General features: G+C 39.0%; 43 protein-coding genes, 1 other RNA gene and 8 pseudogenes (1 of these 52 cut by a window edge). 39 read left to right on the top strand and 13 right to left on the bottom strand.

The window, feature by feature from the left end; translation table 11 throughout:
• From MF1_RS07215 to MF1_RS01115, 3 genes and pseudogenes are all read right to left on the bottom strand, one after another.
• A pseudogene (locus MF1_RS07215) lies at positions 1-358 on the bottom strand (ABC transporter permease subunit); its annotated part reaches 676 nt to the left of the window's first position; the annotation flags it as partial.
• A 10-nt stretch (positions 359-368) separates the two neighbouring features.
• Positions 369-1,381: pseudogene (locus tag MF1_RS06735) on the bottom strand (ABC transporter permease subunit); the annotation flags it as partial.
• A gap of 174 nt (positions 1,382-1,555) precedes the next feature.
• Positions 1,556-2,095 carry a c-type cytochrome gene (locus MF1_RS01115; protein WP_161510273.1) on the bottom strand — a complete coding sequence of 180 codons (540 nt, stop codon included), beginning with the start codon at positions 2,093-2,095 and terminating at the stop codon, positions 1,556-1,558.
• A 106-nt stretch (positions 2,096-2,201) separates the two neighbouring features.
• Here MF1_RS01115 and MF1_RS01110 point away from each other — a divergent pair, with 106 nt between their 5' ends.
• From MF1_RS01110 to truB, 24 genes and pseudogenes are all read left to right on the top strand, one after another.
• Positions 2,202-2,933 carry a 3-deoxy-manno-octulosonate cytidylyltransferase gene (locus tag MF1_RS01110; RefSeq protein ID WP_014923746.1) on the top strand — a complete coding sequence of 244 codons (732 nt, stop codon included), beginning with the start codon at positions 2,202-2,204 and terminating at the stop codon, positions 2,931-2,933.
• Positions 2,934-2,986: 53 nt separating this feature from the next.
• Positions 2,987-3,872: pseudogene (locus tag MF1_RS01105) on the top strand (prephenate dehydratase domain-containing protein).
• Between the two features lie 382 nt (positions 3,873-4,254).
• Entirely contained in the window at positions 4,255-4,665 is a 411-nt protein-coding gene (locus MF1_RS01100) for a hypothetical protein (protein WP_014923745.1), read from the top strand.
• Between the two features lie 969 nt (positions 4,666-5,634).
• Positions 5,635-5,732, top strand: an RNA gene (ffs, locus tag MF1_RS01095) — signal recognition particle sRNA small type.
• A 232-nt stretch (positions 5,733-5,964) separates the two neighbouring features.
• Positions 5,965-7,887: a DNA polymerase III subunit gamma/tau gene (locus MF1_RS01090; RefSeq protein WP_161510272.1), complete on the top strand. Its 1,923-nt coding sequence runs from the start codon at positions 5,965-5,967 to the stop codon at positions 7,885-7,887.
• 14 nt (positions 7,888-7,901) lie between these two features.
• Positions 7,902-8,228, top strand: coding sequence for a YbaB/EbfC family nucleoid-associated protein (locus tag MF1_RS01085; RefSeq protein ID WP_011179036.1), 327 nt, complete (start codon positions 7,902-7,904; stop codon positions 8,226-8,228).
• Between the two features lie 28 nt (positions 8,229-8,256).
• Positions 8,257-8,862, top strand: coding sequence for a recombination mediator RecR (gene recR / locus MF1_RS01080; protein ID WP_014923743.1), 606 nt, complete (start codon positions 8,257-8,259; stop codon positions 8,860-8,862).
• Positions 8,863-8,909: 47 nt separating this feature from the next.
• Positions 8,910-9,938, top strand: a pseudogene (locus MF1_RS01075) (YeiH family protein).
• Positions 9,939-10,598: 660 nt separating this feature from the next.
• Positions 10,599-11,282, top strand: coding sequence for a tRNA (adenosine(37)-N6)-threonylcarbamoyltransferase complex dimerization subunit type 1 TsaB (tsaB, locus tag MF1_RS01070; RefSeq protein WP_161510271.1), 684 nt, complete (start codon positions 10,599-10,601; stop codon positions 11,280-11,282).
• Complete coding sequence (rimI, locus tag MF1_RS01065) at positions 11,282-11,773, top strand: ribosomal protein S18-alanine N-acetyltransferase (protein WP_161510270.1); 492 nt, start codon at positions 11,282-11,284, stop codon at positions 11,771-11,773. The genes tsaB and rimI overlap by 1 nt, the downstream gene beginning before the upstream one ends.
• 31 nt (positions 11,774-11,804) lie before the next feature.
• A complete protein-coding gene (gene miaB, locus MF1_RS01060; protein ID WP_161510269.1) occupies positions 11,805-13,181 on the top strand; it encodes a tRNA (N6-isopentenyl adenosine(37)-C2)-methylthiotransferase MiaB in 1,377 nt (458 codons plus the stop codon).
• Between the two features lie 77 nt (positions 13,182-13,258).
• The gene (locus MF1_RS01055; protein WP_161510268.1) at positions 13,259-14,368 is read left to right on the top strand and encodes a PhoH family protein; all 1,110 of its coding nucleotides are present in this window, start codon (positions 13,259-13,261) and stop codon (positions 14,366-14,368) included.
• Positions 14,369-14,380: 12 nt separating this feature from the next.
• Positions 14,381-14,857, top strand: coding sequence for an rRNA maturation RNase YbeY (ybeY, locus tag MF1_RS01050; protein ID WP_161510750.1), 477 nt, complete (start codon positions 14,381-14,383; stop codon positions 14,855-14,857).
• Between the two features lie 97 nt (positions 14,858-14,954).
• The gene (locus MF1_RS01045) at positions 14,955-15,974 is read left to right on the top strand and encodes a hemolysin family protein (RefSeq protein WP_161510267.1); all 1,020 of its coding nucleotides are present in this window, start codon (positions 14,955-14,957) and stop codon (positions 15,972-15,974) included.
• A complete protein-coding gene (gene lnt / locus MF1_RS01040; protein ID WP_161510266.1) occupies positions 15,937-17,571 on the top strand; it encodes an apolipoprotein N-acyltransferase in 1,635 nt (544 codons plus the stop codon). Before MF1_RS01045 ends, lnt begins: the two co-directional genes overlap by 38 nt.
• A gap of 146 nt (positions 17,572-17,717) precedes the next feature.
• Positions 17,718-18,131: a helix-turn-helix domain-containing protein gene (locus tag MF1_RS01035; RefSeq protein WP_014923734.1), complete on the top strand. Its 414-nt coding sequence runs from the start codon at positions 17,718-17,720 to the stop codon at positions 18,129-18,131.
• A 115-nt stretch (positions 18,132-18,246) separates the two neighbouring features.
• The gene (gene metK / locus MF1_RS01030) at positions 18,247-19,515 is read left to right on the top strand and encodes a methionine adenosyltransferase (RefSeq protein WP_161510265.1); all 1,269 of its coding nucleotides are present in this window, start codon (positions 18,247-18,249) and stop codon (positions 19,513-19,515) included.
• Positions 19,512-20,213, top strand: a complete 702-nt coding sequence (locus tag MF1_RS01025; RefSeq protein WP_161510264.1) for a tRNA (guanine(46)-N(7))-methyltransferase TrmB — start codon at positions 19,512-19,514, stop codon at positions 20,211-20,213. Before metK ends, MF1_RS01025 begins: the two co-directional genes overlap by 4 nt.
• 127 nt (positions 20,214-20,340) lie before the next feature.
• Entirely contained in the window at positions 20,341-20,991 is a 651-nt protein-coding gene (gene rimP / locus MF1_RS01020; protein ID WP_161510749.1) for a ribosome maturation factor RimP, read from the top strand.
• Between the two features lie 49 nt (positions 20,992-21,040).
• A complete protein-coding gene (nusA, locus tag MF1_RS01015; protein WP_014923730.1) occupies positions 21,041-22,672 on the top strand; it encodes a transcription termination factor NusA in 1,632 nt (543 codons plus the stop codon).
• Positions 22,673-23,306 (top strand): annotated as a pseudogene (locus MF1_RS01010) (RNA-binding protein).
• A complete protein-coding gene (gene infB, locus MF1_RS01005) occupies positions 23,303-25,840 on the top strand; it encodes a translation initiation factor IF-2 (RefSeq protein ID WP_042995288.1) in 2,538 nt (845 codons plus the stop codon). Before MF1_RS01010 ends, infB begins: the two are co-directional and overlap by 4 nt.
• Positions 25,841-25,957: 117 nt before the next feature.
• Positions 25,958-26,371 (top strand): annotated as a pseudogene (rbfA, locus tag MF1_RS01000) (30S ribosome-binding factor RbfA); the annotation flags it as partial.
• 3 nt (positions 26,372-26,374) lie between these two features.
• Positions 26,375-27,330 (top strand): annotated as a pseudogene (gene truB, locus MF1_RS00995) (tRNA pseudouridine(55) synthase TruB).
• 92 nt (positions 27,331-27,422) lie between these two features.
• On the opposite strand, the gene MF1_RS00985 reads toward truB, so the two are convergent.
• Positions 27,423-29,051 (bottom strand): MFS transporter, encoded by a 1,629-nt coding sequence (locus MF1_RS00985; RefSeq protein ID WP_161510261.1) that lies wholly within the window; start codon positions 29,049-29,051, stop codon positions 27,423-27,425.
• A gap of 316 nt (positions 29,052-29,367) precedes the next feature.
• Between MF1_RS00985 and rpsO the strand changes: the two genes are divergently transcribed.
• From rpsO to MF1_RS00970, 3 genes are all read left to right on the top strand, one after another.
• Positions 29,368-29,637 (top strand): 30S ribosomal protein S15, encoded by a 270-nt coding sequence (gene rpsO, locus MF1_RS00980; RefSeq protein ID WP_014923725.1) that lies wholly within the window; start codon positions 29,368-29,370, stop codon positions 29,635-29,637.
• A 261-nt stretch (positions 29,638-29,898) separates the two neighbouring features.
• Entirely contained in the window at positions 29,899-32,100 is a 2,202-nt protein-coding gene (gene pnp, locus MF1_RS00975; protein WP_161510260.1) for a polyribonucleotide nucleotidyltransferase, read from the top strand.
• Positions 32,101-32,171: 71 nt separating this feature from the next.
• Positions 32,172-33,167 carry a class I SAM-dependent methyltransferase gene (locus MF1_RS00970; RefSeq protein WP_161510259.1) on the top strand — a complete coding sequence of 332 codons (996 nt, stop codon included), beginning with the start codon at positions 32,172-32,174 and terminating at the stop codon, positions 33,165-33,167.
• Between the two features lie 19 nt (positions 33,168-33,186).
• Here the strand turns inward: MF1_RS00970 and hslU are convergent, their stop codons facing one another.
• Positions 33,187-34,497 (bottom strand): ATP-dependent protease ATPase subunit HslU, encoded by a 1,311-nt coding sequence (gene hslU, locus MF1_RS00965; protein ID WP_011179014.1) that lies wholly within the window; start codon positions 34,495-34,497, stop codon positions 33,187-33,189.
• Entirely contained in the window at positions 34,498-35,079 is a 582-nt protein-coding gene (hslV, locus tag MF1_RS00960; protein WP_042995287.1) for an ATP-dependent protease subunit HslV, read from the bottom strand. It lies immediately after the preceding gene.
• 202 nt (positions 35,080-35,281) lie between these two features.
• Here hslV and MF1_RS00955 point away from each other — a divergent pair, with 202 nt between their 5' ends.
• The 4 genes from MF1_RS00955 (at position 35,282) to MF1_RS00940 (ending at position 39,793) form a co-directional block, all read left to right on the top strand.
• On the top strand, positions 35,282-36,271 hold the full coding sequence (locus MF1_RS00955) for an asparaginase (RefSeq protein WP_014923721.1): 990 nt from the start codon (positions 35,282-35,284) through the stop codon (positions 36,269-36,271).
• A 175-nt stretch (positions 36,272-36,446) separates the two neighbouring features.
• Positions 36,447-37,391: a type I pantothenate kinase gene (coaA, locus tag MF1_RS00950; RefSeq protein ID WP_236839927.1), complete on the top strand. Its 945-nt coding sequence runs from the start codon at positions 36,447-36,449 to the stop codon at positions 37,389-37,391.
• Between the two features lie 13 nt (positions 37,392-37,404).
• A complete protein-coding gene (locus MF1_RS00945; protein WP_042995286.1) occupies positions 37,405-38,772 on the top strand; it encodes a leucyl aminopeptidase family protein in 1,368 nt (455 codons plus the stop codon).
• Between the two features lie 157 nt (positions 38,773-38,929).
• Positions 38,930-39,793, top strand: a complete 864-nt coding sequence (locus MF1_RS00940; protein WP_161510258.1) for a C40 family peptidase — start codon at positions 38,930-38,932, stop codon at positions 39,791-39,793.
• Positions 39,794-40,299: 506 nt separating this feature from the next.
• Here the strand turns inward: MF1_RS00940 and mutT are convergent.
• The 3 genes from mutT to MF1_RS00925 all read right to left on the bottom strand — a co-directional run bounded on the left by mutT (position 40,300) and on the right by MF1_RS00925 (position 43,163).
• On the bottom strand, positions 40,300-40,713 hold the full coding sequence (mutT, locus tag MF1_RS00935) for an 8-oxo-dGTP diphosphatase MutT (protein WP_161510257.1): 414 nt from the start codon (positions 40,711-40,713) through the stop codon (positions 40,300-40,302).
• A gap of 141 nt (positions 40,714-40,854) precedes the next feature.
• The gene (gene argJ / locus MF1_RS00930) at positions 40,855-42,093 is read right to left on the bottom strand and encodes a bifunctional glutamate N-acetyltransferase/amino-acid acetyltransferase ArgJ (protein ID WP_014923716.1); all 1,239 of its coding nucleotides are present in this window, start codon (positions 42,091-42,093) and stop codon (positions 40,855-40,857) included.
• Positions 42,094-42,209: 116 nt separating this feature from the next.
• Positions 42,210-43,163, bottom strand: a complete 954-nt coding sequence (locus MF1_RS00925; RefSeq protein WP_011179006.1) for a peptidylprolyl isomerase — start codon at positions 43,161-43,163, stop codon at positions 42,210-42,212.
• 417 nt (positions 43,164-43,580) lie between these two features.
• On the opposite strand from MF1_RS00925, the gene secA reads away from it, so the two are divergent.
• The 4 genes and pseudogenes from secA (at position 43,581) to prmC (ending at position 48,875) form a co-directional block, all read left to right on the top strand.
• Positions 43,581-46,298, top strand: a complete 2,718-nt coding sequence (gene secA, locus MF1_RS00920; protein ID WP_161510256.1) for a preprotein translocase subunit SecA — start codon at positions 43,581-43,583, stop codon at positions 46,296-46,298.
• Positions 46,237-46,732, top strand: a pseudogene (locus tag MF1_RS00915) (Fur family transcriptional regulator). Before secA ends, MF1_RS00915 begins: the two are co-directional and overlap by 62 nt.
• A 200-nt stretch (positions 46,733-46,932) precedes the next feature.
• The gene (gene prfA, locus MF1_RS00910) at positions 46,933-48,012 is read left to right on the top strand and encodes a peptide chain release factor 1 (protein WP_014923712.1); all 1,080 of its coding nucleotides are present in this window, start codon (positions 46,933-46,935) and stop codon (positions 48,010-48,012) included.
• Positions 48,009-48,875: a peptide chain release factor N(5)-glutamine methyltransferase gene (gene prmC / locus MF1_RS00905; protein ID WP_014923711.1), complete on the top strand. Its 867-nt coding sequence runs from the start codon at positions 48,009-48,011 to the stop codon at positions 48,873-48,875. Before prfA ends, prmC begins: the two co-directional genes overlap by 4 nt.
• On the opposite strand, the gene nrdF is transcribed toward prmC, so the two are convergent.
• Genes nrdF through MF1_RS00885 form a run of 4 tightly spaced genes read right to left on the bottom strand, consistent with a single transcriptional unit; the run spans position 48,872 to position 52,612 of the window.
• Positions 48,872-49,846 carry a class 1b ribonucleoside-diphosphate reductase subunit beta gene (nrdF, locus tag MF1_RS00900; RefSeq protein WP_014923710.1) on the bottom strand — a complete coding sequence of 325 codons (975 nt, stop codon included), beginning with the start codon at positions 49,844-49,846 and terminating at the stop codon, positions 48,872-48,874. The two genes, prmC and nrdF, sit on opposite strands and share 4 nt — an antisense overlap.
• Positions 49,847-49,857: 11 nt before the next feature.
• The gene (gene nrdE / locus MF1_RS00895) at positions 49,858-52,008 is read right to left on the bottom strand and encodes a class 1b ribonucleoside-diphosphate reductase subunit alpha (RefSeq protein WP_042995285.1); all 2,151 of its coding nucleotides are present in this window, start codon (positions 52,006-52,008) and stop codon (positions 49,858-49,860) included.
• A complete protein-coding gene (gene nrdI, locus MF1_RS00890; RefSeq protein WP_011178999.1) occupies positions 51,990-52,388 on the bottom strand; it encodes a class Ib ribonucleoside-diphosphate reductase assembly flavoprotein NrdI in 399 nt (132 codons plus the stop codon). Before nrdI ends, nrdE begins: the two co-directional genes overlap by 19 nt.
• Positions 52,388-52,612 (bottom strand): glutaredoxin family protein, encoded by a 225-nt coding sequence (locus tag MF1_RS00885; RefSeq protein ID WP_011178998.1) that lies wholly within the window; start codon positions 52,610-52,612, stop codon positions 52,388-52,390. Before MF1_RS00885 ends, nrdI begins: the two co-directional genes overlap by 1 nt.
• 687 nt (positions 52,613-53,299) lie before the next feature.
• On the opposite strand from MF1_RS00885, the gene MF1_RS00880 reads away from it, so the two are divergent.
• From MF1_RS00880 to ugpB, 4 genes are all read left to right on the top strand, one after another.
• Positions 53,300-54,052 (top strand): ABC transporter ATP-binding protein, encoded by a 753-nt coding sequence (locus tag MF1_RS00880; RefSeq protein ID WP_042995283.1) that lies wholly within the window; start codon positions 53,300-53,302, stop codon positions 54,050-54,052.
• A gap of 3 nt (positions 54,053-54,055) precedes the next feature.
• Positions 54,056-54,928 carry a metal ABC transporter permease gene (locus tag MF1_RS00875; RefSeq protein ID WP_042995282.1) on the top strand — a complete coding sequence of 291 codons (873 nt, stop codon included), beginning with the start codon at positions 54,056-54,058 and terminating at the stop codon, positions 54,926-54,928.
• Between the two features lie 9 nt (positions 54,929-54,937).
• Entirely contained in the window at positions 54,938-55,864 is a 927-nt protein-coding gene (locus MF1_RS00870) for a metal ABC transporter solute-binding protein, Zn/Mn family (RefSeq protein WP_161510255.1), read from the top strand.
• 376 nt (positions 55,865-56,240) lie between these two features.
• On the top strand, positions 56,241-57,566 hold the full coding sequence (gene ugpB, locus MF1_RS00865; protein WP_161510254.1) for a sn-glycerol-3-phosphate ABC transporter substrate-binding protein UgpB: 1,326 nt from the start codon (positions 56,241-56,243) through the stop codon (positions 57,564-57,566).
• Positions 57,567-57,671: the final 105 nt, after the last annotated feature.

Genomic DNA, 57,671 nt, shown 5'->3' with positions numbered 1-57,671 from the left:
ACCGGCTCATTGTACATTCTGGATCAGCGCTTCCCTGCGCATAATTGATATAACGCTCCTCTTTACTTTGAAACCAAAAAAGAGGAGCCAATGCTACCGTTCTATTTCCACGACTGTGTTATAGGAATAAACGCACCAGCGGCCACAACGCCCAACTATGCTGAGCAATTTCATTTTGAATGAAAGGATCACAAAAATCTGCTATGGCTAATTTCCACAAAACTTTTCATTAAAATAATCAAAAAAATGGAAAAGAGTAGCTCCCCATAAGAAGCAATAATTGGACGATCATTAGCAATGAACTCTGCCGAAAAAGAACAAAACATAAAAAGAGAAAGAACCATAACGACCACCAACCCCAGCTAAAAAGAGGCAAATACAACAGAATAATCACGATTGACAATAGACGTATAACTTAAAAGCCCCATACCATTTAACGAATAGAGCATTTCAATCAATAAAGCCCCACTAAAAATTATGCCATAAAAGTTGCAGGAAAACTGGCAATTACAATTTAAATTGTATTGCGAAAAACATGGCCACAAAGAATGGAGCGTTCGCTTAAACTCTTAGCACATGCTGTAATAACATACTGTTGATGAATTTCTTCCAGAAAACAATTTTTGTTGGCAAGGTCGTTGTAGCAAAAGCAGAAACGATCATTGCCGTTAACGGAAGAACCAAATGATAAAGACAGCTTAATATTTTTACTGCCAAAGAATAATTGGTCAAAATTATCGGAAGTTAAATGGCTTAACGGAAACCAATTAAAAAAGATCCTCCAGGAAAATCACCATTTTAAAAATATCAAAGAGAAAGCTTGGAGATTGCATAACCAATAATAATAACAGCACTTGTTCATACATCAAAAGCCGAGCCCTCTTTAAGAACTTTACAGATTCCTAACGGGATAGAAATAACGTAGGAAATCAGCAATTGCCAAAACCCGAGTAAAAGAGAAACAGGTAAAGCACTCTATAAGCGCAATAACCGAACGTCCTTGTGTATAAGAATCCCCAAAATCAAAACACAGATAAAGGTCAAGCATTGTCAAATAACGCTCCAACGGCAGCTTATCAAATCCAAATTGCTATTCAAGTTTGGCAATAAATTCTGGATCAAAATCCTTGCGCACCACGATATTTAAAAACTCCCGAAGAAAACGATCCAACATGTGCATCATCCAAAACGACATCAGAAGAAAGACCAGAATCACTCCCCCACCTACTCATCCTACAGCATCACCACCTATTCCTTGTAACTGAGCGACAATATTTTCAATAAGTCCTCCTGGCGTAAATTGAATAATAATAAACGTTACTGTTAAGATACCAATTAGTGTCGGTATAATCAGGAAAAAACGTCGGAGAATATAAAATATAAGCTGCTATTTTCTATTCCCATTTTCCGATATAGTCGATCGAGTTAATTTTAAATGATGATCAATAATAACTTTTTTGATAAATCCATGAAACGCAAATTACAAACAAAAACCCCATTGCATCTCTTCGTAAAATAAGCGCTTTTGGCACATTCAACTTGGCTTGTCTTCTTTTTATCGCATCGGCAAAGAAACAGGATGATCGGACAAACTGCGTAAATAAAGCAAAAGATCAGCACGATCTTGATCATTTTTAATTCCACGAAAAGACATAATTGTTCCTGGAAACGCTTCACGTGGAGATTGCAGATAACGATCCAAAGTCACAAAATCCCATCTCTTATCAGAATTTGCACGCAGTACACGTGAATAAGCAAAACCTGTTGTAGCCGCCAAAGGACGGTCAACTACCCCCCAAAGTGCTGGACCAACACGGCCAACTTCATTCTGTCTCGAGGTATGGCAGAGAGCACACTGACGAAAAATCTTACGCCCATTTTCAAGATTTCCTTGTTGAAGACGATCGTTCAATGACAAAGAAATATCAGATGTCAGCTGTTTTTTCTTGAGCACATCACTTTTTGTAACCTTATAAGCAGGTTGAACCAATGCAGAGTGATCATAAACCATGTTGCTGAGTGTAAAAATTCCCACCAAAATAATCAGCAAAAATAGACAAGCAAAAATAAAATAGGCAACTGTCGAACGATTCATAAAAATTCAAACGTTTATATTTTCATTACTGCTTTTAGTTTAAGCTTTTTCTCTATAAAACACAATATTATAAACACATCACACACACGGCATTTGGAATTTTGCAATGGCTCTTAAACCAATTATTGTCATCCCCGCCCGTATAGGCTCAACCCGTCTCCCCCAAAAAGCTCTCGCTGAGATCGCTGGAAAGCCGATGATTGTTCATGTTGCTGAACAAGCAAAAAAAGCCGCATTGGGACGTACTATCGTTGCAACAGACCATCATGATATCGCCAAAGCCGTTATAGCTTATGGACATGAATGTATCATGACATCTAGCCATCATGAATCTGGATCTGATCGCATTTATGAAGCCTTAAACCATATTGATCCTGAACGATGCTACAATGCCATTTTGAATGTACAAGGTGACCTGCCAACGATAACTCCCCATGAAATCATCAGTGCTCTACGCCCTTTAAAAAACAGCTTAACTGATATTGCAACTTTGGGTGCCAAAATCGTGGAGAAAGATGAAAAAACAGATCCAAATGTTGTCAAAATTATTGGAACACCGCTTTCTCAAAATCGCCTTCGTGCTCTTTATTTTACCCGCGCAACAGCACCTTATGGAGATGGTCCCCTTTACCATCATATTGGGATATATGCCTATCGTCGCGAAGCGCTTGAGAAATTTGTAGCGCTCAAACCTTCTACACTCGAGCAACGTGAAAAACTTGAACAATTACGCGCACTAGAGCATAATATGCGTATCGATGTAGAGATAATCGATACAATTCCCTTAGGGGTCGATACCCAATATGATCTTGAGAGGGTACGCAAGGTTTTAGCGTGAAGACAACTGAAAAAAACGATAAAATTCCGTTTTAAAGAGAATCTGGCGCCAATTTGCATATTGCCTGCTCCAATATGTTTCCAAATATGGAGGCTATCCCTTCTGCTACTTTTGAAGACGCACTCAACTTAGTAGAAAAGGGGCAAACTGATCTTGCTATGATTTCTATTGAAAATACGCTTTCTGGCGGCGTTGCGGATATTCATCACCTTGTTTTAGCATAATCATCCCTCTATAATTAGTTGGTGAATATTTTTTACCTATCCATTTTCAATTAATGCTTTTAACCAGCGTTACACGTAAAGAAATTGAAACCATTCACAGCCATATACATGCCCTTGCACAATGTCGTGCAATCAATCATACGTAAAAATGGCTGGAAACCTGTCACCTTTGCTAATACAGCTGGAGCTGCAAAATTTATTAAAAAAAAACGCGAAACGTTCACAAGCAGCTCTAGCACCTCTGATTGCAGCAAAACTCTATGGACTTGATATTATTGAAAGAAATATGTTGAAGATAGTCCTCATAATATTACCCGTTTTGTCATCCTTTCACGTTCTCAACAACACGTGCCCAAACCCCAAAACGGCATCATCACCAGCCTTCTTTTTTTGAGTCCGCAACGCCCTAGCCTGGAGTCGCAATGTTCTAGCCTGTCCTTTTAAAAAAGCTATGGGAGGATTTGCCATAAATGGTATCAATATGACAAAATTAGAAAGCTACCAAATTTGCAGAAATTTTAACGCAACACAGTTTTTCGTTGACATCGAAGGATATCCTGAAGATTCTATAATGCAACTCGCCTTCGAAAAGCTTGCTTTCTTTTCTGCTAAACTCTTTTTCATAATGGAAACTGAAGAAAGAAACGAGCGACGGCATCCTCTAACAAAATGCGCAAATTATCCCAATAACATTCCTTCAAAAATTATATCATAATGGACATCAATTCAGCGAAAAAAACCAATACAAAGAAACGACACAAACACCGAAAATAAAAATTTTGAAGTATTCATACCCCTCATATAAAAGGGAGTTCGTTGAGAATACAAATGGTCGTCCATAGTAATTTATCCAAAAGAATAACTGTAAAGTTTTAAATCAGGTCAAAAGACAATTTAAATTACTATCAGAATCTATCACATACAAGTCAAACACAAGTGCTTTCAAATACCTCGAATTTAGGGAATTTTCAAAATGGTTTTTATCAAGAAAGCCAGCAAGTCCAGTTTACCTCTACATTTCTGAGTTAAATTCAACCTTTCATCTTTATAAAAACTGATTTATAACTAATTTTTTTAGGATAAAAGGGGAAAACACAATGAAAAAAATTTTCACTCAAGGACTATTCGCTGTAAATATTATCGCTTTCTCTACTGTTGCGTTTGCTGGATTTAGTGAAAAAAAATGGGATTTTACTCCAGATGAAAGTGTTACTATTGGAAGCTCTGATAAAGTACATCAAGGCGTTGTATACTCTTGTCAAGCATTTAAACCCAAGAAAGCATCCTTTACTTTATCGTACTCCGCCCCTTCTGATTTAGATAAATTAAAAATTGTTGCTGACGATGAAAATAAAATAACGCATGATAAAGAAAATAAGATATTTATACTTAAAGATGTAACATCTCTTGCGTTAAGCTTCCCTTCATCCGGAAATTACACTGTTAAAAATATTACAAAGAAAAAGATTACTGGAAAAAATTGCAATACAGATAGTTATGATTGGTAATATTTCTTAAGAGTTTGAATAGGCCTGCCCAATTGCTCAGGTGGGTCTTTTTCACAATAAGGCGTAATGAACTCTCCAACCCTAAACTTCTGTAAGTTCGAATTTTTATACTTCTCCAACAAAATCAAATGATCCGATAAAACTATACTTAAACAATTTTTTGCGGCAAACTGAATTGTCCAGTGTTTTTGTTATCAAAGCAAACTTTCTCAATAAAAACATAGCATAAACCTTTGGTGTTAGCTCCTCTCAAAATTTGTTATAAACTCCATCGTATATAAATCACATATACAAGCAGAGAAACAATAAAAAGCGCCGCTTTAGATCTATAAGTGTGTTCCACATTTGATCCAAGGATGGTAAAAAAAATTGCAGCTATGCTCTAACATTCTAATAGTAAAATGAATACCGCAGTACTGATGAGCAATCCTAGTTTTTGTTTTAGTCATGCTAAAAATCACAATCGAACTGCGTTTCAGATTACTGCTATTCAAGTTTACTCAAAGAAAGACTAACCTTATTTTTTCTCTAACTGTTAAAGAATTTATCAGCCATTTAAAGCGATAAGATGTGAATCACATCGCGCTATTCAGCAACAATCTTCTCCTCCTTATTTTCTAAAACTTCAACAAATTAAATGACCTGGATACTTTTTCCCCTCTTTTTTGCTGCTACAGACTTTCTATAATTCGTTGAACAACTTCAAAAAGAGGCCCTTCTATCAATAAATCCCTAAACAAATCTTAGCCAACGAGCATCTTCTTTTCAAATTATTATATCAAACAAAGGGAATGCTTTGTTTATACCAGTTCAATGCGGAATGTTTCTTCAATGAAAATTGATAAATCTCTGACATCTTTGTAATCCATCATACAAAAATTAGGCTCAAAGAAAAAATTTTGGATTGTTCTTTTCATATTCTTCATTTCCTAGCTTGATTTTTCATTTTAAATAGACAATATGAGCTTGGGAGGTTGGTGGTGGACGCACTGCTCGCCAACCGGGTCAGGTCTGGAAAGAAGCAGCCCCAACGAGTTCTGGTACGGGTCATCGTTCCAGCCTCCTATCTTAATGGATAAATCATATTTCTGTTATTTTTCAGTTCAGCATCTTCAATTTTCAGAGCATCATTTATGTATAGCAAATAAAGAGGTATTGGTTGTATTTAGACAAATGATTTCACTTCTTCAAAAAAATAAATTGATTGAGAAAAAATCCTTTTATACTAGAGTGCAGGATTAGCCTGTACTCGTGTGTTATAGAAATGTACTCAGAAACGCTTCAAAGTTGGAATCATTGATGAAAAATATGCCGGTAGAAACAACCTATCGCGTTCTTGCTCGTAAATATCGACCTCAAAATTTCTCTGACCTCATTGGTCAAGAAACAATGGTGCGCACCCTTACTAACGCCTTTGAAACAGGGCGTATTGCACAAGCGTGGATGCTAACGGGAATTCGCGGAGTAGGAAAAACCACAACAGCCCGTATTTTAGCACGAGCGCTCAACTACAAAACCAAAGATATTGACCAGCCAACGACTGTATTGAATACACTTGGTGAACATTGCACACAAATCATCGAAGGACGCCATATCGATGTTATAGAAATGGATGCGGCTTCACATACGGGTATTGATGATATTCGTGAAATTATTGAACAAATACGTTACCGCCCTGTTTCTGCACGCTATAAGGTTTATATTATTGATGAAGTGCACATGCTCTCAGCACAAGCGTTTAACGGCTTATTGAAAACACTTGAAGAACCACCGCCACATGTAAAATTTATTTTTGCAACAACAGAAATTCGTAAAGTTCCTATTACGATCCTTTCACGTTGCCAGCGTTTTGACCTACGGCGTATTGAAACGGCAATTTTAAGTGCGCATTTATGCCAGATTGCTAAACATGAAAACATAAAAGTAGAAGATCAAGCGCTCTCCATGATTGCACGCGCTGCGGAAGGCTCTGCACGTGATGCACTGTCTATTTTTGATCAAGCGATTGCTTATAGCAATGGCAACATCAGCGCTGTTGCAGTGCGCGCAATGTTAGGATTAGTTGATCAGGCACGCATTATTGATCTCTTTGAATTCATCATGAAGGGCGACATTGTAAATGCATTGCATGAATTACGCAGTCAATATGATGCAGGTGCTGATCCTCTCACCATATTGACAGAATTAGCCGATTTCAACCATCTGGTCACACGTTTACGTTTCACACCAGAAATAGCCGAAAATCTCTCGCTTACTGAAATAGAGCATTCGAGAAGTTTAGATTTCTCAAAAAAACTTTCTGTCCCTGTTTTGTCGCGAAACTGGCAAATGTTACTCAAAGGCTTACAGGAAGTGAGCGAGACCACGCGCCCACTTCAAGCTGCTGAAATGTTATTGATTCGTCTTGCTTACACTGCCGATCTGCCAACTCTTGATGAAGCTTTAAAAAAGCTTACACAAGAAAAAACATCTCTCACAATTGTCGAAAATTCTTCTCATCAAGAGTCCACAAGTGTGGGTAATACAACAAAAATAGCAGCTGTAAATGCCCGTTCCTTTCCACGCATTTCAAATGCTTCGTTAAACCAGCCAAATTTAAAAACATCCTTCGAAAATCAATTAAATCGCTCCTTACAATCGGAAGCTTCACTAAAAGTTGAAATTCCCGAAAGCACTAACTCCCCTGGAATACCAAAAATTCTTGAAACTGCTCAATCTGTCAACCTTGCTGAAAATAGTGCAAATTTACCGCATCTTTCCACGCAAATAACAGAGGAAATCTTTGGCCCAAAAACCATAATTATTGATTCCTTGCATGATATTATTAAATTAGCTGAACAGTACAATGAGATTCCTTTTAAACTTCTTGTTAAAGAATTTGTTCATCCTGTTTCTTTTGAACCAGGGCATATTATTTTAAGGCTTGCTGAAAATGCTCCACGTTCACTTGCTCGTGATATAAAAAAAATGCTATCTCAATGGACCGAAAAACGCTGGACTATAACCTTTGTTAATGAAGGAGGAGGACCAACCCTACAAGAAGAAAGTATGGCTGTCCAAAAGACTCTTTTTTCAAATGCAGAAGCAGATCCTGATATTGCGAAAATTCTCAACCATTTCCCAGAAGCAAAAATTGTCGATATTCGCTTAAATAAACAGGAAAACGACCTTGATTTACTCCCAAATACCTTTAAAAATGAAAGTGATATCAATGATGAATAAGGATACCTATTCCTATGCGTGATATGATGAGCATGATGAAAAAAGCTAAAGAAATTCAAGAAAAAATGCAGCAAATTCAAGAAGAAATGACGAATCTGCAAATGATTGGTACTGCCGGCGGTGGACTTATCAACGTCACCTTAAACGGCAAGAATACCATAACAGCAATCAAAATTGATCCTTCACTACTTAAACCTGAAGAATCTGAAATTCTTGAAGATCTGATTATGGCAGCTCATAATGACGCCAAAACAAAAATCGAAATAGCTATGGAAGAAAAAACTAAAAGCATGACAGCAGGTTTACCGCTTCCATCGGGTTTCAAATTTCCGTTCTCATAAATCGGATTTTATTTAATGGAATAAGAGTATGTCTAAGCACATTGCAGGACCTGAGATTGAGCGCCTCATTCAGCTTTTAGCGCGGATACCAGGTTTTGGTCCGCGTTCAGCGCGTCGTGCTGCACTTTACCTTATCAAAAAAAGGGAGACATTGCTGGAGCCCTTAGGAGCAGCTATACAAGCAGCTGTAGATAAAGTCTGCATTTGTTCTGTTTGTGGAAATGTCGATACCACTGATCCTTGTTCGATTTGTAGAGATCCTCGCCGCGATGATACAACAATTATTGTTGTTGAAGATGTTGCTGATCTCTGGGCTCTTGAGCGTGCGAGAACTTTGGCAGCCCGTTATCATGTCTTAGGCGGACGGCTCTCACCATTAGATGGAATAGGACCTGATGAACTCAACATCACTTCCTTAGTTCAGCGCGTTGTACAGAATCCAATTATGGAGATTATTCTAGCTGTTAATGCTACGGTTGAAGGACAAACAACAGCTCACTACATCACGGATCAGCTCTCCAATTTTTCAGTTAAAATTACGCGACTTGCCCATGGAGTACCCGTAGGAGGTGAACTAGATTATCTTGATGATGGAACCTTGGCTGCAGCCTTACAGGCAAGAACAAATCTTTAAAATTTTCTTTTATTGCTTTTTATCTCTTTGTTATAGAGACTATTAAAGTGATCAAAAAAAATCTCTCACTTCTAAACAATTTTAGTCTTGGTATTCTAACATGTGTGCTCATATCAGTCTTAGTTTATAGTTTAGAAATCTTAGAAAAACAGCTTTTCGCAGAAGCGTGGCTTGAGAGTCCTGTTTTGGCAATTCTCTGAAGAGAGATTACCCGTAGTTGTTTTACTTTGCCACCATATTTTAAAAAAGGGATAATCTTTTGCGCAAAAGCACTTCTCAAAATTGCTATTGTTGGTCTTCTAGGAGCAAGCAATTAGCATTAACGCAGTTCTTTCAGCCGGTTGGAATTTGTTTGCTGGCATCATATTCGTTATATTTGTAACGATTATCCTAAGCTTTGTCATTGACAGACTTCGGGTTTTCTAAGTATTTAGCAATCCCAATCGCTTGCAGCAATGCTATTTGTAGCAATTCAGCTATCGTCGCCGTTGCGCTTGTCATTAAAGCAAAACATGAAGATGTAGCTGCATCAATTGCTTTTACGGCTCGTTTAGGGGTTCTGATTATTTACTTCTCCTCTTTTACATCCACTTTTAAATTTGTCGCTTAGTCAACACAGTGTGCTTGCAGGCATGTTTTTTTATGCTGTACTATAGATATAGATTTTGGTCGCAACAACATCTGTCTCTTTTGTGAGCGTTCAAATTGCAACAATTGTCAAACTGGTGTGAATTTTAATGTTAGTCTCTGTTATTTTACCCTGTCAATCATCTATCGCCGATCAGCACAAACACACCTTTCGTCTACACACTCTCGTCACATGGTTTATCATTGCTTTTACTATCATGATGCTTATCCGCTCAGCGGACTTATTCCTGTCATAGCATTCAACCTGATCAAACTTATTGCGCAGTTTTTCACTGTCATTTCAATGGCAGCTTTGCGATTAGGCGTTGATTACGCTCATTCAAAAAGGAGGATGGTGCGTTATTTTAGCTTCAACTTGCTCCTCCTTTATGGGAGCTTTTAGCCTTATTATGATAAAATTGATTGATTTGAACCCTATAACATTTTAAAAGAGCCCCCTAAAATGCTTTTGCTTTTTTCAACGTAGCACGCACTCAACCCAAAGATTTGTCAATATTGACGCAGTCTTTTCACCAAACCAAATCAAAGTTCCAAAGATTTCTCATTATTCTATACAAAAAATCCAATGCGCATTCATATTAAATAGCAAACTATCAAACTGCTTATTCAATCGGTTTTTAGTATACAATTGCTAATTAATGAGCATGATACTAAAATACAGAATTCATCAAAAAACTCTGCTCTAACTAAAATAAAGTTTTTACAAAAGGCTCATGAAATATGCTCTTATAGGGAAAAAACAAATATGATCTCATGATTTCTCCCTTTCAAATGGTTGCATGTACTTTATTGTTACAAAAGAAATGAAGCTTAAAGCAAAAACCACTACATCCAATGAGAAAAAGATATCGCTTTTTTGCGAAAAACCTAACTCCATTTAACGATCGCTCTTTATTTGTGTAGACAAGAAACATACCACGCAAAAACATATTGAATATGCGACCGCCCATAGTAAAACATTCAAAAAAAATAATGTTGTCTATCCATTTCGCAACTTTTTTAAAATATTGCAAAATGCACTAATAAAACAAAGAGTAAAAAATACAGCAGGACTTTTGTTTATCATATTATTTAACGAGAATATTCTTATGCTTATCCTTGCCATAGACACTGCCTCAATCTATTGCGCCGTTGCGCTCATTCGTCATAAATCTGTCATTGCCCGTATCAGCGAGCGCATGAACAAAGGACATGCTGAAAAACTTATTGGATACATCACACAAGTAACGGAACAAGCCAATATGACTCTTAGTCAAGTTGATCGTATTGCTGTCAATATTGGACCTGGATCATTCACCGGTGTGCGTGTAGGCATTTCAACAGCAAGAGCTTTAGCGCTAGCACTAGAAATACCAGCTGTTGGAGTAAGCGCACTTGAAGCATTAGCAATGCATGCAACCAATAAAAATACTACACTAGCAATCAGCGTTGTCATTGAAGCCGGTAGAGATATGTTTTATCATCAAAATTTCAACGAAGATCTCACTCCTTTGGGGGAACCTGGCTTAAAAACAATCGAAAATATCATCAAAGATTTACCGCAGCAAATAAGACTAACTGGCCCAGCAGCTCATATCGTTGCACTGCATATTAAAAATAACAGGATAAACAAAAAAGTCATACTAGATCAAACCTTATGCGAAGCAGCTGATATTGTAAGTTATGCTCACCTTGCTGCAAGCAAACAACCACAAGACCGTCCCTGTCCACTCTATCTACGGAGTGCTGACATAAAACAACAAACCGGTTTTTCTTTACCAAGAAAAAAATAATGTCCAAATTTTCATTGACAAAAAAGCATTTTTGGGTTGCTCCGCTACAAGCTAATGATAGCATTTCCCTTCATAAAATTCATAAGCATTGTTTTATCCCTGCTTGGGAAAAACAAGCATTTGATCACTTCTTACAAGATCACTCTATCTTCGGATACAAAGCCTCTCTCATTGGGCGACCTAATCAAATTTTAGGCTTTTGCCTATGCCGTCTCATTCTTGATGAAGCAGAAATCATCACTATTGCCGTCCATCCTCATTATCGTCGACAAGGAATTGGCATCTTGCTTATCGATAGTACACTTCACCATCTTTACCAAGAGCGCGCTATAAAACTATTCCTAGAGGTAGAAGAAACCAATCTTTCTGCTTTGAAACTTTATCAACGTTTTGAATTTCAAAAAATTTCCAAACGTCTTGCCTACTACCAATCAAAAAACAGCCGCGTAGATGCAATCATTATGCAAAAAACTTTTAAGCAAAAAGATTGAGATTTGTGTAAAAAACATTTAGACATGAATTATGAATAAAGCAAATCCTAAAAATACGCCCTCTATTGTTCCTAAAAAGGTTTTTATTAAAACCTATGGTTGTCAAATGAATGTTTATGACAGCCAACGGATGACCGATAGTCTCAGTTCAAAGGGTTATGTTGCTACACAAACACCAAATGACGCCGACCTTATTCTTCTCAATACTTGCCATATCCGTGAAAAAGCAGCTGAAAAACTCTATTCTGATCTTGGTCGCTTACGGGTAATGCGTCAAGAACGTACACTTGACAAACCCTTAATGATCGGTGTGACTGGTTGTGTTGCACAGGCTGAAGGCAATGAAATTTTGCGCCGTGCACCAATGGTGGATCTCGTCATTGGACCCCAAATGTATCATCGCTTGCCGGATTTGTTAGAACAAACCAAACAGGGGAAAAAAATTGTTGAAACAGACTATCCTGTTGAGGATAAATTTGCCCATTTACCGCCTCATAATAAACGTGCTGTAAGAAAACGAGGCGTTAGTGCATTTTTAACAGTACAGGAAGGCTGTGACAAATTTTGTACTTTTTGTGTTGTCCCCTATACACGCGGTGCGGAAATATCCCGCTCTGTCGAGCAAATTACCGAGGAAGCCCGACAGCTCATTGAAGCTGGTGTCAAAGAAATTACGCTGCTTGGACAAAATGTCAATGGTTGGCACGGACAAATTGCTAATGGTAAAACTTGGCGTCTTGGTGATCTTCTCTATCATCTTGCCAAACTGGATGGTTTAAAGCGTCTGCGTTACACAACCAGTCATCCGCGTGATATGGATGACAGTCTTATTGCCGCACATCGAGATCTTGACATATTGATGCCTTATCTGCATCTTCCTGTCCAATCGGGTTCAGATCGCATCTTAAAAGCGATGAATCGCCAACATAAAAGCATTCATTATCTTCATCTTATCGAAAAAATCCGTACTGCACGACCCGATATTGCTTTTTCAGGCGATTTTATTGTGGGATTTCCAGGAGAAACAGATGAAGACTTTGAAGAAACCGTTAAACTTATTAAACAAGTGCAATACAGTTCAGCCTATTCTTTTAAGTATTCACCTCGCCCTGGAACAATTGGTGCAACAATGAAAAATCATGTTGATGAAGCTGTAAAAGATGCCCGGCTCCAACATTTACAGGTTCTTCTTCTTGAACAGCAAAATGCATTTTTGCGCTCTAAAATTGGTCAAACAACCGATGTTCTCATCGAAAAAGTTGGACGTCACTCTGGGCAAATGGTAGGCCGTTCACCTTGGCTTTTACCTGTTGTAGTAGATACAGAGGCTTCTACGGGCACAGTGATGTCCATCCATATTAAAAATGCAGGCTCAAACAGTTTTGTCGGTGAAATAGCAAATGTATAAAGAGACCTCTGACATCTCGTTCAAAACAAAGTTTACTCAAGAAAATGTGCAACATTTGGTGGATATGGGAGAATAGGTTGAAAGCTTCAACCGAAAAGATAAAGTGCGTTAAAGAGAAAATAAGTACCTATCCTGAAAATACTGGTATCTTGGGAAAAGCAAACGCAGCAGATGTTAAAGATGTTGTTTTAATTTTTGAAAACAATCAATATGCAAAAGCGGTTTTTGGTAAACTCGACGAAAATCTTGCTTATATCGAACAAAAACTCGGACTTAGCATTCATCCACGTGGTAATGAAATTTTAATCCGTGGAAATATTGCTGCTATAAAGCACGCACAATATGTATTACAGCAGCTTTATGAACGCGTTAAAACATATCCAGAGCTCACTTTATCGGATATAGAAGGAGCGATTGCCATGGCAAATTTGCTATATAAACAGCAAGAATCGCCAACAACAACACAACCTGCAACAAAACGTATACCAGCACGGTTGAGTACCCATAAAAAAACAATCCATGCCCGAACCTCAACACAAGATGCTTATATACGTGCAATGGAACACACTGAACTTGTTTTTGGTGTAGGGCCAGCAGGAACAGGAAAAACATATCTTGCTGTTGCTCACGCTGCAATGCTTTTAGAGCATGGCATCATTGAACGAATTATCCTCTCACGTCCGGCGGTTGAAGCTGGAGAACATCTTGGCTTTCTTCCCGGTGATCTCAAAGAAAAAGTCGACCCGTATTTACGTCCGCTTTATGACGCTCTTTATGATATGATGCCCGTCGAAAAAGTAGAACGTATTTTAGCTTCTGGTGTCATAGAAATTGCTCCTCTTGCTTTCATGCGTGGACGAACACTTTCTCATGCAGCTATCATTCTTGATGAGGCACAAAATACCACGTCCATGCAAATGAAAATGTTTCTTACACGTCTTGGAGAAGGCGCACGCATGATCGTTACCGGTGATGTAAGCCAAATTGATTTGCCTGCAGGACAAAAATCAGGTTTAATTGAAGCAATACGTATTCTTTCAAATATAGAAAATATTGCAATTATTCGCTTCGATGAAAAAGATGTTGTGCGCCATCCCCTTGTTGCCGCTATCATCCGGGCTTATGATCATAATTCTGAAGCACAAAACAAAGAAATGCCACTCTCATGCTCTTCGTCAAAAAAGTGAATTTGATTGATCATGATTACTATTGATATAACTGTTGAGAATGCTAGGTGGAATAATGAGAAAATGCTTTATGATATCACCGAAAAAGCATTAAAAACGACAATGCACCATCTTTCATTGGAAAATGTTGTAAGCGAAATCAGCCTGCTTTTTACAGATGACAAACATATGGCACAGATCAATGCACAATGGCGCAATAAAAACAAATCCACCAATGTGTTATCCTTTCCTGCTTTGCCCCTTAAAGCTGGAGATCCACCTGGACTCATGCTTGGTGATATCATTATTGCGCAAGAAACTGTCGTTCTTGAAGCAAAGAAAGAAGGAAAATCTTTTCAGGACCATTTAACGCATATGATTGTCCATGGTATCCTCCATCTGCTTGGCTATAACCATGAAACAAATGATGAAGCGTGTCAAATGGAAGAGCTCGAAAGAGAAATTCTTCTAAAGCTTTCCATAAATGATCCCTATGCTGAATTATCTTAAAATGATAAAAATTAACTTTTTAAATCAATATCACAATCATACAATTTAAAACACCTTATCTCTCTTATAAAAAGAAAGTTTAAAAGATCTCAAAACCATGGAAAATAAAGTGAATGCACAAAATAATAATCAAACGCCTTCTCATACTGAAGAACATTCGCCTCAACAAGCAAATCATACAGAAAAACACTCCCTGATAAATCATTTGTTTTCGTTTTTACGTGGCCGCAATTCTACATCACTGCGTGATAATCTTACCGTTGCACTCACTGCTAACAATGAAAAAGACACTGCCCTCTTCTCACCTGAAGAACGTACTATGCTGCATAATATTCTACGCTTGCGTGAAGCACGCGTTGATGATGTCATGATTCCACGTTCTGAAATCGAGGCATTGGATATAAATACCCCTCTTGGAAAAGCCCTTAAATGTTTTGCAAAAATTGGACATTCTCGCATACCTGTTTATGCTGAAACCTTAGACGATCCACGGGGAATGATTCATATCCGCGATATCCTTAATTATATAGCGCACTTTATTACCAAATCGGCTCAAACCAAACAGACATTCGATTCATTGCAGTTAAACCATACGGATTTGTATACCCCAATTGGTGAACTAGATCTTATTCGACCAGTTCTCTTCGTTCCTGGCTCCATGCTTGCAAGCAAATTACTAACACGTATGCAAACCACACGAACACAAATGGCTTTGGTAATTGATGAACATGGTGGTACAGATGGTTTAGTTTCTATGGAAGATATTGTCGAATTGGTCGTTGGTGATATCGAAGATGAACATGATGATGTTGACAATGCTATCGTGCGCGAACCAAATAATAAATGGCTTGTTGACGCGAAAACCGAACTAGAAGATGTGGAGAAAGCTCTTGGTCCTGATTTTATCGTAGGAGAATATGGTGATGAAGTTGATACTATTGGTGGTTTGATTGTCTCCATTCTTGATCGCATTCCTGCAAAAGGTGAAGTCATTGAAGCGGTTCCAGGTTATCGATTCCGTATTTTAGAAGCTGATAAACGTCGGATTAAGCGATTGCGCATTTTTCGTATTCAAGAGAATGAAAAGTTTAAACAAAATGTCATCTCCAAAGAATAGCCAAGCGTTTTTAAACCGGTTCATAGTTTTTTCGCTTTCCGTTACTGGTTGGAAACGGCAAGCAGTGCTGTTTCTGTGTGGTGGGTTTTCATCTTTTGCACTTCCACCCTTTTATTTGACACCTCTCTGCTTTTTAACTTTCCCTGTCTTCATTGTTTTACTTGATAAAATAAGTGCTATTCAAAACAGAAAAAAATGTCTTCTGATCTACGCTTTAAGCTGTGGAACCTTTGGCTTTGGTTATTTTATCTGCAGCCTTTGGTGGCTGAGTAATGCTTTGTTGACAGATCCTGTTGCTTTTGGATGGGCAGTGCCATTTGCTATTTTTTTCCCTCCCCTCTATCTTTCTCTTTATTGGTTTTTTGCTGGTTTCATTGTCGGCTTGTTATGGACAAAAGGAATAGCACGCTTTTTTGTTTTGGCTTTTGCACTGGGACTAGCAGAATGGTTGCGCTCTATCTTGTTCACAGGCTTTCCATGGAATGCTCTTGGTTACACAATTATGCCAACCCCTATGTTCATGCAATCCGATGCAATCTTGGGACTTTATGGAATGAATATTCTTGCCGTTTTAATTTATAGTTTACCTACTGTTTTATTAACGGATGAAAAAAAGAAATCGGCACTTGTTTTTTGCTTATCGCTTATATTAGCCCACAGCGGTTTTGGATTTTATCGTCTCAATTCTGCACCTAACATAACTGATTACAAAAAGAATAGCCATTGGGTACGCATTATTCAACCTTCTATCCAACAAAACACAAAATTGAGCAATACAACACGAGAAGCCATATTTGCAGCTCACATGGACCTGAGTGTAACATCAACAGCGGATCAGAATCCAGAACCGGACTTTATCGTATGGCCTGAAGCATCCATTCCTTATCTTCTCTATGATAACTCTGTTATCACAATGCACATTGCCTCTTTTCTCAAGCCCAAACAATGGGCTATTATTGGCGCTATACGTGCTAGTAATGATCCTCTTCATGCACAAACACAATATTTTAATACAATTGCAGTCATTAATGCTAAAGGTGATATTTTAAACACTTCTGATAAACTTCATCTGGTTCCTTTTGGTGAATATCTTCCCTATCAGAATTTATTCAAAAAAATTGGATTGTATGCTCTTGCTGATAATATTGGTGGATATAGTGCTGCGAGTATACGCAAAACTGTTATGATGCCGAACGGGTTTTCATATCTTCCGCTAATTTGTTATGAAGCAATATTTCCCAATGAAATGACTTTTAAAGGCTCTCCTCCTCAAGCAATCATTAATGTGACAAATGATGCCTGGTTTGGGATAACACCCGGCCCCTACCAACATCTTCAACAAGCACAACTTCGTGCAGTTGAACTGGGAATCCCCCTCATACGAGCAGCCAATAATGGAATATCGGCTGTCATTGATTCTTATGGACGAATTATTGTAGCTCTCCAACAAAATGCTGTTGGCGTTATTGATTCGCCAATTCCATCACCCGTTATCCCCATATGGAACAATGAATACAGAATATTCTCTACTTTCATTTTATTCATTCTTATGCTACTATACCGCATTGGTTTTGGTTCTACAAAACAGCTTAAATGATCAAATGCCCATGTACGGTATCATGTTATGCGTACCATTAACGTTGGGAAAAATTATTACATGTATCTTATTGTATGATAAATCAACCTCACATAAAACTGATGTTGATTTAGAAGTGAAGTGCTAGAAATTTAAAGAGTTGCATTATGACCGAGACTAAAAAAAACCCCGATCCTATAGATATCTATGTCGGAACCCGTATTCGTTTACGTCGTAATATTTTAGGACTTACCCAAGAAAAATTGGGTGAAAAGCTAGGCATCACTTTCCAGCAAATTCAAAAATACGAAAAAGGGACAAACCGTATTGGTGCAAGCCGTCTTCAAGCGATTGCAGAAATTATGGATGTCCCTGTTTCTTACTTTTTTGATAAAGGTATTGACTCCCAACATGTCGAAGGTTTTGCTGAAAGCGATAACAACTTTATGGATTTTTGCTCTAGCAGCGAAGGAATCCAACTCATGCGTGCTTTCACGAATATATCTGATGCTAAGGTACGTCGGAAAATCATTGATTTGGCAAAAGCACTTTCTGAAGAAGATCTAACAAATAAGCTATAAGTAAAATATATCCTTTCTCTCTGACCTTATAAATCAGCATTGACGATTTGTCATAGGATTGGCAAATAAGGGCAACTTTAATAGAGAGTTTGTTTTCTTTTTTGAAGGAGTTCCTATGCCGCATCAAGATTATCTTTTTACGAGTGAATCAGTATCGGAAGGACACCCTGACAAAATTTGCGACCGTATTTCCGATGAGATCGTTGATATGATCTATAAAGAAGCTCAGAAAACTAATACTGATCCATGGTTAGTACGAATCGCTTGCGAAACTTTAGTAAGTGTCAACCGCGTTGTTATTGCTGGTGAGGTACGTGTTCCTGATACACTTTTAAAAAGAGATAAAAATAAGAAGTTTATCTACGATGAATCTGGTTTCCCACTTATTAATCCTACGCGTTTTCGTGCAGTAGCACGCCGTGCTATTCGTGCAATTGGCTATGAACAAGTAGGCTTCCATTGGAAAACCGTTAAAATTGATGTTCTTTTGCGCCCCCAATCAGCTGACATTGCACGAGGAGTTGATAATGCTATGGATCGGAATGGTGAAGAAGGAGCAGGTGATCAGGGTATCATGTTCGGATATGCTTGCCGTGAAACGCCAGATCTCATGCCCGCGCCAATTTATTATGCGCATAAGATTCTCAAACTCCTTGCCACAGCCCGCCATAAAAAAGAAGGAGAAACTGGAAAATTAGGACCAGATGCCAAAAGCCAAATAACAATACGGTATAAAAATGGAAAGCCCATAGAGGTAACATCCATCGTTCTTTCTACACAGCATTTAGATGAAAGTTGGGATTCCAATAAAGTCCGTACGGTGGTTGAACCTTATATTCGTCAAGCTTTACATGATATTCCTATTTCTGATCAATGCAGTTGGTACATTAACCCAACAGGAAAATTTGCTATCGGTGGACCCCAAAGCGATGCAGGGCTAACAGGGCGCAAAATTATTGTTGACACTTATGGAGGCGCAGCCCCCCATGGTGGAGGCGCTTTTTCAGGCAAAGATACGACAAAAGTTGATCGTTCTGCAGCTTATGCCGCACGCTATCTGGCTAAGAATATTGTTGCAGCTAATTTAGCAGAACGATGCACCATTCAACTCTCTTATGCAATTGGCGTCGCACAACCTTTATCCATTTATCTTAATCTCCATGGAACAGGAAAAGTCGATGAAAGTATTATTGAAGCAGCAATCCGCAAAATAATGGACCTTTCACCGACAGGCATCCGAAAACATTTAGATCTCAATAAACCGATTTATACCAAGACAGCTGCTTATGGTCATTTTGGACGTAAACCAAGATGTGATGGTTCATTTTCATGGGAGAAAACCGATCTCATTAAAACACTTCAAACAATGATTAAAGTACCATGATTGACCATAAAGTGCATTTGAGTGAAGCTTTTTTTGGTCGTCGAAAAGGAAAACGGCTACGAAACAGTCAACTTGCGCGTATAAAAATGCTTCTTCCAACTCTTAAAATTGATTTAAATAATTCTGCACCCCCAGACCTAACATCTTTATTTCCGAGCAAAGTAAGAGAAGTTCGGCTTGAAATTGGCTTTGGTGGAGGTGAACATTTGCTTCATGAAATGGAACATTTTCCACAAACCGGTTTTATCGGCGTAGAACCCTTCATCAATGGCATGGCCAAAATGTTGTTGTCTCTTGAACAGCATAAACAACATCAAAATCATCTCCGCCTTTATGACGATGATGCCACACACCTCCTTGATTGGCTCCCAAATGCATCACTTGATGGAATAGACCTCTTCTATCCTGATCCATGGCCTAAAAAAAAGCATTGGAAACGACGCTTTATCAACATGAAAAATCTTAACCGTGTTGCTCGCGTTCTTAAAATAGGTAAAAAATTCCGCTTTGCCACCGATATAGACAGTTATGCAAACTGGACTCTATACTATTTTACACACCATCATAGCTTTGAATGGGAAGCAGAAAATCTTAAGGATTGGAAAACTCCTTATCCGCTATGGCCGGGCACTCGCTATGAAGAAAAAGCTTTACGAGAGGGACGAACACCTGCCTATCTGACTTTTATAAAGAAATAAATGATGAAACACTTTTCTTATAAACACCTTGAAAAAATTTGAATTTAAGAGTATCAATGGGCAAATTCTTGGTCTTATGATGAGGAGTGGGCCGTCTGGACCCGCTTTTTTTTATATCATAAAACTAATGAAGTTGACTTGGATAAAGTGTATGAGAAAAACTGAAAAAATGAATGATATTGATGAACCGCGTTTATTTGAAGAAACCGGCATCGAAGCATTTGTTGCTGCTCTTGTTATACCATTGCTTAAGCCTTTAGATTTTCGTTTGGTTCGTGTAAAGCTCCTTGGGCAAAATGGTTTAACACTTCAGATTATGGTTGAGCGTGCTGATGGTTCCATGACAATAGAAGACTGCGAAACTGTTAGTCGAACTGTTTCACACCTTCTTGATGTACAAAATGTTATTGAACGCAAATATCATTTAGAAATCTCATCTCCTGGAATTGATCGCCCATTGGTTAGAAAATCTGATTTTTTTTATTGGCAAGGACATATTGCGAAAATCGAAACAAAAATAACCATTGATGGGCGCAAAAAATTTCGTGGGATACTGGCAAATATCACACAAGAGGGTCTTACTTTAAACACCGATAAAGCCGCTTACGGAGAAGCCATGTACATTGCTATTCCTTTTGATAACATCATCGATGCACATTTGGTGCTTACCGATGAACTTATTCGCAATGCGTTGAAAAAAAATAAAGATTTAAGTCAACAATTTATTTCAGAAGATAATCCTAACGTCTCAAAACAATTATCAAATTACAAGAATTAATATCACTGAGATCAATGCCCATCGTGGGGCACAAAGAAGGAGAAAATCGATGGCTACAAGCGCTAACAGACTTGAAATTCTGCAAATTGCAGATGCTGTTGCACGTGAAAAGTCGATCGACCGGGAAATTGTCATTTCTGCAATGGCCGATGCTATCCAGAAAGCGGCGCGCTCTCGTTATGGTCAAGAAACCAATATCCATGCCGAGATCAATTCAAAAACAGGTGAAATTAAATTACAACGTCTGCTTAAAATTGTCGATATCGTTGAGGATTATACAACTGAAATCACTTTATCTGACGCACTCAAACGACAAGCAGATGCAAAAATTGGTGATTTTTTTGCTGATCTTTTGCCTCCTATGGATTTTGGACGCATCGCAGCGCAATCTGCTAAACAGGTTATTGTACAAAAGGTCCGTGATGCAGAGCGTGACCAACAATACGAAGAATTCAAAAATAAAATTGGTGAAATTATTTCCGGTACGGTAAAACGTGTCGAATATGGCAATGTTATCGTTGATCTAGGACGCGGTGAAGCTATTGTACGACGTGATGAATTAATTCCACGTGAATCTTTCCACTATGGAGATCGTATTCGTGCCTTTGTTAGTGATGTGCACCGCGAACCACGCGGTCCGCAAATTTTTCTTTCACGCACACATCCTCAATTTATGGTAAAACTTTTTACCATGGAAGTGCCAGAAATCTATGATGGTATTATAGAAATTAAATCTGTTGCACGCGATCCAGGTTCACGTGCTAAAATTGCCGTTGTCTCACGCGATGGTTCAATTGATCCCGTTGGAGCGTGTGTTGGGATGCGAGGAAGTCGTGTTCAAGCTGTTGTTGCAGAGTTACAAGGTGAAAAAATTGATATTATTCCTTGGTCACCTGACGCTGCAACATTTATTGTCAATGCATTACAACCCGCAGAAGTTTCCAAAGTCGTCCTCGATGAAGATGTAGAACGTATCGAAGTCATTGTACCTGATGACCAGCTCAGTCTTGCTATTGGTCGGCGTGGACAAAATGTTCGTTTAGCTTCACAATTAACAGGATGGAATATTGATATTTTAACAGAACAGGAAGAATCTGAAAACCGTCAAAAAGAATTTACCGAACGCAGCAAATTGTTTATGGAATCATTAGATGTTGACGAAATGATTGGGCAAGTTATGGCATCAGAGGGCTTTTCCTCCATTGAAGAAATCGCTTATATTGATCTCGAAGAAATCGCTTCCATTGATGGTTTTGATCATGAAACTGCTGCTGAAATCCAAAGTCGTGCACGTGAATATCTAGAACGCAAAGAAAAAGAACTTGATGAAAAGCGCAAAAAACTCGGTGTCTCTGATGAATTGCGAATGCTTCCTGGAATAACAAATGCTATGTTGGTTGCTATTGGCGAAGATGGTGTAAAAACAATAGAAGATTTTGCAGGCTATGCAGTCGACGACTTGGCTGGCTGGAAAGAACGTAAGGAAGGTCAAACACAGAATTTTTCTGGTATCCTAACCCCATTTGATATTACACGATTTGATGCAGAAGCTATGGTTTTAGCTGCACGTGTGCAAGCAGGCTGGATAGACAAAGCTGATCTTATTACAGAAAATCCTGCAAAAATAGAAAATTCTGCAGAAAATGAAAAAATAGATAATTTGAACGAGGATACACTTTAAATGAATGAACGGACCTGCATTGTGACAAGAAAAAATTCTTCAGCAAAAGCGCTGATCCGTTTTGTTATTGGCCCCAATAATCAAATTGTCCCTGATCTTAAATCCAATTTACCTGGGCGTGGCGTCTGGGTCTCTTCTCACCGTTCTGCCATTGAAGAAGCGATCAAACAAAAAGCTTTTAACAAAAGTTTTAAAACAGATGTTGAAGTTGCGTCAAACCTCGCACATATTGTGGAGACGCTTTTGCTAAAAGCTGCTCTTGGCAGCCTTTCCATGGCGCGAAAAGCAGGTGTTATTGTTATGGGAGCAACCAAAGTTGATGCAGCTATCCGCTCTGGTAAAGTCATTTTCGTCCTTCATGCCAAAGAAGCTACAGAAAATGGAAAGCGGAAAATTTTACAAGCCATCCATACAATACAGCAACAAACAAATCAGAACATAAAAACCACATCATTATTTACAAGTGATGAAATGCGTATGGCTTTTGGAACTCATTCTGTGATGCACGCGGCCTTATTGAATATGAAGGCTGCAGAAGGATTTCTCAAAACAATACACAAACTGATTGACTATCGTGACGACAAGCACAAAGCCTGGTGAGATGACGGTACAAGCCGTGAAGGAAATAAAATGAGTGAAAACAATAACGACAAAACAACAGTCAAAAAGACACTGACTCTAAAGAGGTCAGTCTTGGAAACGAGTACGGTCAAACAAAATTTTAGCCATGGTCGTACAAAGGCTGTCGTTGTCGAAACCAAGCGGCGCAAAATTACGCGGACCGATGAAAAAGCCGAAACACCACAGCCAATTACGAAACCACATGTGGCACCCCAACGCTCTAAACCACGGTTCGAAGAAGCTAAGCCTAGTGAATCATCTATGGCCAAAAGCAATCTCTCATCAGCTGAAATGGAAGCAAGACTTCGCGCGTTAGAAGAAGCACACATCCAAGAAAGAATCACGCGTGAAAAAGTCGAAGAACAAGAAAGACGTATCAAAGAGCGTGAAGAAAGTTTGCGGCAAGCAGTGCAAGAAACAGAAATACATCAAGAAGAACAAAAAGAGGAAAAAAATCCACCGGTACAGACTTCACCTCTTTCCTCTGCTCACTCCTCAATAGAACCGATAGATATCGCTATCACACCTAAAAATATAACTGTCACTGAAAAACGCAAAGCAGATGAAATCAAAAATGACGATCGGCATAGTCGACGTGCTAACCCTGCTAAGTCAGAAGTGCGCACACCAAAAGTTGTAAAAGGTGCTAACGAACGACGTCGTGGAAAACTTACTCTCAATAGTGCACTGGACGAAGAAGGAAGCGTGCGTGGACGCTCAATGGCTGCAATGCGCCGCAGGCAAGAAAAATTTAAACGTGCACAAAACCAAGAACCAAAAGAAAAGATTTCCCGCGAAGTTGTTATTCCTGAAACCATTACCATTCAAGAACTCGCACAGCGTATGGCTGAACGTTCCGTTGATGTGATTAAATTTCTGATGAAACAGGAACAAATGATGAAACCAGGCGATGTTATTGATGCAGATGTTGCCGAGCTCATTGCCGTTGAATTCGGCCACACTGTTAAACGTGTTTTAGAATCTGACGTAGAAGAGGGCATCTTTAATATCGCTGATAATCCTCAAAAGATGCAGCCGCGTCCACCAGTTGTAACAATTATGGGCCATGTTGACCACGGAAAAACTTCCCTTCTTGATGCTATTCGAAAAGCGAATGTTGTTTCTGGTGAAGCAGGTGGTATTACGCAGCATATTGGTGCGTATCAAGTAGAACAAAACGGTCAAAAAATTACCTTTATTGATACACCTGGACATGCCGCCTTCACAGCTATGCGCGCTCGTGGGGCTCGTGTTACGGATATCGCCGTTCTGGTTGTCGCTGCTGATGATAGCGTCATGCCGCAAACCGTTGAATCAATTAATCATGCAAAAGCAGCTGGTGTCCCCATTATTGTTGCCATCAACAAAATCGATAAACCAGCTGCTGATGCGCAAAAAGTACGTACAGAACTTCTGCAACACGAAGTGTTTGTTGAGACTATGGGCGGAGAAACTTTGGAAGTCGAAGTTTCTGCTAAAACCGGTCAAAACCTTGTTAAGCTTCTCGAAGCTATTCTCCTTCAAGCTGAACTTCTTGATCTAAAAGCAGACCCAAAACGAACCGCAGAGGGTGTTGTTATTGAAGCCAAATTGGATCGGGGTCGTGGATCTGTTGCGACAGTTCTTGTCCAAAAAGGCACATTACATCCTTCTGATATTATTGTCGCTGGCAATGAATGGGGCCGTGTACGTGCCTTGATTGACGACCATGGTCGCCATGTCAAAGAAGCAGTTCCCTCTACACCTATCGAAATTTTGGGCATGCAAGGAACACCACAAGCTGGTGACCGTTTTGCTGTTGTCACTCATGAAGCAAAAGCACGGGAAATTGCTGAATACCGTCAGCGATTAGCACGTGATAAAGCTGTAGCTCGGCAAACGGGTTCTCGAAGTTCTCTTGAGCAGATGATGACAAAGTTACAAACCACTGGTGTCAAAGAATTTCCTCTTATTGTTAAAGGAGATGTTCAGGGCTCAATTGAAGCAATCGCTTCAGCATTAGAAAAACTTGGGAATGAAGAGGTACGGGCGCGCATTGTCCATTCTGGTGCTGGAGGTATCACTGAAAGTGATATTTCTCTTGCGGAAGCTTCCAACTCTGCCGTGATTGGCTTTAATGTTCGAGCTAATAAACAAGCGTGTGCTTTAGCTAAAACACAAGGAATTGAAATTCGCTATTATAACATCATTTATGATCTGGTTGACGATATAAAAGCTGCTATGTCAGGATTGCTTTCACCAGAACAGCGTGAAACTTTCCTCGGTAATGCTGAAATTCTGGAAGTCTTTAATATTACAAAAATTGGAAAAGTCGCTGGATGTCGTGTTATAGAGGGTAAAATAGAACGGGGAGCTGGTGTCCGCCTTATCCGCGATAATATTGTCATTCACGAAGGAAAACTTAAAACACTCAAACGCTTCAAAGATGAAGTCAGTGAAGTACAAAGTGGTCAAGAATGTGGAATAGCATTCGAAAACTATGAAGACATACGTGCAGGAGATACCATAGAGATCTTCCGCATCGAACATATTAATCGCACATTATAAAATAATCCAATAGCAATATTTTCTGTAAAAAAGTTATTGGATTTTACGTGCAATGCCTCTGTTCTTTCTTATTTTTTTTAAGGTTTTCAGGGGAAGAAGAATTGTCATAAAGGTAAAACTTCGATGAAAAATGCAGGGCCATCACAACGGCAACTAAGAGTGGGAGAGCAAGTACGTCATGCGGTAGCTTATAAACTGCAGCAAGGTATTTTACTTGATGATCTTTTGAAAAATATAGTGATTTCTGTTGCTGAAGTACGTATGTCACCAGATTTAAAAATTGCCACCTGCTTTGTTTCATCACTCAGTACTCTTCATAACGTTTCTCCTACTGATGTTGTGAATGTTCTCAATAAACATAGCCGTTTTATCCGCAGAGAAATCAGTTATTCGTTGCGACAAATGAAATACATGCCTGAACTACGTTTTCGACTTGATACCAGCTTTGATAACTTTTCAAAAATAGATTCTCTACTCCGCTCACCTGAAGTAGCACGCGATCTTCACCATAATGATGAATTTAAGGATTAAAACATGGTACGGCAACGCAAAAAAAGAGGTCGTCCTGTTTCTGGCTGGGTAATATTTGATAAACCAAAAGGAATGAGATCAACAGAAGCTGTCTCACAAATTAAATGGCTCTTTCATGCGCAAAAAGCCGGACATGCAGGTACGCTTGATCCCCTTGCTTCTGGTCTCCTGCCAATTGCATTGGGGGAAGCAACCAAAACTGTTCCCTACGTTATGCAAGGCACAAAAACCTACCGTTTTCATATCGCTTGGGGGGAAGAGCGCTCAACAGATGATCTAGAGGGTGAAATAACGCACATATCTTCTAAACGTCCAACACAAGAAGAGATACTCGCTCTACTTCCTCAATATACAGGTGTTATTTTGCAAACACCCCCACAATTTTCAGCAATTAAAATTACCGGCAACCGCGCCTATGATTTAGCACGTGAGGGCAAAGTTGTTGAAATTCCACCACGCCAAGTGGAAATAGAAACTTTTAAATTAATAGAAACTCCTACCCGAGAACGTTCTGTCTTTGAAATAACCTGCGGAAAAGGAACGTATGTGCGCTCTTTAGCCCGCGATATGGGACGTGATCTCGGTTGTTATGGGCATATTGCTGATTTAAGACGTACCACAGTGGCACCTTTTTGTGAAGATGATCTCATTACATGGGAAGAACTAAAAGCAGTAGCGCTAGATAAAATTGCAATAAATGAAAATGGCACTCCTTCTGAAAGAAATTTTACAAAACTTGATGAACTCTTAATTGAAACGGGCGCCGCACTGAAATGTCTCTCTCATTATACCCTTAGTGAAACACAAGCACAGTGAGTCATAGCGGGTAAGTCAATGCCCCTTTGTGGTCACAATGCACCTATTGATAAAGATGAGGCTTGCGTCCTCTACAAAGGCCAACTTGCTGTCGGTACTCTTGACAAAGCCAGTTCAAGCCAACGGGGATTTTCACAATTTAATCCGTTCTTTTTTATAACACTCTATATTTTCATCTCTCAATAACAAAGAATAAAGAATGAAGCCCTTCTCATTCTATACTCAACTCTTACCATCAAAGTAACTGGTCAGCAGAAGGCTTTAAATGCATCTCACTGGCATGCGGTATTGTCTGCCGCTCAATCATACGGTGTACTCTTATACCGTTAGGTGCACAATTTAAGTGACGCAGAAGCTTATTCACTTCTGCATCTGCTTTTATGCGACGGTGATTATGGCGCAAATAATCTACCCATGTTGGCATATGATAAACTTCTGTCCAATATTCAGGCCTTTCAAGATCACGTAAAAGAACCCACTGGCGAGCTCCATCACGTAAACGAATATGACGACGACGTGTCATCACTTTGAGAAATTCTTCAAGATCATTTTCATGAATTTGGTAATCAATCATAATCATGATCGGACCGCTTCTTGCTTCTAGGTCGAGTAAAAGCTCTGGTTCTCTGAAATGGTCAAGGGGATCCAGATCAATCTGGGGAATTTCCTGAATTTTAAACTTTATCCCCGCAAGAGCTCCAAAAATCAAAAATAGAGAACAAATACTCAAAGTAACGGTTGGGGAATAACCATCAGCCAGCCCCCCCCAAATTGCGCTTCCAACAGCCATACCCCCATAAGATGCCGTTTGATAAAGTGCCAAAGCACGTGCAACAACCCAACGCGGTGTAGAAAGTTGTACAGATGTATTAAAAAGCGATAAAGCCAAAACCCAACATAAACCTGCAGGAAATAAAGCAATATGGATTACAATGAGCGAACGGCTCATTGCTAAAAAAAAGCAGGAAAAAGCAAAACCAATAAATGCACTTGCAATAATCGTCTCTGAACGAAAATAATGCCGTACAGATGAATTAATAAGGCCTGCTGTCATCGCTCCCAGACCAAAACAACCGAGCAATGTACCATAAAGAAGTGCATTTCCTCCAAGAATTTTATACACAACAATTGGCAAGAGTGCCAAAATCGAAATCGCCCCAAAACCAAAAAGGAACGCTCTGACCATAATACTTAGAAGATTAGGTGACATCACAACATAACGCAAACCATCTGAGACAGCCCCTAAAAGTCTCTCGCGTGGCAAGAGGTTATTTTTATAGCTCTGTTTCCATAAAAACAAAGCACCAATTAAAGGAATGTAACTTACCGCATTGAACAAAAAAGCTGTGGCTGCGCCCAGAGTAGCAATGATGGCACCACCAATAGCAGGACCTACACTACGCATCAAATTAAAACCGACACTGTTCAAACTAACGGCAGCAGGAATGTTTTCCCTACTCACAATATCTCCTATTGTTGCCTGCCACGAAGGATTATAAAAGGCAGTTCCACACCCAATTAAAAACGTAAAGCATAATAAAAGCCAAGGTGTTAGAACCCCCATATAAGCTAAACCAGCCAAACTCATTGATATAACCATCATCATAATCTGCGCACACAACATAATTTGACGCCGATTAAAATTGTCAGCTAATGCTCCTGCCATCAGAGAAAACATAACAAGTGGTAATGTTGTAGCACTTTGAACAAGCCCAACCATGGAATGCGAAGAACCGATTAACGCCATTAACCAACCTGCCCCTACAGCCTGTATGAGCCCCCCTAAATTAGAAACAAGCGTGGATAGCCATAAATTTCGAAATACCGAATTACGAAAAAGTTCCAATGTTGAAATACTCTGCATCTTTTGCCTCCAAATCGGTATTCTATCGCTTTTTTTACCACACACATTCTATTAAACAGCAATTTTTGTAACAAAAGGATGCATAATTCTTTAAAAATTTTCATAAAACATTATTAAAATCAATCTTTCAAAATAAAAGCCTTTATTAAAGAAGATCTTCAAGATGCTTTCAAGGACTAGTATTTTAACCTCCTTTTCTGTATAAATGCCAGAGCAAGTAAGAGTCTTTGACTCTTCTTGTTCTTTCGTAGACCCTTGCTGAACGACATCTCGGCTGTGGGTGACTTTTTTCTTCGTTTTTTGAAAGGATAATACGATGTCGATTACAGCTGAACGTAAACAAGCTCTTGTCGCAGAATACGCAAATAAAGCCGGTGATACAGGATCACCAGAAGTGCAGATTGCTGTACTTTCTGAACGTATTTCTAATTTGACGAACCATTTTAAATTCCACAAAAAGGATAACCATTCTCGTCGTGGTCTTTTGAAGATGGTGTCTCAACGTCGCCGTCTACTTGATTACCTTAAAGAAATTGACCAAAATCGTTATCAGACACTTATCAAGAAATTAGGTTTGCGTCGCTAAAAGAAAAATGAGTGGGTGGTATTCTACAAAAATCCACCCATTTTTTCAGCTTGCTGCTTTTAGTTAAAAACTTTAAAAACTGATGAGTAACCATCATGGGTGTAGGATTGCTGGTTGCTTCGCGTTTAAATTGCGGTTTATTCCTCTCTTTTCGCGAAAGACAGAAGTGTTTTGTTGTCCTGCCCATAGCTTTAAGATATGCTACGCAAAACCAGAATGTGAGCACCTAGAGATGTGAACACTGGTCATTAAGGATAAAAAATGTTTAAAACGCATAAGATAGAAATTGAATGGGCCGGTCGGCCACTCACCCTCGAGACGGGGAAAATAGCGCGTCAAGCTGATGGTGCAGTAATTGCCACCTACGGTGAAACCATTGTCTTAGCAACCGTTGTGTCAGCAAAAAACCCAAAACCAGACCAGGACTTTTTTCCACTCACTGTTAATTATCAAGAAAAATTCTATGCTGTTGGCAGAATACCCGGTGGTTATTTAAAACGTGAAAGCCGGCCTACTGAAAGTGAAACATTGATTTCACGTTTAATTGATCGTCCAATTCGTCCCCTCTTTGCTGACGGCTATAAAAATGATACGCAAGTCATTGTATCCGTTATACAATATGATCTCGAAAATAATCCTGATATCCTTGCTATGATTGCATCTTCTGCCGCATTAACTCTGTCAGGTGTTCCTTTTATGGGCCCCATTGCTGGTGCTCGTGTCGGCTACTGTAACAAGCAATACATTCTCAATCCCCATATTGATGAAATGCCTGAATCAAAACTCGATCTTGTTGTTGCTGGAACAGAAAGTGCTGTGTTGATGGTTGAATCAGAAGCACAAGAATTACCTGAAGACATCATGTTGGGTGCAGTCATGTTTGGGCACAAAGGCTTTCAACCCGTTCTTGATGCTATCATCAAGCTTGCTGAAGTTGCCGCAAAAGATCCACGCGACTTTATTCCCGAAGATCTCTCTGATCTTGAAACAGCTATGTTGGAAATGGTCGAACAAGACATCCGAAAAGCTTATACAATTACTGATAAACAGGAACGTTCTACTGCAATTGATGTACTTAAAACAGAAATCATCAATAAATTTATGTCAGAAACAGAAGAAAACTGTAAATTTAGTGCAGACCAAATCGCAACAGTTTTCAAACAGTTGCAAGCAAAAATTGTTCGCTCAAACATTCTTGATACGAAAAAGCGTATTGATGGGCGCGACCTTTCAACAGTACGTCCTATACAATCGGAAGTTGGTATTTTACCCCGAACACATGGATCAGCACTCTTTACTCGTGGAGAAACACAAGCAATTGTCGTTGCAACACTAGGAACCGGTGAAGATGAACAATATGTTGACTCTTTAACGGGTATGTATAAAGAAACATTCCTCCTTCATTACAATTTTCCACCATTTTCAGTAGGTGAAACAGGACGTCTTGGCTCTCCTGGTCGCCGCGAGATCGGACATGGCAAACTGGCGTGGCGTGCCATTCATCCTATGTTGCCAACTAAGGAATCTTTTCCTTATACCATTCGTGCTGTCTCAGAAATCACTGAATCCAATGGATCCTCTTCAATGGCAACAGTTTGCGGAACTTCACTTGCTCTCATGGATGCCGGTGTTCCTCTGGTACGCCCTATTGCAGGTATTGCCATGGGTTTGATTAAAGAAGGGGAACGCTTCGCCATTCTGTCTGATATTTTAGGAGATGAAGATCATCTCGGAGACATGGATTTTAAAGTAGCGGGGACAAAAAATGGTATTACTGCTTTACAAATGGATATAAAAATTGATGGTATTACCGAAGAGATTATGAAAATCGCACTTGAGCAAGCCAAAGATGGCCGGATTCATATTCTCAATGAAATGGCCAAAGCTTTAACCAGTGCGCGTGATGAACTTAGTGAATTTTCTCCACGCATTGAAGTTATGAACATTGCTGTTGATAAAATACGCGATGTTATCGGCTCTGGCGGCAAAGTAATTCGAGAAATTGTGGAACAAACTGGAGCTAAAATTAATATTGAAGATAATGGAACAATTAAAATCGCTTCTGCCGATGCTAGAACCATTGAAGCAGCAAAGCGCTGGATCCATTCAATTGTTGACGAGCCTGAAGTTGGTGGTATCTACCAAGGAACAGTTGTAAAAACTGCAGAATTCGGCGCATTTGTAAATTTCTTTGGCTCACGTGATGGGCTCGTTCATATCTCTCAACTTACAACAGAACGTGTCACAAAAACAACGAATGTTGTTAAAGAAGGCGATAAAGTTTGGGTTAAATTGATGGGCTTTGATGAGCGTGGTAAAGTTCGGTTATCGATGAAAATTGTCGACCAACAGACCGGAAAAGAAATTACTGGTGATAATTCGATAAAAGCAGAAAAAGAAAAGTATGCTGATACAAAAAATAACCCCGAAAACAAACGCCTTCGTAAGAAAAAAGAAGAATAATCTCCCCTTCTTACTATGAAATGAAATGCCAGCCCAAATTGGAATGGCATTTTTCTTTGAAGGAACCATATGTGTTATTATTTTTGCCTTTTGAAAACCATGGACTCCTCTATCCTGATTCAAGCCAATTTTGGCTAAGTTTTGGTTTAACGGAAATCCCCGCTCCTAAATGGGCAAAAAACTTAGAAGTTATAACGCCTTGGCGACCAGATTTTTTAAAATTTTCCAATGCTCGATTTCGCTGCTCTCCTCAAATAGATCAAACTTTCACCTATGATGGTGCACTTTTGCAATTGAGCAAATATCGTGGTTTTAATCAAAATTGTTTTCTTGATTTATTAGAATGTGTTAAACCTGGTGGGTGGATTGTTATCGGTGGAAATAAAACTACCGGTGCTGCATCAATGATGAAATGGGTCAAAACTATTGTACCCATCACCGGTAAATTGTCTAAAAATCATGGTCTTGTCTTCTGGATTCAAGTTCCACAACAGATAGATAAACAAAACATTGTACATTTGCGCTCACTACCGCTTACTTTTGAAAATAAATTTCAAACCACTTCTGGCATGTTCTCTCATGGTCGTATTGACCCAGGATCTGCTGCACTTGCTCTGCATATGCCCAAAGTTATTGCTGGAAAGACTGCCGATTTTGGTTCTGGCTGGGGCTTTCTTTCTCACGCTGCACTTGAAAGAAGTGAAAAATTAACTGCTCTCGACCTCTATGAAGCCGACTACAATGCTTTAGAAGCAGCCAAAAAGCACCTCAAGCATATAAAGGCTTCTCTTCCGGTTCATTTTTATTGGCATGATCTTTTACATGAACCAATCACAAATCTATATGATACAATCATTTCAAATCCGCCATTTCATACGCAACAAACTACGGATGTTTCATTAGGACAGCATTTTATTATAAATGCCGCAAAATATCTAAAGCCAGGTGGTCATTTGCTTCTTGTTGCTAACCGCCACCTGCCTTATGAAACCTTGTTAAAAAACCTTTTTCGCACGGTATTGATACACCAAACCTCCGGCTTCAAAATTATCGAAGCACACCGTTAAACAAAAACAAGAGATCACTCTAAAGAATGAAACGTGAAAGATCTAAATCAGCAGCAAGATCGCCTATAGATTGTCTGACATAAGCAGCGTCAATTTTAAACGATGTCCCTGCTTTATCAGGTGCAGTAAAAGAAATCTCATCCAAAACGCGCTCCATCACCGTTTGCAAACGACGTGCCCCTATGTTTTCAATCCTTGCATTTAAATCCACCGCAATATCTGCTAGAGCGTCAATCGCATCATCTGTGATTTCTAAACGAACCTCCTCCATTGCCATTAAAGCAATATATTGCTTAATCAGACTGGCTTCAGGTTCGGTCAGAATACGTCGTAAATCTTCCCGTGTTAAAGGATTCAGTTCTACGCGGATGGGCAAACGGCCTTGAAGTTCTGGCAATAAATCAGATGGCTTGGAAACATGAAACGCACCTGATGCAATAAAAAGGATATGATCTGTTTTGATTTGCCCATATTTTGTGGCAATTGTTGTTCCTTCCACCAAAGGCAAAAGATCCCGTTGAACTCCCTCACGTGAAACAGCAGCACTTACCGCACCATCTCGGGTTGCAATTTTATCAATCTCATCGATAAAAACGATCCCATCATTTTCAGCAACACGAAGTGCTTCTTGAATAATTTGATCTTGATCAAGAAGTTTTTCAGATTCATCATCAATAAGTGGCTTAAAAGAATCCTTTACTGTCGTTTTGCGAACTTTTATACGACTTCCCATTTTGCCAAAAATTTCTGACAAATTCATAATTCCCATTTGTGCACCAGGCATACCAGGAATATCAAAGGTCGAAGCGCTATTGCTGTTATTATCAGCTACTTCAATCTCAATCTCTTTCTCATCCAGTTCACCTTCACGCAATTTTTTGCGAAAACTATCACGGGTAGCGGGGCTTGCTGTTTTACCAACAAGAGCATCTAAAACACGCTCTTCAGCATTAATGTGAGCCTTTACTTTTACTTCATCCCGTTTTTTTTCACGCACAAGAGAAATGGCAATCTCAACAAGATCACGAATAATTTGCTCAACATCACGCCCCACGTAACCAACTTCAGTAAATTTAGTCGCTTCTACTTTAACGAAAGGTGCTCCAGCAAGTTTTGCTAATCGACGCGCTATACCTGTTTTACCAACACCTGTTGGTCCTATCATCAAAATATTTTTGGGCATAACCTCTTCACGCATCGGACCATCAAGTTGTTGTCGACGCCATCGATTCCGCAGTGCAATAGCCACAGAACGTTTGGCATCATTTTGGCCAATAATAAAACGATCAAGTTCAGAAACAATTTCACGAGGAGAAAATACAATACACATTCAAATAGCTTTCTCTAAAGAAGATAATTCTGCATCCAATGTTTCAATTGTGAAATGATCATTGGTATAAACACAAATTTTAGCGGCAATATCCATAGCTTTACGGGCAATGGTTTCTGCATCCAAATTCATATCTACGAGTGCCCACGCAGCTGAAAGAGCAAAATTGCCTCCAGAACCAATTGCCATAATTCCGTCTTCTGGTTCTAAAACATCACCAAGCCCTGTTAAAGCTAAAGTTATTTTCTTATCAGCCACAAGCATCATTGCTTCGAGGCGACGCAAATAGCGGTCTGTTCGCCAGTCTTTTGCAAGTTCTACACATGCACGCATGAGCTGATCGGGATATTGTTCAAGCTTCGTTTCCAATCTTTCCAGCAATGTAAAAGCATCTGCTGTAGCACCCGCAAAACCAGCGATCACCGTCCCACTCTTCCCAAGGCGACGCACTTTGCGTGCATTGCCTTTCATAATCGTCTGCCCAAATGAGACCTGACCATCACCGGCTATCACAACTTTGCCACCTTTCCTTACAGTAATAATAGTTGTACCATACATTATGTCTGGCTTATGTCCTGCCATAAGGAAACTCCTTAATATTGATTTCTCTTCATCAAATGTAAAATCCAATTACTATCATCCTTATTTAAGAACATATACAATAAAACACAATGATTCAGCACAACTCAATTTGTTGGAATAAAAAAATGACATCATTGTTGTCAATGCAAATTGTTGCTAAATAACTTGATGTAAATAGTTTACACCTTTTAGAGGAAAAATTATGAAAAAAATAGCCATAGGAACATTAGGCGGAACAATTGCAATGGCTGCTGACAGTTTTGGACAAATGCAACCGACTTTAACCTCAGATATACTCATCAAAAGTGTTCCTGATTTAAATAACATTGCTGATATTCATGCGCAAACACTAACACAATTACCGAGTGGATCTTTATCTTTCAAAATTCTTTTTGAAATCATAGAATGGGCAAAACAACAAATAAAAGCTGGCGCAGAAGGTGTTGTTTTAGCCCAAGGTACTGATACACTGGAAGAAACGGCTTTTTTTCTTTCCCTTTACTGGAATAAAGCTGAACCACTCATTGTAACTGGTGCTATGCGTATACCCTGTGAAGCAGGCGCTGATGGACCCGCTAATATTTTAGCAGCAACCCGCGTTGCCGCTCATCCAAAAAGTCGTAACAGAGGTGTTTTAGTTGTAATCAATGATACCATTCACTCACCTTATTGGGTCCAGAAAAGCCATACCGTCAAAATCGAGACATTTCAGTCAGGGCTAACAGGTATTTTAGGTACTATTTTGGAAGGAAAACTGGTTTATTTTAATGATCGAAATTTTTTCCCGACAACATTTGACCTTCCTCAAAACGACGATCACCAAGTTGCACTTTTATACTCTTCTTTATCCTCTGGTACACAGTTAATGAAATTCTGCCTTGAAAGCGGGCATTATGCTGGACTTGTCATTGCCGGTTTTGGATCAGGACACTGCAGTTTTGAAGAAGCAGATATCGTGCGACAATATGCTCAAAAAATTCCGATCATTATCGCTAGCCGTACCTGCACTGGCTCAACAACCCGTACAACTTATGGTTATAAAGGTTCAGAAGTCGATATGATTGCCTCTGGAGCTCTCATGTCTGGTTATTTATCAGCAGTAAAAGCACGTTTACTTTTATGGGCTTTTTTGGCACAAAAACTATCATTGGCACAAATCAATGCACATTGGAATGACTGGACTATCAGTTAACGAAAGATTATCTATCATTTTAAAGATGAGAACATGCAAAATAAAGTTCATTTGAATACAAAACAGCCCACCTATCTATTCTTCATCAATTACTGCGGCAAAAAAATTTCGACCAATACAAATGACTGATACAACCCTCTCAAAAATTGATCAAGAAGATAAGCTAGTCAAGTCCATTTCTGATCGGTATTCACCCTATAGTGTCTTTACTGCACGGGAATGGTCTCAATTTCGTGCGGATACACCACTCACTTTAACCTTTGATGAAATTAAACGTTTACGCTCAATTAACGATCCAATTGATCTTGAAGAAGTGCAACGCATTTATCTGTCCTTATCGCGTCTTTTATCATGCCATGTTGAAGCAGTACAGAAACTCTTTCAAAAACGTCAACAGTTTTTGCATCAAGAAGGTACCAGAAAAACCCCCTTTATCATTGGAATTGCCGGCTCTGTCGCGGTAGGAAAATCAACCACCGCTCGTATTCTTCAAGAACTTTTGAAACGTCGGACATCTAGTCTTAAAGTTGATCTAATTACAACTGATGGTTTTCTCTATCCTAACGCTGTCTTACGGCAAAAAAATCGCATGAATCGTAAAGGATTTCCTGACTCTTATGACATTAAAAAATTGCTGTGCTTTCTTTCTGCTATCAAAGCTGGAATTGGTAATATCAGTGCCCCGCTTTATTCGCATACAGCCTATGATGTTTTAGAAAATCAAACTATTACCATCGACCGTCCAGATATCTTAATTGTTGAAGGTATTAATGTGCTACAAGTCAGTAATCTTCCTAAAGATGGAAAAATTATTCCTTTCGTTTCGGACTTTTTTGATTTTTCAATCTATGTAGATGCTGAAACAGAAGTGATTCGTCACTGGTATTTGGAACGCTTCGAACGTTTGCGTAAAACAGCTTTTCAAAATCCTGAATCTTATTTTCATCGTTATACACTGCTCAATGAAAAGGAAGCTTTAAAAATTGCTGAGAAACTTTGGCAAACGATTAATTTGAAAAATTTACAAGAGAATATATTGCCAACACGACCACGGTCTAATCTCATTCTACGAAAGGGAAAAAATCATTTGGTCGAATATGTCGCACTTCGACAGCTATAAGGATTTTTTAAATATGCCTCTACCCCACATTCATTTCACCTCAATACGTGCCGATAAGAGTTGTCCTATCTTCTTGGTAAGTCCAACAAGTCTTGCGGATTTATCCCTTGATGCGTCAACAATTGCATGGATGCAAGTTAATGATTTTACTGGTAAAGCGGGACAAATACTCTTCGTTCCTCATGAAACAGGGCATTTAAAAAAAGTTTTATTTGGACTCGGCAATGGTGATAAGCCTTTTATCACAGGGCTTCTTGCTAAAAACCTCCCCGCTGGTCAGTGGCATTTAAAGGGAGCAGCATCCCATGAAATCAATACCTATCTTGGGTTAGCATTCGGAAACTATCAATTCAACCGCTATCGTCAAAATTCCTCCCTCAAGTCACTCTCGATTCATGTCAATGACACAGTTGATCTGAACGAGCTTCAACGTCTTTATGAAACTGTCTTTTTTGTCCGTGATCTCATCAATATTCCAGCCAATGACATGAATCCTGACATCCTTGAGAAAGAAGCACGCCAACTGGGAAAAACCTATAGTGCTTGTGTCGAAAGTATTCGTGGAGATAAGCTTTTAACACACAATTTTCCGATGATTCATGCCGTGGGACGCGCTGGCAGCACTGCACCACGGCTGATTGAGCTACACTGGGGGCAAGAAAATCACCCTAAAATAACGTTGGTTGGCAAAGGCGTAACCTTCGATACTGGGGGGCTCGATATTAAATCAGCCAATAACATGTTGCTTATGAAAAAAGACATGGGAGGAGGTGCACATGTTTTGGGACTGGCTAAGCTTATCATGGATGCCAAACTACCCTTCCGGCTCCGTGTTTTGATTCCAGCCGTTGAAAATGCAATTTCTGCCAATGCCTACCGACCAGGCGATATTCTCAAAAGTCGTAAAGGTTTAACTGTTGAAGTTGGCAATACAGATGCTGAAGGTCGGCTTGTCCTTGCCGATGCACTCGCCTATGGTGATGAAGAAAGTCCACAATTTATGCTTTGCATGGCGACTTTAACAGGAGCAGCGCATATAGCATTAGGACCAGATCTTCCCGCATTTTATTGTAATGATTCAGTATGGGCGCAACAAATTTCTCAATCTGCTCACTCTGTTTCCGACCCTCTTTGGCGAATGCCACTTTGGAAACCCTATCAGGAAATGTTATCATCACCAATTGCTGACCTTAACAATATAACTGGAAATAGCTTTGCTGGCTCCATAGTCGCTGCTTTATTTCTCAATTCTTTTGTTGAAAAAGCCAAACATTTTGCGCATTTTGACCTTTATGGATGGGTCCCAAAAGAAAAACCGGGCTATCCCGTTGGTGGTTCCGCACAAGTTATTCGTGCTCTTTATAACCTTTTTAAAAATTAATCTTAACACAAAATGTTCACAAAGAGGGATAATCTAAAGCTTCAGAAAACGATTGCTTATCACTTTCAAGGAGGGCTTTATTCGAGAGCTTCATCCCCTTTTAAGTGATGTGTCTAAACATAGTTAAAGATAAGTTAAAACAAGGAAAGGTAAAGAGATGCTCTCTAAAGATCCAAGGTTGTATGCATTTGGAAATGATGCAGCAGATCAATGTCTTAAAACGGAAATTGCAGCTCAACATTTTGTTCAAGGGGAAAAAAAACGCGTTCATACAGCTGTCGCTGGACTATTTAAAGAAAATGACAAAAAAAGCGAAAGACAAACAGAATGCTTATTAGGAGAAGAGCTCCTCATCTTTGAACAAGGAGAGGTTATGTCTTGGGGTCAGTCACTCAAAGATGGTTATGTCGGCTATATTGATACAACAGTTCTTTACGCATCAACGATAAAACAAACGCATATTGTTTCAGTACCACGCACTTTTCAATATTTACAAGCTGACTTACGTGGACCAATGGAATACCCCTTATCCATGGGAAGCAAAGTAAGTGTTGTTGATGAAACAGAAGTGCGCGATACAATGTATTCTATCCTTGAAAGCGGAAAAGCAATTATTACCCGCCATCTCAGTCCCATAGGGCGAGTGTACGAAGATTATGTTACAGTCGCGGAAACTTTTATCGGCACGCCTTATCTTTGGGGTGGTGTTAGCGGTTTTGGAATTGATTGCTCAGGTCTGGTCCAACTCTCCATGATGATGACTGGAAAAATGGTTTTACGTGATACCGGCATGCAGCAAAAAACTATAGGTAGGGCACTTACAGACAGCGATAAACTACAACGGGGCGATTTGATTTTTTGGGAAGGTCATGTTGCCATTATGATTGATCATGAAAATATCATCCACGCAAACGGCTATTCTATGAACGTTATGATCGAGCCATTGGAAGAAGCAATTACACGTATCGCTAAAAAACATAAATATCCCGTAGAAAAACGTCGACCAACTCAGGAAATGTAATCATTTTCTTATATGAACATAATCGGCAAGTACCTCTGCTGTCAGATTCTTCCAGGAGTCCATTTTGAATCTTTAAAAAATAATAATAGGAATCACGGTTAATTGTTGATTTAATATGAATGAAAAAGCACTTTCTCGAATTTATTTATGCTGAAGAGAATTAATCGCTTGATCTTTTCTTAAACCTTATATTCAACATTCATTCAAAAACCTGTAGCAACATTACACGTTTTCTAAATATTGTGAAAATGAATTAATCAATTTACTAAAGAGCTTTCATTAAAGCACCGCATATTGCGCGCAACATATTAATTTTAAAAACAAATCAATGTATTGTTTTAGAGATTCATCACGATGATGATTAACCAAATGGTCACGCAAAAAAAATTTTTAACGTCAACCACAATGCTTTTTTTTCGAAAGAATCCTCTCAAAGTTTCCCTATCATCAATGTTTCATGAAACAGATACCTCTATTGGTAAGCAGTATTTCCTTTTTATACACATTTAAAGAAGGAATTTTTTTAATACCTGAACTAATGGCTTATCAGCATCAGGCATAGGATATTTATCAAGATCACCAATAAAAATCCATTTTAAATTTTGCCCTTCTCGTCCTTGCGCAACTCCCTCATACTGGGAGCAAAGATACAATGGCATTAAGAGATGAAATGTTTCATAGCTATGGCTTGCAAATATTAAAGGTAATAAATTATTTGGCAGAACATGTACACCAAGCTCTTCTTCTAACTCACGAATTAATGATGCTTCTGGAGTTTCACCTTGCTCAACCTTTCCACCAGGAAACTCCCATAAACCAGCCAGTGATTTTCCTTGAGGACGTTGTGTTAGCAAAACATGATTATCTTGATCTAATAATGCGCACGCAACAACAAGAAGAAGTGAACTTTTTATACGCATACCACTCTCCACCAGGGATAATAAAGATAACTGTTTCTTCTCTTATACCCCCCTACTTTAAGATGAAAGAATTCGAATATTTAATCCTCTGCGAAAAAATATATAGAATAGATATCTGATGTCAAATTTATGGTGCACCAATTAACTTCGGTAATCGCCATTAATCATAACGTACTCCTTCGTCAAATCGCAAGACCAAACTGTAGCCTTACCACTGCCCAAGCCAATATCAACACGAATTGTGATGTGTTTACCCCGCATATAAGCACTTATTGCCTCTTCATGATAGTCAGGATCTCGTTCACCATTGATAGCCAAACGATGTTCACCAAACCAAATCGTCAACAAATCACGGTCTACTTCAACACCTGCTTTACCAACTGCCATAACCACTCGTCCCCAATTAGCATCTTCACCGGCAATGGCTGTTTTTACAAGTGGTGAATTTGCAATTGATAGAGCAATAGTTTTAGCAGCATTCTCTGTTGTAGCACCAGTCACACAAACCTCGATTAAATGACGAGCACCTTCACCATCACAAACAACTTGTAATGCAAGCTCATGCAAAAGCGCAGACAATTGCCTTGAAAACACTTCATAACATGGATCGGATTTACTCGTGAAGCAGGGAAAATTTCCCTTTACTTTTCCTGTCGCAAACATCATCAATGTATCTGATGTTGAGGTATCGCTATCGACAGTAATCGAATTGAAAGAGCCCTGCACTGCCTCTGATAACATAGATTGAAGTATATCCGAAGAAATTGCTGCATCACTCACCACAAACGAGAGCATCGTTGCCATATCTGGTGCAATCATGCCAGCACCTTTTGCAATTCCGTTAATGGTAACAGTCTTTCCTCCACAATAAAATTTGCGCGTAGCAAGTTTTGGAAATGTATCAGTTGTCATAATGGCTCTTGCAGCCTCTAACCAATTTCCTTCTTCTGCTGTCTCGGCCATACTTGGTAAAAGATTTACAATACTCGATGCCTCCAACGGTTCACCAATAACACCTGTAGAAGCTATAAAAATTTCATTTTCTTTAACCTTCAAAGCACTCGCGGCAGCCTGCAATATTGCATCTGCTGTTTGCTTTCCTTTGCGTCCCGTAAAAGCATTTGCATTCCCAGAATTGACAACAACACCCCGCGCAACTCCATGAGGAAGTGATGCACGACAATGATCCACAGAAGCAGAAGGGCATTTTGAGCGCGTAAAAACACCTGCCACACTTGTTGGCGCATCGAAGACAATAAAAAGAAGATCCGTACGACCTTTATCTCTAATCCCAGCTTCAGCTGTTGCTATCCGCACACCAGATAATGGCGGAAGCTCCTGTATGTTTTGGGGAGACAAAGGAGATATTTTTAAAGCCACAGTATGCTTTCCATAAAAAGAAATGAAACGATTATAGATAAATACCTCTAGCAAACAACTGCTAGGCTTTTTGAATAAAACCAATCTATCAAATCGCCCAGCTGCTTTAAAAGATGCTATTGTGCTTCTTCTTCATCAGACGTCTCATCCGGAAGTGGCGTCTCATTTTGATTAAGTGATTGCATGAGTTTTATAACATTAGGATCAGGATATTTCACATCTATCGTGTTGCGCAAATCAACAATCAGTTTTTGGTAACGCTCTTTTATCAGCTGTGTACGCAACATCTCTTTAACATCATCAAATATAGGAGGTTGTTTCAAACGGCGATCTTCTACCTTGATAACATGCCAACCAAACGGGCTTTCAACAGGCTTTTTTGTGTATTCGCCAACTTTCAGACCAAACGCAGCATCTTCGAAAGGCTTGACCATTTGACCATGACTAAAATAACCAAGATCACCTCCAACAGCAGCTGAACCATCTGTTGAATTCTTTTTTGCAACCGCTTCAAAACTTTCCCCCTTACTTAAACGCTTAATGATAGCTTCTGCTTCTTTTTTCGTTTTGACCAAAATATGACGTGCTTTAACCTCATCCTCTTTGGGTAAAGCAGCAACTTCCTTATTGTAAAGAGTCTCCAAATCAGTATCCGAAATCTGATCAACAATCATCTGTTTAAAATAAAGCTGTTGAAGGACATTGTCACGCATAACTGCCATTCGTTTATCGTAAGCTTCAGTCTTATCGATGCCTTTGCTAATTGCAGCTTTTGCAAGCACTTGCATATCAAGGTAGGCTTTTAAAACCGTTATACGGCGTTGTTCATCAGGAAAACGCACTAAATTAGGATTTATTTCGAGTGCTAACTCATCCAATTGCCCTGCTGTGATTTCCTTCCCATCAATAACTGCCATAACATGAGAGGGAGGAACTGTTTTTTCAGAAGCTTTCTCCAAATTCTTTAAATCATTCGACGCAGACTCCACGCTCTTTTGGGCCATCACCCCCAAACTCGTGCTCGCTAATAAAGTCGATGTCAAAAACAGCGTGATAAAGTTGAATTTCATAAATATACTCCTTAAGAATGAACGCATGTTCAAGATCCCAATTTTCCTTATCATAACATTTTAATCTCTAAATATAGATAAATAAACTGATATTTTTTTTTGAAAAAACATAAATTTTTCCTTTTATCTCAGCCTATCCTAACCTACCTCATGATATTGAAAAATGATAATATAAGAAATGTCATATTATACCCTAAATTACTCTGTAATATGCCAATTAAACAGCATTACTAAAGTTGACATGGTGCACTTATCCTCTTATCTCTACTTAATAATTGAAGTGAAAAATTGCGCACCAACAAGTATAATGATACCATATGCGTTTGGTTATATTAAATACCTTACGGGATGTGGAGTATGGGGATAATATATGAAATATCCAGTAAGATTGGCAACAAGTAAAAGAAAGGGCCAGAGATGGTCGGTTTAGGTGTATTTGCACGTAAATTTTTTGGTTCAGCTCATGAACGACGCCTCAAGGCTCTTCGCCAAAAAGTCGCACAAATTAATGCTTTGGAAGAACAGTTTCAGAAATTAAACGATACGCAACTCTGCCAAAAAACCGATGAGTTTCGTAAACGTCTTACGGAAGGTGAAACCGTTGATTTGCTCCTACCAGAAGCTTTTGCAACTGTTCGTGAAGCAGCAAAACGTATTTATGATATGCGTCCTTTTGATGTACAGCTCATTGGTGGAATGGTACTTCATAACTGTGGCATTGCTGAAATGCGCACCGGTGAAGGTAAAACATTAATGGCAACCCTGCCAATTTATCTCAATGCATTGGAAGGAAAAGGCGTTCATGTTGTGACGGTAAACGATTATCTTGCCCGTCGTGATGCTGAAACAATGGGAAAAATCTTCAGTTTTCTAGGCTTAACAACGGGTGTGATTTTGCATGATCTTGATAGTGATGCTCGCCGATCAGCCTATGCATGTGATATCACCTATGCGACAAATAATGAATTGGGTTTTGATTATCTGCGCGATAATATGGCTTTTGATCGTAGTCAAATGGTCCAGCGTGGACATCATTATGCAATCGTTGATGAAGTTGATTCGATTCTCATTGATGAAGCGCGTACTCCCCTTATTATTTCTGGTCCTCTAGAAGATCGTACTGACTTCTATAACCTTATTGATACATTTATTCCTTCCTTAACTCCAGAAGATTATGAAATAGACGAAAAACAAAAAACAACAACCTTTACCGAAGTTGGTACTGAAAAAATTGAAAAAATGCTCGAACAGGCCGGGCATCTTAAAGGGAAAAGTCTCTACGATATAGAAAATGTAGCTATCATCCATCATATCAATAATGCCCTAAAAGCCCATAAGTTATTTGTCCGTGACAAGGATTATATTGTTCGCAATAATGAAATTGTTATCATTGACGAGTTTACAGGTCGTATGATGCCAGGGCGGCGCTATTCTGAAGGGCTTCACCAAGCACTAGAAGCCAAAGAGCATGTTGCTATTCAACCAGAAAATCAAACACTCGCTTCCATTACTTTCCAAAATTATTTCCGTATGTATAGGAAACTGTCTGGCATGACGGGTACTGCCACAACAGAAGCCGAAGAATTCAGTAATATTTATGATCTTGAAGTTGTCGAAATTCCCACAAATTTACCAATACAGCGTCGTGATGAAGACGACGAAATCTATCGAACAGCAGAAGAAAAATATCGTGCTATTGTACGTGATATTCGTCAAGCGCATGAAAAAGGACAACCTATTCTCGTTGGAACGACTTCTATTGAAAAGTCAGAACAATTGGCAGAACGTTTACGAAAAGAGGGCATTACCGATTTTAGAGTCCTGAATGCCCGCTATCATGAGCAAGAAGCATATATTATTGCGCAAGCAGGGGTTCCTGGGGCTTTAACTATTGCAACAAACATGGCTGGTCGCGGTACTGATATACAGCTTGGTGGTAATGTCGAAATGCGCATTCGACAAGAATTACAAGATATGCCTGAAGGAATAGAGCGAACTGCTAAAATTGAAGAAATTAAAAAAGATGTCAAGCAGCTTAAAGAAAAAGCATTAGCTGCTGGTGGTTTTTATGTCATTGCAACTGAACGCCACGAAAGTCGTCGTATTGATAACCAGCTCCGCGGTCGTTCTGGTCGCCAAGGCGATCCTGGTCGCTCAAAATTCTTTCTCTCTCTTCAAGATGATCTCATGCGTATCTTTGGCTCCAATCGTATGGATGGTATGTTGCAAAAGCTTGGATTAAAAGAAAATGAAGCGATTACCCATCCATGGATTAATAAAGCCCTTGAAAAAGCGCAAAAAAAAGTTGAAGCACGAAATTTCGAAATTCGTAAAAATTTATTAAAATATGACGATGTGATGAATGATCAACGCAAAGTTATTTTTGAACAGCGTATGGAGATCATGAATGCAGACGATTTAATCGAAATGATTCTTGAAATGCGCAACGAAGTGATTGAAGATCTTGTAGAAACCTACATCCCATCTGGAACATATTCTGAAAAATGGGATGTGAAAGCTCTACAAGAGGAAATTCACCATCTCTTTAATCTTGAACTTCCAGTAGAAGAATGGGCAAAAGAAGATGGAATTGCTGAAGAACAAATCTTAGAACGTATCTCAAATGCTGTTACGAAACTTGAAAATGAACGTGCTGAGCGTTATTCTCCAGAAATCCTGGCTTATTTCCACAAAGCTGTATTACTTGAAACCATTGACACATTATGGCGTGAACATCTGGTAAATTTAGACCATTTGCGTTCCGTTGTTGGTTTTCGTGGGTATGCGCAACGTGATCCACTCAATGAATATAAGACAGAGTCCTTTGAACTTTTTCAAGCCATGCTTAGAAATTTACGCAGAATCGTCACTTCTAAGCTTATGCGTTTCGAGATCATTCAGCAACCCACAGAATCACTCATACCTGAGCAAGTGGATGGTAATGACTCTGCTTTGAACGATCAACGTAAAGGAAATGATTCTTCCTTCTGGATGCAAATACAAGAAAATAGGGTTGTTAACCCGAAAGATCGTAATCCTAAAGATTCAACCACATGGGGAAAAGTTGGACGTAATGAGCGTTGCCCTTGTGGTTCAGAGAAAAAATACAAACACTGTCACGGAGCTTTCGTCTGAAAAGTATAACTGTTAAGATGAATAAAAAACGAAATTATGAGCAAGAACTACGCATTGCAGGTTTAAGAGTTACACGTCAAAGACGTATTATTCTTGACATTTTGGTTGACACAAAAGACCATCCGAATGCGTTTGAAATTTTTCAACGCGCCAACAAAATAGATTCTAGTATTTCGCTTTCGACTGTTTACAGAACCATGAAAACATTAGAAGGAAGTGGGACAATTCATCGCCATACCTTTAGTGGTGGACCGTCTCGTTTTGAACAAGCAGACGGACAACACCATGATCATCTCATTGATGTAGAAACAGGGAAGGTTATTGAATTTCAATCTGATATCATTGAAACGCTGCAAGAGGAAATCGCCAAATCCCTTGGCTATGATATCATTCACCATCGTCTTGAACTTTACGGAAAAAAATGCAACTCTTAAATTAATGATTCCATATGTATAAGTAAAAAACCTCATGCGAATTGAATTTTATACAAGTTCATCTTAAGATCCATAGTTTTCATTGGCAAAAAAGTTTTTCTGCTTTATTACCCCCCCTTTATATATGATGCTATAAAGCAATCAGTTACCAGAATTATAACAATAAAAAATATTATAACAATAATAAGGCCAATATTGTCATGGTTTCTTTGCCAAAAGATCGTATGAGACAGCTTGAAAAACGTTTTGAAATAATTGAAAGCCAAATGGCTAAAAACCCAGATGCTGGAACTTATGTAAAATTGGCTTCTGAATATGCAGACTTACAGCCAATTGTTACCTCCATACGAACATTAAACGCGCTCTCTATAGAAATTACAGAGCTGGAAACTATCATCAGCGATAAACTAACAGATGTGGAAATGCGTAACCTTGCCCAAGAAGAGCTGCCACCATTGTTCCAGAAAATGGAAAAACTTGAAAAAGAACTCCAGATACTTCTTTTGCCCAAAGATATTACTGATGAAAAAAGTGCCATTATTGAAATTCGAGCAGGAACAGGTGGATCAGAAGCAGCACTTTTTGTCGGTGATCTTTTCCGCATGTATGAGCGTTATGCCAATGCTTATAACTGGAAAGTTGAAGTCATTTCGCTTAATGAAGGTGAAGTTGGTGGATATAAAGAAATTATTGCTACTATTTCAGGCAAAGGTGTCTTTTCTAAGCTAAAATTTGAATCAGGCGTCCATCGTGTACAACGGGTTCCTGAAACAGAAACAAGTGGACGCATTCATACGTCTGCTGCTACGGTTGCAGTACTTCCAGAAGCTGAAGAAATTGATATTGAAATTCGTCCAGAAGATATTCGCATTGATACAATGCGTGCCTCTGGAGCAGGAGGACAGCATGTCAATACAACCGATTCAGCTGTTCGTATTACGCATATTCCAACAGGAATTATGGTTGTACAAGCAGAAAAATCACAGCACCAAAACCGAGCACGTGCACTCCAAATTTTACGTGCACGCTTATTCGATATCGAACAAAAAAAAGCCGAAAGTGAACGCTCAGCATCCCGTAAAAACCAAGTTGGCTCTGGTGATCGATCAGAACGCATTCGTACCTATAATTTCCCACAAGGACGTGTCACGGATCATCGTATTAATCTCACGCTGTATAAGCTTGACCGCATTCTGGAAGGAGATCTCGATGAGCTTATTAATGCACTCATATCCGATTACCAAACCGCTCTCCTTACTGAAATGGACGGCAATGGATGAACGATTATTCTCTCAAGAGTATCATCCGGCAAACTCAAGAAAAATTGCGCATTCAAAGAATTCCTGAAGCCAATCTTGATGCAAAAATACTTGTTGAATGGATAACAGGTACAAATGCATCTGTCAGAATTCTCCATCCAGATCTCTGCCTATCTTTTGAGCAAATTACACAATTAGAACAAGCTATCCAACGACGTATTAATGGCGAACCTGTCTATCGTATTATTGGAAAACGGGAATTTTATGGTATATCCTTCGCATTATCTCAGGAGACATTAGAACCACGCCCTGACACAGAAACACTGGTGGATCTTGTTTTACCTCTCCTCAAAAAATATGTAGACAAATTAGGAAAAACAACACTGCTTGATATGGGAACAGGAAGCGGCGCTATTGCCATTGCGATTCTTAAACAAATTCCCCAATCCTATGCAACGGCTGTTGATATTTCTAAAGATGCACTCAAAACAGCGATAAAAAACGCAAAAAATGCGAAGGTCATACACCGTTTTACACCTCTTCTCAGTAATTGGTTTGATTCTGTTACAGATCGGTTCGACCTTATTATTTCAAATCCACCTTATATTCCAGAAAAAGATATCAAAAACCTTGCAAAGGAAGTGCGTCTACATGATCCATTGCGTGCACTCATCGGTGGAAAAGATGGTCTTCATTTTTATCGCAAACTCGCTCATGAAGCAAGAAACTACTTAAAAACCAAAGGCTCTTTAGCCGTTGAAATCGGCCACTCTCAAGAAAAAGAAGTCTGCGACTTGTTTGAAAAAAACGGCTTTCAGTTTCTAGAGATGCGCAGAGATTTAAGTGGTATACCCCGTGCACTTCTGTTCACCTGTAATCATTAAAATTCCCAATCGTCATCCGTGGTAGCAACCGCCTTGCCAATAACATAAGAAGAGCCAGCTCCTGAAAAGAAGTCATGATTTTCATCAGAGCTCGGTGACAAAGCTGCCAAAATAGCGGGATTAACACGACAAACCTCAGGAGGGAAAAGAGGTTCAAAACCTAGATTCATCAAGGCCTTATTCGCATTATAATGAAGAAAAACTTTAACATCTTCTGTCAACCCAAGTGCATCATAAAGATCTTCAGTATATTTACATTCAATGTTATAAAGGTCGAAGAGTAAGTTAAAAGAAAAATCTTTAATTTCCTGCTTTTTAACTTCATTAAGTTTTGCAAACCCTAATTGAAATTTATAGCCTATATAATAACCATGTACAGCTTCATCACGAATAATAAGCCGAATGAGATCAGCTGTATTGGTTAATTTAGCACGACTAGCCCAATACATGGGTAAATAAAAACCAGAATAAAATAAAAAGCTTTCAAGTAAAGTTGAAGCAATTTTCTTCTTTAGTGGATCGCTCGCTTCATAACGCTCAAGCACTAACCTAGCCTTTTTCTGCAAATGAATATTTTCTTCTGACCACCTAAAAGCATCATCGACTTCTACCGTTGAACACAAAGTTGAAAAAATAGAGGAATAAGAACGTGCATGAACGGCTTCCATGAACGCAATATTCGTCAACACCGCCTCCTCATGCTCTGTTATTGCATCAGCCATAAGCGAAATGGCTCCTACGGTGTTTTGAATCGTATCCAAGAGAGTTAACCCCGTAAAAACACGAACTGTTAGCTTGCGTTCTTCCTCTGTTAGACTTGCCCATGAAGGAATATCATTGGAAAGTGGCACCTTCTCAGGTAACCAAAAATTTCCAGTTAAGCGGTTCCAAACTTCAAGATCTTTTTCATCATGCAATCTATTCCAATTGACAGCACAAACAACAGGATTTTTAGTTGTAATCTTTGTCATATGATTATCTCCTATAGACTACACGAAACACAACCATCTACTTCTGTTCCACTCAACGCTACTTGCCGTAAACGTACATAATAAATACTCTTTATGCCCTTTTTCCAGGCATAAATTTGCGCGCGGTTAATATCACGCGTGGTAGCAGTATCAGGAAAAAACAACGTTAGTGAAAGACCTTGGTCAACATGTTGTGTGGCGACAGCATAGGTATCAATAATTTTTTCAGGACCAATCTCATAAGCGTCCTGGTAAAAATTCAAATTTGTATTATCCATGTAAGGAGCAGGGTAATAAACGCGTCCAATTTTTCCTTCTTTACGAATCTCAATCTTTGAAGCAATCGGATGAATAGAAGATGTCGCATAATTAATATAGGAAATAGACCCCGTGGGTGGTACTGCCTGAAGATTGCGATTATAAAGCCCATACTCAATAACTAATTTCTTGAGTTCCTGCCAATCCTTTTGATCCGGTATCACGATATTATTACGTGCAAAAAGCTCTTGCACAAGTACACATTGCGGTTTCCATTCCTTCTCAATATATTTAGTAAAAAAACTGCCATCTGCATAAGCTGACTTTTCAAACCCTGCGAACACTTTTTGACGTTCGCGTGCAATCAAATTGGAAGCACGTATTGCGTGGTAAGCCACGGTATAAAAATAGATATTGGTGAAATCAATCGCTTCTAGAGATCCATAATAGATCTGTTCACGTGCTAAAAAACCATGCAAATTCATTTGTCCCAAACCAATCGCATGACTTTCGGCATTGCCTTTCGCAATGGAAGGCACACAAGCAATATTGCTCATATCAGAAACAGCAGTAAGAGCACGAACAGCAATTTCCACTGTCCGCCCAAAATTAGTACTTTCCATTGCTTTTGCAATATTCATTGAACCAAGATTACAAGATATATCACTTCCAATAGTACGATAAGTTAAATCCGTTTCTAATTCACTCGCCTCACTCACCTGCAAAATTTCTGAACATAAATTACTCATACTTATACGTCCAGCTATCGGATTAGCTCGGTTGGCAGTATCTTCAAATAAAATATAGGGATAACCTGATTCAAATTGAATTTCTGCTAATGTCTGGAAAAAGACACGTGCATTTATTTTCTTTTTACGAATCTTTGCATTATCAACAAAGGATCGATAATGTTCCGTCAAAGAAATATCGCTAAAGGGTTTGCCTGTAACACGCTCAATATCATAAGGTGAGAATAGATACATATCCTCATTATTCTGTGCAAGCTCAAAAGTAATATCAGGGATAACCACACCAAGCGAAAGAGTTTTAATTCTGACCTTTTCATCAGCATTCTCGCGCTTTGTATCCAAAAATTTCATAATATCTAAATGATGCGCATGCAAATAAACAGCACCAGCGCCTTGCCGTGCACCAAGTTGATTGGCATAAGAGAAAGAATCTTCTAGAAGTTTCATCACAGGTAAAACACCTGAAGATTGGTTTTCTATTTTCTTGATCGGTGCTCCTGCTTCTCGTAAATTCGTCAAACAAAGCGCTACACCCCCACCGCGTTTCGAAAGTTGTAAAGCTGAATTAACTGAACGACCTATTGACTCCATATTGTCTTCAATCCGCAACAAAAAACAGGATACCAATTCGCCGCGTTGTTTTTTTCCTGCATTCAAAAATGTCGGTGTTGCAGGTTGAAATCGTCCTGTAATAATTTCATCCACAAAGCTCTCAGCAAGACTCTTATTCCCTTGTGCTAAATATAAAGCTACCAGGCAGATACGATCTTCATAACGCTCAAGATAGCGCTTCCCATCAAAAGTCTTCAATGTATAGCTAGTATAATACTTAAATGCGCCCAAAAAAGTAGGAAAGCGAAACTTAAATGCATAAGCGCGCTTAAAAAGCTTCTTGATAAAAGAAAAATCATAAAGCTCAAACAAAGTTTTCTCATAATAACCTTCTTCTATCAAGTAGTCTATTTTTTCCTTAAGATTATGAAAAAAAACTGTGTTTTGATTAACATGCTGGAGAAAATATTGTCGTGCAGCAAGCCGATCCATATCAAATTGGATACGACCATCTTCATCATAAAGATTAAGCATCGCATTCAGCGCATGATAATCCGTAATATGCTCCGATTTTTGCGACTGTTCTATACCAACTGTTTCCAAAATCTTTCCAATCCCTTCTTTACACAAATAACGTCTTCGTTAGTGCCACGTAACTCAAAACGATAAAGGCAAGGTACAAAACATTTTTCAGCAATGATCTTGCTCGCTAAATTATAATAGCAACCAAAATTACGATTCCCACCACCAATGACACCACGAATTAATTTGCGGTTCTCACATTCATTGAGAAAACGAATAACCACTTTCGGCACAGCCATCCTTCCTTCACCATCTGCATATGTAGGGACAACCAATACATAAGGCTCATCAACTAACACAGACGGCTTTTTTTTATCAATTTTGAAGAGTCGTTGACCAAGCTGAGAAACAAAATATTCCGTATTACCCGTAGCACTCGAATAATAAACAATAAGTCCCATTAAACACAAAGACCACTAATCATATCTGGTCTAAAACCAGACCAATGACTTTTACCACAAACGACTACAGGAACCTGACGGTATCCTAGAGATTGAACAAAACTGTATGCTTGCTCATCACGGGAAATGTCAACAACACGATAATTAATGCCTTTAGCATCAAAAGCACGGCGCGTAGCATCACATTGGACGCAAGATGGTTTGCTATAAATAGTGACTGGCATTTTCTTTAACTTTCACAATTCGAAAAAAAATCAACCCTAAAAGAGTTAATTCTGACAACTTCCAAGACACTCAAGAATAAGACAGCAATCGTACGCAAACACGTATAGCTATACCCTCGTTCAGATAACATATAGCTTTTTGAATGTAACAGGAATCCTCATCAAATAATTTTAAAATTATAACAAGGATACAACGATTATTCTACAACCTAAACAGTACACCCCCCAGTTATAAAACAATCTGCTGCTTGCATTACAATGCCCTCCTGGTTTCTAGAAAACTAATGACCCCTAAAACGCTTCCAGCAACCACTCCTCAACATCTTAGTTTATAAAAAGCAATTCACAAAAACGAAAGGAAATTCCCCCAAAGAGACACCTCAGCAGAAACACTGCTCTCCTCTTGGCCAATAAACTTTTTTCTATCACATTATGGAAATAACTTAGACACCAAACGAAACACACTGTACCCTCACTTGTGCTTATTTAGAATCACCAATCATTTTAATACTATATATAGTATACACACTCTCTCTTTCGTCAAGGAAAATTCAATCATTATTTCGAATTTTCCACGATCTTCCCACTGAGATACTCAGCTCCCTAAAAACTGTAATAATATTTTTGTTGACAAATGTTATATTATTACATAACTTTTCAAGATAAATAATAAAGATGGTAGGAATTATGAGTCTGCATTTTGATAATGCAACATTAGGCTATGTAAACAGGGTAGCAATAAAAAACTTTTCAGCAAAATTAAAAACTGGTTCATTGGTTGCAATAACGGGTGATAATGGTGCTGGAAAATCTACACTGCTGAAAGCTATCGCTGGATTGATCAAGCCTATCAGAGGTAAAATTACAAAACCGAAGAAAAGTCGGATTGCTTATCTCGCTCAACAATGTGATATTGACCGAACATTTCCAATTGATGTGAGAGCACTTATAAAAACGGGATTGTGGTCCTTTTGTGGATTGTGGAAAAACCAGCGCCCTTATTACTCTAAAATTCAAAATGCACTTGAAATGGTTGGGCTCACGGCACTTGCCACTCGTTCACTTGACACGCTCTCAAGTGGCCAATTACAACGTGCCCTTTTTGCACGTATCATTGTACAAGATGCCGATATTATCTTACTCGATGAACCATTCAATGGCGTAGATCGTAATACTCAAAAAGACCTTCTTGCGTTAATCACACATTGGCAACAGCAAGGACGAACAATTCTTACAGCACTCCATGATCCCCTCATCGTGCAAAAACATTTTCCCCAAATAATTCAAATTGATAAACAAAACGCTTTTTATGGAAAAACAACACAATTTTTCAATGAAACTATTCACCCCGTTACTCGACCTCTCACAACAAACTCTTTCCGTACGAGTGCGCTAAACCAATATTTTTCTATCAATGATTCTCGCTCTATTTGGTTATAATACGTGTACACATTTTTTCTTGCACCCTTCGTTGATTTCCAATTTATGCAAAATGCTCTTATCGGTTCTATTCTTCTATCCGTCAGCGCCTGTCCCATTGGCGTATTTTTGATGCTACGTGGAATGAGTCTAACAGGAGATGCTATATCCCATGCCATCCTTCCTGGTGTTGCAGCTGCTTTTCTTTTTTGTGGCTTCTCCCTCATATCTATGACACTTGGAGGCATTTTAGCTGGCATCATTGTTGCTTTAGCAACCGCCTTGATTTCACGAAGTAGCCTCCAAAAAGAAGACGCATCAATGACAGTCTTTTATCTCATAGCACTCGCGGCAGGTGTTATTCTTGTTTCACTTAAAGACTCAACAATTGGTTTGCTTCATCTCTTATTTGGCTCTGTGCTTGCACTTGATACACAAGCCCTTTGGTTGATCACCATTATAATGCTGACCACAGTGGGCAGTCTCTGCATTTTCTGGCGTGCTCTCGTAGTAGAAAGCTTTGACCCTCTCTTTTTTAAATCACTCTCTTCATTGAGTAAATATGTTCATATATCATTGCTTGGACTTGTAGTATTGAATCTGGTTGGCGGTTTCCAATCACTAGGAACATTACTCTCCGTTGGCATTATGATGATTCCAGCCATTACAGCCCGTTTTTGGCTTTCGCGTCTGGGCTCTATCTGCATACTCTCCACTCTTTTGGGGATCATTGCTAGCATATGTGGATTACTGCTTTCTTTTCATCTGTCACTTCCCTCCGGCCCTGCTATCATTATTGCTGCAGGGTTTATTTATCTTCTTTCCTGCCTTATAAGTCCGCGCGGTTTTATTGCGGCGCGGTTTCCTTGCCTCTTTTATACGTCCCCTTCACCTTAAGGAAATAATGTGTCTAAAATTATTCAACAAGTTATTTTGCTTGGAGCTCTCTTGGGTCCTGCTCTTTCTCCATTTTCTGCTTTTGCGCATAATAAAATCAGGGTTGTCGCCAGCTTTTCTATTCTTGCAGATTTGGTAAAAAATGTAGGAGGCGATCATATTTCGATAACCACTCTTGTCGGCCTTAATGCTAACACCCACATTTATGAACCTATCCCCCGTGACGCCCAAGCTCTTAAAAATGCCCATATTATTTTCATCAACGGCCTTCACTTAGAAGGTTTCATTGACCGACTTATCACGGCAAGCGGCACAAAAGCACTTCTTGTCGAAGTTAGTGCCAATATCCTTCCTCTCGAAATTAAAAATCAAGGACATGGAGTCGAACAACATCATCACCACAGCAGTATTGATCCACATGCTTGGCAAACTATCCCTAATGTTGAAATTTATGTCAAAAATATCGCTACTGCTTTTTGTAAAATCGATCAACAATCCTGTGCAAATTACAGAAAAAATGCCAACGCCTACATTCAAAAGCTTAAAGAAACACAAGAAATACTTAAAACAAAGATTGCTACCATCCCAAAAAATAGACGTATTATTATCACGTCTCATAACGCCTTTGGTTATTTTGCCCAAGAATATGGTTTCACTATTCTTGCACCCCAAAGTGCTTCACCAGAAGCTGAAGCCACTGCAGCCGATGTGGCCAAACTTATCAACCAAATTAAAACCAATAAAGCAGCTGCACTGTTCGTTGAAAATATCTCGAATCCCCGCCTCATAAAACAAATTTCAAAAGAAACAGGTTTAAAAATTGGTGGAACACTGTACTCTGATGCATTATCGAACAAAAATGGCCCCGCTGCAACTTATCTCGATATGATGGAACATAATGTTAATACTATCATCGATGCAATAACAAAGCACTAAGGCACATCATTATAGAAATGTGAAACAAACTATCTATCTTAAAACTATCTTTAAAAGTTACAAGATAAATATACAACAACTAAACAGCATCCTCTTAAAAACTGTAAACTCGAAATAACAACTTTCCAGTTAAATGATACTTAGTGTTTGCACCCTTGTGTTGCTCTTCTAGCTCTTCTCGTTTTAACTATTTTCTTTTTTATTATTACAATAATCTCGTCAATACATGATAGCTATCAAAAAGGAAAAACTGATAAGTCTAAACAAATTCGTTTGACCTTTTGGTGGTTCCTGTTTAAATGAACCAACATATTTCTGGAATAAAACCGTCATGGGATATTCATGTGTAATACTATCATTTCAGAAAGGATGAACCATGAGTCGTTTTTATCTTTCTATAGCAGCATTTACGGTTGCTATTAGCATGACAACAGCGAGTTTTGCGCAAACAAAAATTAGCTTTTGGCATTCTATGAGTGGCGAACTAGGAAAACAAACTGAAAGACTTATTAACGACTTTAATGCCAGTCAATCTGAGTATAAAGTTGTTCCTTCATTTCGTGGTGAATATGAAGAAGGCATGATCTCACTTATTTCGGCATTTCGCGGAAAGCAACAACCAGTTCTCGTTCAAATCTATGAAGTTGGCACTGGAACTATGATGGCTGCAAAAGGTGCTGTTTATCCCATTTATCAACTTATGGCAGATACAAAACAAGAATTCGATCCTACAGATTATTTTCCTGCTATTAGTAGTTATTACTCCGATGTTCAAGGACGAATGCTGTCTATGCCTTTCAACATTTCAACACCAATCCTTTATTATAATAAAGATATCTTTAAGAAAGCAGGACTTGAGCCAGAACAGCCACCGAAAACATGGCAAGATATCGAAAATTTCTCCAAAAAAATTCTCGAAACTAAAACAGCAAGCTGTGGTTTTACAATGGCTTACGCATCTCAATGGATTGGTATAGAAAATTTTTCAGCATTGCACAATATTCCTTTTGGAACGAAAGAAAATGGCTTTAGCGGTCTTGATGCAGAGCTTACCTTTAATGGGCCTTTACAAGTGCGTATGTGGACCGATCTTAAAAGGTGGTCTGATCAAGGTATTTTCCGCTATGCTGGCCCTGCCGGAGCATTAGATGCAACACCAATGTTTATGACACAAAATTGTGCAATCTTTTTGCAATCTTCAGGATCGCGTGCGGGAATCCTTTCTGAAGCACAATTTAATGTTGGATTTGGTATGTTGCCCTACTATGATGACGTAGAAGGTGCTCCACAAAATTCAATTATTGGTGGCGCCTCTATTTGGGCTTTGAAAGGTCATACCCCAGAAGAATATGCAGGTGCAGCCGCTTTTCTTAAATTTATCTCGAAAGCCGATAATCAAGCTAAGTGGCATCAGACAACAGGTTACCTTCCAACCACAAAGGCTGCTTACGAACTGAGCAAAGAACAGCATTACTACGATAAAAATGTTGGTGCAGATATTGCTATTAAACAGATCACTCTCAACCCCCCAACTGTTAACTCAAAGGGCATAAGATTTGGTAATTTACCGCAAATTCGTTCCATGCTTGATCAAGAACTAGAAGCTGTTCTTAGTGGCTCAAAAACACCAAAAGATGGATTAGATGCAACTGTTAAACGTGGAAATAAGCTTCTACGTGAATTTGAGAAAGCTAATCATTAAGGGTTTCATTATTATCGTTAAAGATCAAAAACTCAACCAAACAGTTGAGTTTTTTCAATTCTTTTTTGTTCACCTTTCTAAAGTCTCGCTGTTTAAAGAGAGCTC

Source organism: Bartonella quintana, assembly GCF_009936175.1.
In the GTDB taxonomy this organism is placed as follows: Bacteria; Pseudomonadota; Alphaproteobacteria; order Rhizobiales; family Rhizobiaceae; genus Bartonella; species Bartonella quintana.
This window is presented reverse-complemented; position numbering and strand designations above follow the sequence as displayed.

Coding starts and splice junctions, on each gene's coding strand:
- MF1_RS01115 (WP_161510273.1), bottom strand. CDS start 2,095: ATGAATCGTTCGACAGTTGCCTATTTTATTTTTGCTTGTCTATTTTTG.
- MF1_RS01110 (WP_014923746.1), top strand. CDS start 2,202: ATGGCTCTTAAACCAATTATTGTCATCCCCGCCCGTATAGGCTCAACC.
- MF1_RS01100 (WP_014923745.1), top strand. CDS start 4,255: ATGAAAAAAATTTTCACTCAAGGACTATTCGCTGTAAATATTATCGCT.
- MF1_RS01090 (WP_161510272.1), top strand. CDS start 5,965: ATGAAAAATATGCCGGTAGAAACAACCTATCGCGTTCTTGCTCGTAAA.
- MF1_RS01085 (WP_011179036.1), top strand. CDS start 7,902: ATGCGTGATATGATGAGCATGATGAAAAAAGCTAAAGAAATTCAAGAA.
- recR (WP_014923743.1), top strand. CDS start 8,257: ATGTCTAAGCACATTGCAGGACCTGAGATTGAGCGCCTCATTCAGCTT.
- tsaB (WP_161510271.1), top strand. CDS start 10,599: ATGCTTATCCTTGCCATAGACACTGCCTCAATCTATTGCGCCGTTGCG.
- rimI (WP_161510270.1), top strand. CDS start 11,282: ATGTCCAAATTTTCATTGACAAAAAAGCATTTTTGGGTTGCTCCGCTA.
- miaB (WP_161510269.1), top strand. CDS start 11,805: ATGAATAAAGCAAATCCTAAAAATACGCCCTCTATTGTTCCTAAAAAG.
- ybeY (WP_161510750.1), top strand. CDS start 14,381: ATGATTACTATTGATATAACTGTTGAGAATGCTAGGTGGAATAATGAG.
- MF1_RS01045 (WP_161510267.1), top strand. CDS start 14,955: ATGGAAAATAAAGTGAATGCACAAAATAATAATCAAACGCCTTCTCAT.
- lnt (WP_161510266.1), top strand. CDS start 15,937: ATGAAAAGTTTAAACAAAATGTCATCTCCAAAGAATAGCCAAGCGTTT.
- MF1_RS01035 (WP_014923734.1), top strand. CDS start 17,718: ATGACCGAGACTAAAAAAAACCCCGATCCTATAGATATCTATGTCGGA.
- metK (WP_161510265.1), top strand. CDS start 18,247: ATGCCGCATCAAGATTATCTTTTTACGAGTGAATCAGTATCGGAAGGA.
- MF1_RS01025 (WP_161510264.1), top strand. CDS start 19,512: ATGATTGACCATAAAGTGCATTTGAGTGAAGCTTTTTTTGGTCGTCGA.
- rimP (WP_161510749.1), top strand. CDS start 20,341: ATGAAGTTGACTTGGATAAAGTGTATGAGAAAAACTGAAAAAATGAAT.
- nusA (WP_014923730.1), top strand. CDS start 21,041: ATGGCTACAAGCGCTAACAGACTTGAAATTCTGCAAATTGCAGATGCT.
- infB (WP_042995288.1), top strand. CDS start 23,303: ATGAGTGAAAACAATAACGACAAAACAACAGTCAAAAAGACACTGACT.
- MF1_RS00985 (WP_161510261.1), bottom strand. CDS start 29,051: ATGCAGAGTATTTCAACATTGGAACTTTTTCGTAATTCGGTATTTCGA.
- rpsO (WP_014923725.1), top strand. CDS start 29,368: ATGTCGATTACAGCTGAACGTAAACAAGCTCTTGTCGCAGAATACGCA.
- pnp (WP_161510260.1), top strand. CDS start 29,899: ATGTTTAAAACGCATAAGATAGAAATTGAATGGGCCGGTCGGCCACTC.
- hslU (WP_011179014.1), bottom strand. CDS start 34,497: ATGTGTATTGTATTTTCTCCTCGTGAAATTGTTTCTGAACTTGATCGT.
- hslV (WP_042995287.1), bottom strand. CDS start 35,079: ATGGCAGGACATAAGCCAGACATAATGTATGGTACAACTATTATTACT.
- MF1_RS00955 (WP_014923721.1), top strand. CDS start 35,282: ATGAAAAAAATAGCCATAGGAACATTAGGCGGAACAATTGCAATGGCT.
- MF1_RS00945 (WP_042995286.1), top strand. CDS start 37,405: ATGCCTCTACCCCACATTCATTTCACCTCAATACGTGCCGATAAGAGT.
- MF1_RS00940 (WP_161510258.1), top strand. CDS start 38,930: ATGCTCTCTAAAGATCCAAGGTTGTATGCATTTGGAAATGATGCAGCA.
- mutT (WP_161510257.1), bottom strand. CDS start 40,713: ATGCGTATAAAAAGTTCACTTCTTCTTGTTGTTGCGTGCGCATTATTA.
- MF1_RS00925 (WP_011179006.1), bottom strand. CDS start 43,163: ATGAAATTCAACTTTATCACGCTGTTTTTGACATCGACTTTATTAGCG.
- secA (WP_161510256.1), top strand. CDS start 43,581: ATGGTCGGTTTAGGTGTATTTGCACGTAAATTTTTTGGTTCAGCTCAT.
- prfA (WP_014923712.1), top strand. CDS start 46,933: ATGGTTTCTTTGCCAAAAGATCGTATGAGACAGCTTGAAAAACGTTTT.
- prmC (WP_014923711.1), top strand. CDS start 48,009: ATGAACGATTATTCTCTCAAGAGTATCATCCGGCAAACTCAAGAAAAA.
- nrdF (WP_014923710.1), bottom strand. CDS start 49,846: ATGACAAAGATTACAACTAAAAATCCTGTTGTTTGTGCTGTCAATTGG.
- nrdI (WP_011178999.1), bottom strand. CDS start 52,388: ATGGGACTTATTGTTTATTATTCGAGTGCTACGGGTAATACGGAATAT.
- MF1_RS00885 (WP_011178998.1), bottom strand. CDS start 52,612: ATGCCAGTCACTATTTATAGCAAACCATCTTGCGTCCAATGTGATGCT.
- MF1_RS00880 (WP_042995283.1), top strand. CDS start 53,300: ATGAGTCTGCATTTTGATAATGCAACATTAGGCTATGTAAACAGGGTA.
- ugpB (WP_161510254.1), top strand. CDS start 56,241: ATGAGTCGTTTTTATCTTTCTATAGCAGCATTTACGGTTGCTATTAGC.